This is a genomic window from Nocardia beijingensis NBRC 16342 (assembly GCF_001612785.1).
GTDB lineage: Bacteria > Actinomycetota > Actinomycetes > Mycobacteriales > Mycobacteriaceae > Nocardia > Nocardia beijingensis.
The window spans coordinates 1-57,320 of sequence record NZ_BDBC01000049.1; the positions used below are offsets into that span (position 1 = coordinate 1).

General features: G+C 69.6%; 52 protein-coding genes and 1 pseudogene (1 of these 53 running past the window's edge). 23 read left to right on the forward strand and 30 right to left on the reverse strand.

The genetic code is table 11. The annotated features are described in order from the left end of the window. The 3 genes and pseudogenes from NB3_RS24805 to NB3_RS24815 all read right to left on the reverse strand — a co-directional run. Positions 1-1,252 (reverse strand): annotated as a pseudogene (locus NB3_RS24805) (hypothetical protein); the annotation flags it as partial. A 71-nt stretch (positions 1,253-1,323) separates the two neighbouring features. Beyond that, positions 1,324-1,815 (reverse strand): GtrA family protein, encoded by a 492-nt coding sequence (locus NB3_RS24810; protein ID WP_371855935.1) that lies wholly within the window; start codon positions 1,813-1,815, stop codon positions 1,324-1,326. Beyond that, a complete protein-coding gene (locus NB3_RS24815; protein WP_067808292.1) occupies positions 1,812-3,983 on the reverse strand; it encodes a hypothetical protein in 2,172 nt (723 codons plus the stop codon). The genes NB3_RS24810 and NB3_RS24815 overlap by 4 nt, the downstream gene beginning before the upstream one ends. A gap of 269 nt (positions 3,984-4,252) precedes the next feature. Here NB3_RS24815 and NB3_RS24820 point away from each other — a divergent pair, with 269 nt between their 5' ends. Further along, positions 4,253-5,353 (forward strand): glycosyltransferase family 2 protein, encoded by a 1,101-nt coding sequence (locus NB3_RS24820; protein ID WP_067808167.1) that lies wholly within the window; start codon positions 4,253-4,255, stop codon positions 5,351-5,353. Continuing rightward, complete coding sequence (gene rffA / locus NB3_RS24825; RefSeq protein ID WP_067808168.1) at positions 5,343-6,482, forward strand: dTDP-4-amino-4,6-dideoxygalactose transaminase; 1,140 nt, start codon at positions 5,343-5,345, stop codon at positions 6,480-6,482. Before NB3_RS24820 ends, rffA begins: the two co-directional genes overlap by 11 nt. Before the next feature lie 27 nt (positions 6,483-6,509). Here rffA and NB3_RS24830 read toward each other — a convergent pair whose 3' ends face one another. Together NB3_RS24830 and NB3_RS24835 are read right to left on the reverse strand one after the other, a co-directional pair. Beyond that, positions 6,510-7,109, reverse strand: coding sequence for a class I SAM-dependent methyltransferase (locus NB3_RS24830; protein WP_067808171.1), 600 nt, complete (start codon positions 7,107-7,109; stop codon positions 6,510-6,512). A 56-nt stretch (positions 7,110-7,165) separates the two neighbouring features. Continuing rightward, the gene (locus tag NB3_RS24835) at positions 7,166-10,117 is read right to left on the reverse strand and encodes an acyl-CoA synthetase (RefSeq protein ID WP_067808173.1); all 2,952 of its coding nucleotides are present in this window, start codon (positions 10,115-10,117) and stop codon (positions 7,166-7,168) included. Positions 10,118-10,889: 772 nt separating this feature from the next. On the opposite strand from NB3_RS24835, the gene NB3_RS24840 reads away from it, so the two are divergent. The 5 genes from NB3_RS24840 (at position 10,890) to NB3_RS24860 (ending at position 15,980) form a co-directional block, all read left to right on the forward strand. Further along, positions 10,890-12,296 carry a family 2B encapsulin nanocompartment shell protein gene (locus NB3_RS24840; protein ID WP_067808176.1) on the forward strand — a complete coding sequence of 469 codons (1,407 nt, stop codon included), beginning with the start codon at positions 10,890-10,892 and terminating at the stop codon, positions 12,294-12,296. Between the two features lie 15 nt (positions 12,297-12,311). Then, on the forward strand, positions 12,312-13,850 hold the full coding sequence (locus NB3_RS24845) for a family 2 encapsulin nanocompartment cargo protein terpene cyclase (RefSeq protein WP_067808294.1): 1,539 nt from the start codon (positions 12,312-12,314) through the stop codon (positions 13,848-13,850). Positions 13,851-13,905: 55 nt separating this feature from the next. Continuing rightward, a complete protein-coding gene (locus NB3_RS24850; protein ID WP_067808178.1) occupies positions 13,906-14,778 on the forward strand; it encodes a geranyl diphosphate 2-C-methyltransferase in 873 nt (290 codons plus the stop codon). Further along, positions 14,775-15,350, forward strand: coding sequence for an isopentenyl-diphosphate Delta-isomerase (gene idi / locus NB3_RS24855; RefSeq protein ID WP_067808180.1), 576 nt, complete (start codon positions 14,775-14,777; stop codon positions 15,348-15,350). The genes NB3_RS24850 and idi overlap by 4 nt, the downstream gene beginning before the upstream one ends. A gap of 279 nt (positions 15,351-15,629) precedes the next feature. Further along, the gene (locus tag NB3_RS24860) at positions 15,630-15,980 is read left to right on the forward strand and encodes a hypothetical protein (protein WP_067808183.1); all 351 of its coding nucleotides are present in this window, start codon (positions 15,630-15,632) and stop codon (positions 15,978-15,980) included. 7 nt (positions 15,981-15,987) lie between these two features. Here the strand turns inward: NB3_RS24860 and NB3_RS24865 are convergent, their stop codons facing one another. The 3 genes from NB3_RS24865 to NB3_RS24875 all read right to left on the reverse strand — a co-directional run bounded on the left by NB3_RS24865 (position 15,988) and on the right by NB3_RS24875 (position 19,006). Next, on the reverse strand, positions 15,988-16,716 hold the full coding sequence (locus NB3_RS24865) for an aspartate/glutamate racemase family protein (protein WP_067808298.1): 729 nt from the start codon (positions 16,714-16,716) through the stop codon (positions 15,988-15,990). After that, the gene (locus NB3_RS24870; protein WP_067808297.1) at positions 16,716-18,197 is read right to left on the reverse strand and encodes an NCS1 family nucleobase:cation symporter-1; all 1,482 of its coding nucleotides are present in this window, start codon (positions 18,195-18,197) and stop codon (positions 16,716-16,718) included. The genes NB3_RS24865 and NB3_RS24870 overlap by 1 nt, the downstream gene beginning before the upstream one ends. Positions 18,198-18,283: 86 nt before the next feature. Next, complete coding sequence (locus NB3_RS24875; protein WP_067808185.1) at positions 18,284-19,006, reverse strand: GntR family transcriptional regulator; 723 nt, start codon at positions 19,004-19,006, stop codon at positions 18,284-18,286. A gap of 186 nt (positions 19,007-19,192) precedes the next feature. Here NB3_RS24875 and NB3_RS24880 point away from each other — a divergent pair, with 186 nt between their 5' ends. Both NB3_RS24880 and ilvA read left to right on the forward strand, forming a co-directional pair. Further along, a complete protein-coding gene (locus tag NB3_RS24880) occupies positions 19,193-20,362 on the forward strand; it encodes a serine hydrolase domain-containing protein (protein WP_067808188.1) in 1,170 nt (389 codons plus the stop codon). Between the two features lie 30 nt (positions 20,363-20,392). Then, a complete protein-coding gene (gene ilvA / locus NB3_RS24885; RefSeq protein ID WP_067808191.1) occupies positions 20,393-21,613 on the forward strand; it encodes a threonine ammonia-lyase in 1,221 nt (406 codons plus the stop codon). 92 nt (positions 21,614-21,705) lie between these two features. On the opposite strand, the gene NB3_RS24890 is transcribed toward ilvA, so the two are convergent. After that, positions 21,706-22,029 carry a DMT family transporter gene (locus NB3_RS24890; RefSeq protein ID WP_067808195.1) on the reverse strand — a complete coding sequence of 108 codons (324 nt, stop codon included), beginning with the start codon at positions 22,027-22,029 and terminating at the stop codon, positions 21,706-21,708. Positions 22,030-22,144: 115 nt separating this feature from the next. Here NB3_RS24890 and NB3_RS24895 point away from each other — a divergent pair, with 115 nt between their 5' ends. Next, a complete protein-coding gene (locus NB3_RS24895; RefSeq protein WP_157111991.1) occupies positions 22,145-23,404 on the forward strand; it encodes a cytochrome P450 family protein in 1,260 nt (419 codons plus the stop codon). A gap of 23 nt (positions 23,405-23,427) precedes the next feature. Here NB3_RS24895 and argH read toward each other — a convergent pair whose 3' ends face one another. From argH to NB3_RS34485, 3 genes are all read right to left on the reverse strand, one after another. Next, positions 23,428-24,837, reverse strand: a complete 1,410-nt coding sequence (argH, locus tag NB3_RS24900) for an argininosuccinate lyase (protein WP_067808203.1) — start codon at positions 24,835-24,837, stop codon at positions 23,428-23,430. 557 nt (positions 24,838-25,394) lie between these two features. After that, positions 25,395-26,597: an argininosuccinate synthase gene (locus tag NB3_RS24905; RefSeq protein WP_067808206.1), complete on the reverse strand. Its 1,203-nt coding sequence runs from the start codon at positions 26,595-26,597 to the stop codon at positions 25,395-25,397. Between the two features lie 330 nt (positions 26,598-26,927). Further along, positions 26,928-27,440: a tyrosine--tRNA ligase gene (locus tag NB3_RS34485; RefSeq protein WP_244892063.1), complete on the reverse strand. Its 513-nt coding sequence runs from the start codon at positions 27,438-27,440 to the stop codon at positions 26,928-26,930. Here NB3_RS34485 and NB3_RS35950 point away from each other — a divergent pair. The 5 genes from NB3_RS35950 (at position 27,349) to NB3_RS24930 (ending at position 30,841) form a co-directional block, all read left to right on the forward strand. Beyond that, positions 27,349-27,846, forward strand: coding sequence for a type I restriction-modification enzyme R subunit C-terminal domain-containing protein (locus NB3_RS35950; protein WP_244892064.1), 498 nt, complete (start codon positions 27,349-27,351; stop codon positions 27,844-27,846). The two genes, NB3_RS34485 and NB3_RS35950, sit on opposite strands and share 92 nt — an antisense overlap. Before the next feature lie 258 nt (positions 27,847-28,104). Next, positions 28,105-28,392 (forward strand): WXG100 family type VII secretion target, encoded by a 288-nt coding sequence (locus NB3_RS24920; RefSeq protein WP_244892065.1) that lies wholly within the window; start codon positions 28,105-28,107, stop codon positions 28,390-28,392. A gap of 5 nt (positions 28,393-28,397) precedes the next feature. Then, on the forward strand, positions 28,398-28,700 hold the full coding sequence (locus NB3_RS34490) for a WXG100 family type VII secretion target (RefSeq protein ID WP_084823645.1): 303 nt from the start codon (positions 28,398-28,400) through the stop codon (positions 28,698-28,700). A 9-nt stretch (positions 28,701-28,709) separates the two neighbouring features. Then, positions 28,710-30,356, forward strand: coding sequence for a hypothetical protein (locus NB3_RS24925; RefSeq protein WP_157111992.1), 1,647 nt, complete (start codon positions 28,710-28,712; stop codon positions 30,354-30,356). Beyond that, positions 30,347-30,841 (forward strand): hypothetical protein, encoded by a 495-nt coding sequence (locus NB3_RS24930; protein WP_157111993.1) that lies wholly within the window; start codon positions 30,347-30,349, stop codon positions 30,839-30,841. Before NB3_RS24925 ends, NB3_RS24930 begins: the two co-directional genes overlap by 10 nt. Positions 30,842-30,926: 85 nt before the next feature. Here NB3_RS24930 and NB3_RS24935 read toward each other — a convergent pair whose 3' ends face one another. The 7 genes from NB3_RS24935 to NB3_RS24965 all read right to left on the reverse strand — a co-directional run bounded on the left by NB3_RS24935 (position 30,927) and on the right by NB3_RS24965 (position 37,612). Next, the gene (locus tag NB3_RS24935) at positions 30,927-31,427 is read right to left on the reverse strand and encodes an arginine repressor (protein ID WP_067808221.1); all 501 of its coding nucleotides are present in this window, start codon (positions 31,425-31,427) and stop codon (positions 30,927-30,929) included. After that, positions 31,424-32,368, reverse strand: coding sequence for an ornithine carbamoyltransferase (gene argF / locus NB3_RS24940; RefSeq protein WP_067808224.1), 945 nt, complete (start codon positions 32,366-32,368; stop codon positions 31,424-31,426). The genes NB3_RS24935 and argF overlap by 4 nt, the downstream gene beginning before the upstream one ends. Then, a complete protein-coding gene (locus NB3_RS24945; RefSeq protein WP_067808228.1) occupies positions 32,365-33,567 on the reverse strand; it encodes an acetylornithine transaminase in 1,203 nt (400 codons plus the stop codon). The genes argF and NB3_RS24945 overlap by 4 nt, the downstream gene beginning before the upstream one ends. Then, the gene (argB, locus tag NB3_RS24950) at positions 33,564-34,499 is read right to left on the reverse strand and encodes an acetylglutamate kinase (RefSeq protein WP_067808232.1); all 936 of its coding nucleotides are present in this window, start codon (positions 34,497-34,499) and stop codon (positions 33,564-33,566) included. The genes NB3_RS24945 and argB overlap by 4 nt, the downstream gene beginning before the upstream one ends. Further along, positions 34,496-35,713, reverse strand: coding sequence for a bifunctional glutamate N-acetyltransferase/amino-acid acetyltransferase ArgJ (argJ, locus tag NB3_RS24955; protein ID WP_067808235.1), 1,218 nt, complete (start codon positions 35,711-35,713; stop codon positions 34,496-34,498). Before argJ ends, argB begins: the two co-directional genes overlap by 4 nt. Next, positions 35,710-36,768, reverse strand: a complete 1,059-nt coding sequence (argC, locus tag NB3_RS24960) for an N-acetyl-gamma-glutamyl-phosphate reductase (RefSeq protein WP_067808237.1) — start codon at positions 36,766-36,768, stop codon at positions 35,710-35,712. Before argC ends, argJ begins: the two co-directional genes overlap by 4 nt. A 136-nt stretch (positions 36,769-36,904) precedes the next feature. After that, a complete protein-coding gene (locus NB3_RS24965) occupies positions 36,905-37,612 on the reverse strand; it encodes an ArsR/SmtB family transcription factor (protein WP_067808239.1) in 708 nt (235 codons plus the stop codon). A 65-nt stretch (positions 37,613-37,677) separates the two neighbouring features. Between NB3_RS24965 and NB3_RS24970 the strand changes: the two genes are divergently transcribed. The 4 genes from NB3_RS24970 (at position 37,678) to NB3_RS24985 (ending at position 40,779) form a co-directional block, all read left to right on the forward strand. Beyond that, entirely contained in the window at positions 37,678-38,484 is an 807-nt protein-coding gene (locus tag NB3_RS24970) for an isocitrate lyase/PEP mutase family protein (RefSeq protein ID WP_084823646.1), read from the forward strand. A gap of 109 nt (positions 38,485-38,593) precedes the next feature. Next, a complete protein-coding gene (locus NB3_RS24975) occupies positions 38,594-39,196 on the forward strand; it encodes a dihydrofolate reductase family protein (RefSeq protein WP_067808301.1) in 603 nt (200 codons plus the stop codon). Continuing rightward, positions 39,193-39,531 (forward strand): YciI family protein, encoded by a 339-nt coding sequence (locus NB3_RS24980; RefSeq protein WP_067808242.1) that lies wholly within the window; start codon positions 39,193-39,195, stop codon positions 39,529-39,531. Before NB3_RS24975 ends, NB3_RS24980 begins: the two co-directional genes overlap by 4 nt. Continuing rightward, positions 39,532-40,779, forward strand: a complete 1,248-nt coding sequence (locus NB3_RS24985) for an RNA polymerase sigma factor (RefSeq protein ID WP_067808245.1) — start codon at positions 39,532-39,534, stop codon at positions 40,777-40,779. Positions 40,780-41,245: 466 nt separating this feature from the next. Here NB3_RS24985 and NB3_RS24995 read toward each other — a convergent pair whose 3' ends face one another. Then, positions 41,246-41,737 (reverse strand): pyridoxamine 5'-phosphate oxidase family protein, encoded by a 492-nt coding sequence (locus tag NB3_RS24995; protein ID WP_067808251.1) that lies wholly within the window; start codon positions 41,735-41,737, stop codon positions 41,246-41,248. Positions 41,738-41,800: 63 nt separating this feature from the next. On the opposite strand from NB3_RS24995, the gene NB3_RS25000 reads away from it, so the two are divergent. Next, positions 41,801-42,772, forward strand: coding sequence for a helix-turn-helix transcriptional regulator (locus tag NB3_RS25000; RefSeq protein WP_067808255.1), 972 nt, complete (start codon positions 41,801-41,803; stop codon positions 42,770-42,772). Positions 42,773-42,800: 28 nt separating this feature from the next. Here NB3_RS25000 and NB3_RS25005 read toward each other — a convergent pair whose 3' ends face one another. Beyond that, a complete protein-coding gene (locus tag NB3_RS25005; protein WP_067808257.1) occupies positions 42,801-43,991 on the reverse strand; it encodes an epoxide hydrolase family protein in 1,191 nt (396 codons plus the stop codon). A 62-nt stretch (positions 43,992-44,053) separates the two neighbouring features. Between NB3_RS25005 and NB3_RS25010 the strand changes: the two genes are divergently transcribed. Further along, positions 44,054-45,010 (forward strand): helix-turn-helix transcriptional regulator, encoded by a 957-nt coding sequence (locus NB3_RS25010; RefSeq protein ID WP_067808259.1) that lies wholly within the window; start codon positions 44,054-44,056, stop codon positions 45,008-45,010. 4 nt (positions 45,011-45,014) lie between these two features. On the opposite strand, the gene NB3_RS25015 is transcribed toward NB3_RS25010, so the two are convergent. Next, the gene (locus tag NB3_RS25015; protein ID WP_067808261.1) at positions 45,015-46,112 is read right to left on the reverse strand and encodes an FAD-dependent monooxygenase; all 1,098 of its coding nucleotides are present in this window, start codon (positions 46,110-46,112) and stop codon (positions 45,015-45,017) included. A gap of 112 nt (positions 46,113-46,224) precedes the next feature. On the opposite strand from NB3_RS25015, the gene NB3_RS25020 reads away from it, so the two are divergent. After that, positions 46,225-46,782, forward strand: a complete 558-nt coding sequence (locus NB3_RS25020) for a TetR/AcrR family transcriptional regulator (protein WP_067808264.1) — start codon at positions 46,225-46,227, stop codon at positions 46,780-46,782. Between the two features lie 92 nt (positions 46,783-46,874). Here NB3_RS25020 and NB3_RS25025 read toward each other — a convergent pair whose 3' ends face one another. From NB3_RS25025 to NB3_RS25055, 7 genes are all read right to left on the reverse strand, one after another. Next, complete coding sequence (locus NB3_RS25025; protein WP_443093677.1) at positions 46,875-48,173, reverse strand: type III PLP-dependent enzyme domain-containing protein; 1,299 nt, start codon at positions 48,171-48,173, stop codon at positions 46,875-46,877. Between the two features lie 41 nt (positions 48,174-48,214). Then, the gene (ppc, locus tag NB3_RS25030; protein WP_067808267.1) at positions 48,215-50,974 is read right to left on the reverse strand and encodes a phosphoenolpyruvate carboxylase; all 2,760 of its coding nucleotides are present in this window, start codon (positions 50,972-50,974) and stop codon (positions 48,215-48,217) included. Between the two features lie 78 nt (positions 50,975-51,052). Further along, on the reverse strand, positions 51,053-51,472 hold the full coding sequence (locus NB3_RS25035) for a VOC family protein (RefSeq protein WP_067808269.1): 420 nt from the start codon (positions 51,470-51,472) through the stop codon (positions 51,053-51,055). A gap of 184 nt (positions 51,473-51,656) precedes the next feature. Continuing rightward, positions 51,657-52,226 carry a GTP-binding protein gene (locus NB3_RS25040; RefSeq protein ID WP_067808302.1) on the reverse strand — a complete coding sequence of 190 codons (570 nt, stop codon included), beginning with the start codon at positions 52,224-52,226 and terminating at the stop codon, positions 51,657-51,659. A 16-nt stretch (positions 52,227-52,242) separates the two neighbouring features. Beyond that, positions 52,243-52,587: a DUF742 domain-containing protein gene (locus tag NB3_RS25045; protein WP_067808270.1), complete on the reverse strand. Its 345-nt coding sequence runs from the start codon at positions 52,585-52,587 to the stop codon at positions 52,243-52,245. After that, complete coding sequence (locus NB3_RS25050) at positions 52,584-53,012, reverse strand: roadblock/LC7 domain-containing protein (protein ID WP_244892066.1); 429 nt, start codon at positions 53,010-53,012, stop codon at positions 52,584-52,586. Before NB3_RS25050 ends, NB3_RS25045 begins: the two co-directional genes overlap by 4 nt. Then, entirely contained in the window at positions 53,009-55,588 is a 2,580-nt protein-coding gene (locus tag NB3_RS25055; RefSeq protein WP_244892067.1) for a sensor histidine kinase, read from the reverse strand. The genes NB3_RS25050 and NB3_RS25055 overlap by 4 nt, the downstream gene beginning before the upstream one ends. 308 nt (positions 55,589-55,896) lie before the next feature. On the opposite strand from NB3_RS25055, the gene NB3_RS25060 reads away from it, so the two are divergent. Next, positions 55,897-56,397, forward strand: a complete 501-nt coding sequence (locus NB3_RS25060; RefSeq protein ID WP_169810744.1) for a DUF3558 domain-containing protein — start codon at positions 55,897-55,899, stop codon at positions 56,395-56,397. 3 nt (positions 56,398-56,400) lie between these two features. Here NB3_RS25060 and NB3_RS25065 read toward each other — a convergent pair whose 3' ends face one another. Next, a protein-coding gene (locus NB3_RS25065; RefSeq protein WP_067808277.1) for a hypothetical protein crosses the window boundary here: on the reverse strand, positions 56,401-57,320 show its 3' portion. The gene runs 103 nt beyond the window's last position; only the last 920 of its 1,023 coding nucleotides appear in the window; its start codon lies beyond the right edge, outside the window; the stop codon is at positions 56,401-56,403.

Consider the following 57,320-nt stretch of genomic DNA (forward strand, 5'->3'; position numbering starts at 1 on the left):
GCACGTTCGCGGCCACGCCGAGCGCGGCGACGATGTGCGGGATCACCTCGTGCGGCGCGGCCGAGAACGTGCGCACCCACAGCAGACCGATCAGCACCGCGGCGGCGACGCCACGCCGCCGCCAGTCCTGGACGGTGGCGAAACGCCCGAGCAGCACGCACACCAGCACCAGCAGGCCGAGCGCGACCATCGGCAGCACCCGCGCGGGCCAGCGCAACGGTCCGACCGCGCCGGGACCCGCCGTCCACATCAGCGCAAGCACCGCGAACACCGCGGGCGCGACGAGCTCACGCGCCGCGCCGAGCGCCTTGCGCCAGTCGACGAAGGCCAGCGCCGGAACCAGGAACCAGGCGATGTAGACCACCGGCATCGGCTGGACGTACCCCCACCAGGAATTGAACGCGGGCAGCGTGCTGGGCAGGCTGGCGTTCAGCGACTCCGACCACGGCACGGTGAGGAACTGGTCGTTGTTGATCTGCGCGGTGCCGCGCCAGGTCACCTTCGCCGACAGCATGCTCGGCAGGTAGGTCGCCAGTCCGGCCAGCGCCGCGGCGGCGGCGACGATGAGCAGGCGCAGCGAAGGACGCCATGCCTTCTGATAGACGAGTTCGCCGATGGCGACGGCGCCCACCATCAGACCGGCCTCCACCGCGGGGAAGATGTATTGCACCGAGATGGCCAGATACAGGAAGACGAAAGCAGGGATCGGCCCGCTGCGCCCGCGGGCGTAGCGCACCCCGGACGCCCAGGCGTGGGCCAGCCACGCGGTGCCGGTGAACGCGGTCATCCAGCTGGACTCGTCGAAGAACAGCAGCCATCCGGTGAACGGAATGGCCGCGCCCGCCACCGCCGCCCATGGCGCCTTCGCCCCGTAGGCCAGGCAGATCCGGTACACGCCGAGGGCGAGGACGATCGCGAAGATCAGCTTCACCACGGTGGCGTACAGCGCGAGGTTGTCGACCGATGGCGCGATCAGATCGATCAGCAGCTGCGGCGGATTGAGCAGCCCGGCCTCTTCGATGGTGTAGTTGCCCGCCATCCAATGCTCGGGGATCATCGCGGGCAACCGTCCCTCGCGCAGGTACCGGCCGAGCATCACCCACAGCGGCGCGTACTGCGATTCGGTGTCGTCGGTGTAGAAATGCCGGACGTTGGCGAATAGCACCGCACCGTAACCCGCGATCACCCCGAGCGCCGTGATGACGCCCCATGTGCGGACTTCGCGCGAAGGAAGAGTGCTACGTTCGGCCACGAGTCACAGACCCTACCGTCACCGCGATGCGGCTCCGGCAAGCCAGTGCCGGGACGACGGCCCGGAACGGGTCATCCGGCCGCGTTGTCGGTCGGCGCCTGCGTGGTGCGGCGGAACGAGATGTAGCGATGGCCGAAGAAACTGGCGACCGCGACCAGGCCCATCACCACGACGGCCGAGGGAATCCGCGGCAGGCGCAGCACCGTGACCGCCAGCGACAGCAGCACGGTATTCATCAGCAGCCCCCCGGAATTCACCACGACGAAGGCGGCGAAATCGCGCAGCACCCGGCCGCGTACCCGGAATACGAGCGTCCGGTGCAGGACGAAAGCGACGACGATGCCGACGGCGTAGGCCAGCACGACCGCGACGGCGGGCGGCCAAGCGTCACCGAGCACCGCGAGCCACGCCACGGTCAGGCCGATGCCGAGCAGGGTGTTGCACGCCCCGACCAGCGCGAAAGCGACCTCCTGCCGCCGGACCACCCGCGTCAGGAGTCCCGCCGCGGGACCGTCGCCCACCGCGTCGGTACCCATGGCCGCCGGAGGGGTGTTCGTCTTCACGAAACGGCGTCCGCCAGTTCGCGATCCGGCTCGGTGGGCGCGGTGCCTGCGCTCTCCTGCGGCTCCTCACGACGCCGGGACCGGACATACAGCCATTGCAGGACGCCGATGCCGAGCACCCCCGCCACCGCCGCGGCGATGCCGATCTTCCAGCCCGGCGGACGCCAGGTCAGCACCAGCTCGGCGTTCTGAGTGCCGGCGGGAACATCGACGGCGATGAAGGACTTGGCGACCGTGGTGATCGGAAGCGACTTGCCGTTCAAGGTGACCCGATATCCCGGCCAGCCCAGCCGCGCGAACACGACCTTGCCGCCCTCGACCGAGGAGACGCGCACCCTGCTGGTGGTGTCGGTCTCGGAGATCGAGGTCGCGCTCACGTTCTTGGCCGCCGTCACGCGGCCGTTGGTGGTCGAGATCGGTCCGCCCACGCGTTCCAGCACGGCGATGTAGCGCTCGTGGCCGGGGTAGTCGACCCACTGCCAGCCCTCCGGCGCGGGCTGGGCCGCCGCGTCCGGGAACAGGGCACGCTGCAGCACCACGCGGTCGAGGTTCATCAGATCGACCAGCGGCCGTCCTGTGGTCGGCTCGGGCGCGAACATGCGCCGGTAGGCGTCCGGGCAGACGCTGCCGTCCCAGCGCATGCACAGCAGCTCACCGAAGTAGAAGTGGCCGCTGGGGGTGTAACCGTTGACGTAGTTCAGTTCCAGCCCGCGGGCGTAGTTGCCGAAGACGAGCGAGCCGTAGGCGGCCTCGATGCTCTTGTCCTGCGGTTGCAGCAGTCCGCGATCGCCCAGCTGGATGGTGTTGCCCGCGAAGTCGGGGAACGCGTCCTTCGCCACCGAACGCTTCACCGGCAGGTTCCACGACATCGGCGTGGGTTGCGCGGCGTCGACCTGGAAATAGGCGATCGGGAACATCGCGACGATGGTCACGGCGCACGCCGCCGCGGTGCCCTTGGTGCGCCCGAGCCACACCGCGGCCGCCACCAGCGCCGCCAGCGCCAGCGCCGCGATCACGTGCCAGATCGCGTCGTGCGGGTCGGCGCAGAACGAACGCACCCACAGCAGCAGGATCAGCACGCCCGCAGCGATGCCGCGATTCTTCGGATCGCGGAACGTCCCGTAACGCCCGAGCAGCACACACACCAGCACGAGCAGGCCGATGGCCAGCATCGGCAGCACGCGCGCCGGCCAGCGCAGCGGTCCGACGGAACCGGGGCCGGCGGTCCACATCAGCATCATGATCGCGAAGATCGCGATCGCGCTCAGCTCCCGCCACGCCTCCTTGGCCCGCCGCCAGTCGACGAACGCCAGAGCCGGGATCAGGAACCAGGCGATGTAGGTGACCGGCAGCGGCTGCACGTAACCCCACCACGAGGTGAAGGCGGGCAGCGAGCTGGGCAGGCTGGCGTTCAGCGACTCCGACCACGGCACCGTGAGGAACTGGTCGTTGTTGATCTGCGCGGTGCCGCGCCAGGTCACCTTCGCCGACAGCATCGAGGGCAGGAAGGTCAGCAGGCCCGCGAGCCCCGCGCAGCCCGCCGCGAGCGTCAGCCGCAGCACCGGCTGCCATTTGCGCTGGTACACCAGCTCGCCCACGGCCACAGCAAGCAGCATCAGCACCGCTTCGACCGCGGGGAAGATGTACTGCGTCGAGATGGTCAGATACAGGTAGACGAAGACCGGAACGGGGCCGCCCGCACCTCGCGTGTAGCGCACCGAGGCCGCCCAGGCGTGCACCATCCACGCGGTGCCGGTGAGCGCGGTCATCCAGCTGGCTTCGTCGAAGAACAGGAAGAAGCCCGACAGCGGCAGCGCGACGCCCGCGACCGCCGACCACGCGGGCCGCCCGCCGTAGACGAGACAGATCCGGTAGACGCCGAGCGCGGCGATGATCGAGAAGATCAGCTTCACGACGGTGGCGTACAGCGCGACGTTGTCCACCGAGGGCGCGATCAGATCGATCAGCAGCTGCGGCGGGTTGAACAGGCCCGCGTCGTCCATGGTGTTGTTGCCCGCCATCCAGTGCTCGGGCACCATGACCGGGAAATCGCCTGCGCGCAACGCGCGGCCCAAGCCGACCCACAGCGAGGTGTACTGGGACTCGGTGTCGTCGGTGAAGAAATGCCTGGCGTTGGCGAGCAGGACAGCGAGGTAACCCGCGACCACTCCGAGCGCGGTGATGACCCCCCACCGGTAGACATCTCGCCGCGAATAGGCCTCCGGCGGCGAGTCGAGCACTGCACTGTCCGTCACGAGTTCCAAACCCTACAGGGCGGGTCCCGGCTTGGCATCGGTCGCGGACGCCACCAAGATGAGGGCATGATCAGCTGCTCCGCTGGCCGCCGCGCCCACCGTGCTAGAGTCCACACCGGTTCGGGCTCCGCAGTTCTGCCACGAGTACCGGCACGCACCGTCATCGAAAGTCGATCCAGCTGATGCCGATCACCCCCGCCCGCACACTCCGTTCCGGCGCCCCGGCGACGAACGGCGACCCGGCACGGCCCGGCGTGGACCGGCCGCACACGGTGTCGGTGGTCGTGCCGGTGTACCGAGGTGAGGACACGATCGCCGGTCTGGTCGCCGAACTGCACGATCTGACCCGCACCACCGAGACCGCGGGCGGCACCGCGTTCACCGTCTCCGAGATCATCCTGGTGCACGACCACGGCCCGGACCGCTCCGACGTGGTGCTACAGGAACTGCAACGGACCTATCCCACCGTGCGCACCGTCTGGCTCAGCCGCAACTTCGGCCAGGACGCCGCGACGATCGCCGGGATGTCGGCCGCGAGCGGTGACTGGATCGTCACCATGGACGAGGACGGCCAGCACGATCCCCGCTTCATCAGCGCGTTCCTGGACACCGCGCTGGCGCAGCGCGCCGATCTGGTCTACTCCAAGCCGAGCAACACCAGGCCGCACGGGTTCCTGCGCAATCTGACCTCGCGCGGAGCCAAGCTGGTGCTCGCGACGTTGTTCGCGTTCCCGGATTCCACCCGGTTCGAAAGCTACCGGCTGATCCGCGGGGACATCGGCAGGCAACTGGCCGAGGTCGCGTCGAACGGCGTCTACCTCGACGTCGCGCTGACCTGGGTGGTCGGCGCCGTCGCGCAGGCGCCGGTGGTGCTGCGCGCCGAGGGCAGGGAGGAATCCGGCTACAACTACCGTCGGCTGTTCTCGCTGTTCTGGAAGATGGTGCTGTGCAGCGGAACCCGCGGGCTGCGGCTGGTCAGCCTGCTCGGCGTCACCTTGGCGCTGGCCGGCGGCGTGATGGCCGCCGTGGTCGTGTTCGAGGCGCTGACCACCGACGGCTGGGCGCCGGAAGGCTGGGCCTCCACCATCGTGGTGCTGCTGCTGTGCTCCGGCGCGATCCTGTTCTCACTCGGGCTGATCGCCGAGTACCTGGGCGTTGCTCTGCACGTCCTGGTGGGCAAGCCCCTCTATCTCACCGTCGAGACGCCGACGCCGCGTCCGACGGACACATCGGAACTGACCGCGACCACCGCCAGCAGGGGGACCGACCGGGTTGAGCACTGACCGCGTCATCTTCAGCCGTCCGTACCGGGCGCGCCGGGAACTAGCGAATCTGGAGGCCGTGCTCGCCTCCGACCACAGCCACGGTGACGGGCAGTTCACCGCGTCGGCCACCGCGAAGCTGAAGGCGATCACGGGCGCGCCGCACGCACTGCTCACCACCTCCTGCACGTCCGCGCTGGAGATGGCGGGCCTGCTGCTGGAGCTGGGCCCCGACGACGAAGTGATCGTGCCGAGCTTCGCCTTCACCTCCACCGCCACCTCGATGGCGCTGCGCGGCGCCACCTGCGTGTTCGCCGACATCGATCCGGCCACCGGCAACCTGGATCCGGAGTCGGTCGCGGCCGTGGTCACCGAGCGGACGAAGGCCGTTGTGGTCATCCACTACGGTGGCGTCGCCGCCGACATGGCCGGTCTGCTCGACCTGGCGAACACCCACGGCTTCGCCGTCGTCGAGGACAACGCGCACGGGCTCGGCGGCGCCTGGCGCGGCCGCAAGCTCGGCACCATCGGCACGATGGGCACGCTCAGCTTCCACGACACCAAGAACGTGCACTGCGGCGAGGGCGGCGCGCTGCTGCTCACCGACGAGATCCTGATGGCGCGCGCCGAGATCATCCGGGAGAAGGGCACCGACCGGGCCCGGTTCCTGCGCGGCGCGGTGGACAAGTACTCCTGGCAGGACATCGGCTCCAGCTACCTGCCCAGCGAGCTGAACGCGGCCGTGCTCGACGCGCAACTGGACGAGTTCGACACCATCCAGGCCGGACGCCACCGGGTGTGGGACGCCTACGCCGCCGCCCTGCCCGATTGGGCCCGGCGCAACGACGTGCGCCTCATGTCCGTGCCCGCCGATCGCGAGCACACCGCGCACCTGTACTACCTGCGGACCCCGACCGAGCGCCGCCGCGACGACCTGATCGCCCACCTCGCCGCGCAGGGGATCTCCGCCCCGTTCCACTACATCCCGCTGGACTCCAGCCCGGCCGGGTTCAAGCTCGGCCGCACGCCGCGCGCGTGCGCCCGCAGCGCGGAGTTCTCCGCGACCGTGGTTCGCCTGCCGCTCTGGCCGGATCTCACCGACGCGCAAGTGGCTCGTGTCGTGGACGCGGTCACCGCGTTCACCGTGTGAACCGGCCCGCGACGCCGGAGCCCGGCCTCACGGGGTGAGCACGTAGAGCTTCTCCCGCCCGCCCGCGATCAGGGATTCCCGGGCCACACGGGGCCGGTACGCCGTGAAGAACTCGTCGAGGGTCCGCTCGGTGAAGCGGTGCGCCTGCTCGCCGTCGCCCGCGTCGGTGAACCGTTTGCCGATCGTGGCGAGGACCGGATTGCCGCTGGTCGCCAGGTTGCGGACCGGTTCGGCGACGATCACCCGCTCGGTGGCCGCGGCGAGCATCCGGTCCAGCAGCGGGCGCGGCTCGGGCAGGAAGTGGTAGAGGCTGGCCTGCATGATGACGTAGTCGGCGGCGGGCAGCGCGGCACCGGATCGCAGGTTCCACACCTTGCCCCGTCCGCCCGCTTCGTTCACGCGCGCCACGAAGCGCTCGTTGAGATCGAGGCCGGTGTAGTCGACCGACTTGTGGCGCAGGTAGCGGGTGTAGAGCGTCGCGGGTCCGCAGCACAGATCGACCACACTCGCCCCTTCCGGGACGAGTTCGGCGATAGCGCGATACCGAGCCGTGTAGTGCTTGCCGTACAACCCGCGCATCAGGACCTCGTAGACGGTCCCGTTGCGGTAAATGAGGCTCGTTCCCACAGGCACTCACTATGCCATCGGTCGGTGAATCCGGCTCTTCGGCAACATGTGTCGGGTCAGCCGCCCAGCAGCGTGCGCGCCTGGTCCTCGGTGAGGATCTCGTAGGCGTCGGAGGCCCGGTTGTACCACCAGGTGTCCGGTCCCGGCTCCGGCCGCCCCGCCGCCTGCACCGCGCGAGCGGACGGACGGTACGACGGGCTGCGCGGGATGTCGTCCACCACGTACACCAGGTCGGGCCGCTGATCCGGTTCCAGTGCCCGCAACGCCTCGGTGACGTCCTTGGGGTCGAGGCGGAAACCGTCGCGCACGCTCACCGCGGCCACCGCGATGCAGTGGTCGTCGACGTTGAGCCCGAAGGTGACTTCCATGTCCACCGCGGTGATGTCGTTGAGCACGTCGACGATCGGCTGACCGTAGACCGGTCCGCGGCGCGTGTGGATCACCGTGTCCGTGCGGTCCATCAGCCAGTAGTCGCCGTCGCCGTCGCGGCGGAACAGGTTCTCCGTCGGCATCCAGGAGTCGCCCGCCGTGAAGACCCCGCGCAGACCGCCGTCGGAGATGTCGACGCCGTCGGACGCCCTGCCGATCAGCAGGCCCACCTCGTTGTCCGCGCAGCGGCGGGCGAAGCCGGATCCGTCGACCAGGATGCGCTGGGTGAGCGGGTCGTAGGCGACCAGTTCCACCTTCGCGGTGCCGGGAACCGGCCTGCCCTTGCAGCCACGTTTCGCCCCGGCCACGTTGGCCAGCACCACATCGCCCTCGATCGAGGCGTAGAACTCGAGCACGCGGGCGGGTTCGAATTGCTCCACGGTGCGCCGCCACAGCCCGGCGGGCATCCCGGAGCCGATGAACAAGCGGATCGGGTGGCTGTGGCCGTTCGGGAACACCTCCGCGTCGAGGATGTCGCGCAGCATGGTCCAGGTGTAGGTGACCACGGTGACGCCGTAGCGGTGCACCTCCCCGGCGAAGCGCTCCGGGTCGAGCGAGCGAGCCAGCGCGACCCGGCTTCCGCCCGCGACCGCTCCGCCGAGACTGACCAGCAGCCCGGACGAATGGTGCAGCGGCGCGAGGCAGTACACGGTGTCCCTGCGATTGAGATCGGCCGTGGTCGCGGTGCCGAACGCCGACAGCGCCCAGCGGTGATTGGTGATGTACTTCGTCTCCAGCCGCTCACCGGTGCCGGTGACCAGCACGAACGCCAGCTCCCGCGCCAGACCGGGGTCGGGCCGGTACCAGGCGGGCACCTGCACCCGCGCCGGGTCGATCTGCTCCAGGTCGATCAGGCGGTCGGACGTCGGCAGCGCCAGCTCGCGCGAGTTGCCGCCGCCGAGCACCAGCACCCTGGCGCCGGTCGCGGCGGCCTGGCGCAGGTTCTCCGGGTCGGAGATCAGGGTCTCCACGCCGGTGAGCTCGATCGCGCGGCGCAGTTCGCTGTTGGGGGCCAGCAGCACCGCCACCGCACCCAGCCGGGACAGCGCCGCGACCGAGGCCAACGCGCTCGGCCTGGTCTCCATCACCACGCCGACCCGCATGGCCGGGCGCACGCCCACCGAGATGAGGCCGCGCACCACGTTGTCGATGCGCTCGTTGACCGCCGCGTTGGTGTGCACGCGGTCGTCGAACAGGAACAGATCGCGCTGCGGCGCGCGCCGCTTCTGCTCGGCCAGCAACCGGCCGAGCGAGATCCGGGTGTGCGGCTGGATCATGCCGAGACGGGTGAGCCTCGGCAGCGCCCGCGCCGCCTCGCCCGCCAGTTCGATCGATCCACGCACCGTGTTGTTCGCGATGCCCTCGAGGGCCTTGCCGACGCCGGTGCCCGCCTCGGCCAGCGTCGCGGCGGTGTGCACCACCCGGGTGGCCGCCGAGCGGGGACGATTGCTCGCCACGTGCTCGGTCATCGGCACGATCTCCGGCGGCAGTGGCTTCTCGCCGTTCATCCATTCCACCCACTGCCGCACCATCGGCCATGTGTGTTTGCTGGCCGTGCTCCCCGCCACCAGTCCGAAGTGGCCCGCGACCAGCGTCGCCTCGTAGACCTCCGCGTTCGGCGCGGCCCGCACGATGCCGCGCACCGCGGCAGGTTGTCCGATGTCGTCGACCTCGCCGACGAACGCCAGGATCGGGCATTTCAGTTCGGCCAGCGAGATCGGGTGGTCGCGGATGACGAACCCGCCGAGCATCAGCCGGTTGTGCGCGACGAACTGCTTGAGCAGGTCCGCCGCGGCAGGCCCCGCGTAACCGACCCAGCCTTCGCTGTTGAGGAAGCGGCGCTGACGCTCCTTCGGCAGCAACGCCTCGCGGTCGTGCAGCTGGCGCAGGAAATCGATTCTCGACTTGGCCGTCTTCACCGGATCGAGCAACTGGAAGCCGATGCGCACCATGGAGTCGGTGATCGGCAGCCGGGTGACCACGTGATCGGCCAGGAAGTCGGCGACGTCGGAGACCATGCCGTAGGGCAGCCCGAACGGCATGCCCGCGACGATGTCGACCGGGCTGCCGAAGGTCACGATGCTGTCCACGCCCTTGCCGTACCGGTAGGCGGCGGTCTGGTAGGCGAACATGCCGCCCTGGGAGTAGCCCATCAGGTGCACGCCGCTGCCGGTGGCCTCGTTGACGGTGTCGATCGCGCTGTTGACCGCAAGCACGTGGTCGGCGAGGTCGCGCTGCCAGCCGCCCTCCTCGCTGGCGGGCGAGCCGAAGTCCACCACCCAGCAGTCGATGCCGCCGCGGTGCAGGATCCCGACGGCGCCTTCCTCGGCGTTCACATCCCAGATGTCGGCGTTCACCATGAGCGGAGGCACCAGCACGGCCACCGGGCGGCCCGGGGTCGCCTCGTCGGGGAAGTAATGCCGCAGCCGGTACATGCGTCTGCGTTCCACGACCTCGAAGGGCGAGGACGCCACGTCGGGGGTCAGCCCGCCGAAGCGGATGACCTCCAAGCCGTTCTGCGCGGTCGCCATCAATCGCTGTACCGAGCCCACCACAACCTTCGCATTCAACTTCACCATCGCTCCTGGCCCTACCCTAGAACGTGACCGGCATCACATACCGCGACGTGTTCAGACGAGCTTCCCACACCACCTGTCCATTATGTGTCCGCTGTGACACGTCCCATGCCAGGTTGCCGCGGTCGGCTCTCCGGCGGGCACATATCGGCTCGGAAACATTCCACGGCGGCGGACGCAGGCGCCTGGACAGCGCAGCGCCATCGGTGCGCCCGGCCACCCGTCACCGATTGCCACGACGCACCGGGGAGTCCGGCGCCCCTCGGCCGAAGGACCGCCGGGCCCGGCGGTGCGCACGCGCCCGCCGGGGTCAGTCTTCCACTCCGGCAGCACAGGGTACGAACCCCGCCCGGAAACGCCGGATGCGCGGCAGCCCTGCCGCGTCTCCTCCGGTCGGTCCACCTCCGGGCCGGCTCCGGGCATGACACGCCGCCACTCAGTTGGCTAATTCTCCGCTACCAGAGCGCAATTCGGGCCGGCCGGCCCTGGTGCGCCACCCGCTGTTACCCGAATCGACCGCGTGTCGTGACCATCCGGCGGGCGGCGAGGCGATCTTCGAAATTTTTCTGCGCGCAGCGGCTTTCGGCGTCTACCATCGAACTCGTCTGGAACGCCGTGGCGCGTAGACGATTTCGTTCGATGAGCTTCCCCGCGGGCATGCCCGCTGCTGTTTGATGTGAACACCCGGCGACTCTGAACTATCGACGATCCTGAATTCCCCTGCCGCAAAACCCGTCACCACGTCTCGGTGGCCGTCTCGAGGTGAGGACAACGCATGACCATTGAAATGCCGGTCCAAACGGAAAACAACGTGCGTAGGAGCCTGAGCACCAGCACGGCGGGCCTGCTCGCGCACACCACCAAATCCGAACCGCAGATGCAGGGCATCAGTTCGCGGTGGCTCACTCGCGCGCTGCCGTGGACGCAGGTCAACGGCGGTGTGTACCGAGTGAACCGCCGCCTGACCCACACCGTGGGCAACGGCGAAGTGGAATTCGTCGTCGACGGCTCCACCGCACGCGTCATTCCCCTGGAATTGCAGGAACTTCCGGCGCTGCGCGGCTTCGACGACGAGGAGGTGCTGCGCGCCCTCGCGGACCGTTTCGAACAGCGCGATCTCGAACCCGGCGTCGTGGTAGCGGAATTCGGCAACCCGATGGATCAGATTCTGCTGATCGTGCACGGCAAATTGAGCAAGATCGGTTCGGGTGAGTACGGCGAGCAGACGAAGCTCGGTATCCTCGGCGGCGGCGACTTCTTCGGCGACACGTTACTGACCGAGCCGTCGGCGATCTGGCCGGTCACCATCAAGACGGTCACGCGGACGACCGTGCTGGCCCTTCCCCGCCGAACGCTGACGGAATTCATCGACCGCACTCCCGCATTGCGTGAGCAACTTTCGCGTGTGGCTTCCGCGCCCACTCGTCCGCAGAACAACAAAGGCGAGGCGGATATCACGATCGCTTCGGGCCACGCGGGAGAGCCGCTGCTGGAGGGCACGTTCGTCGACTACGACGCCGCGCCACGCCAATACGAACTCAGCCTGGCGCAGAGCGTGCTGCGGGTGCACACCCGGGTCGCCGACCTGTTCAACGACCCGATGAATCAGGTCGAGCAGCAGCTGCGCTTGACCATCGAAGCGCTGTACGAGCGCCGCGAATACGACCTGGTCAACAATCCCGACTTCGGTCTGCTGCACAACTGCGATCTCAAACAGCGCATCTACTCCGAGTCCGGCGCGCCCACCCCGGACGACTTCGACGAGCTGCTCAGCATGCGCCGCAGCACGAAGTTCTTTCTGGCGCATCCGAAGGCGATCGCCGCGTTCGGACGCGAATGCACCAAGCGCGGGCTCTATCCGGATCCGGTCGAAATGGACGGACATCGTGTTCCGGCGTGGCGTGGGGTTCCGATCCTCCCGTGCGGCAAGATCCCGATCAGCGACACCCAGACCACCTCGATTCTGGCCATGCGCACCGGGGAGAAGGACCAGGGCGTGATCGGCCTGCACCAGACCGGGATCCCGGACGAATACGAGCCGAGCCTCAACGTGCGTTTCAAGGGCATCGACGACCAGTCGATCATCTCCTACCTGATCAGCTGCTACTACTCGGCGGCCGTGCTGGTGCCCGATGCCCTGGGCGTGCTGGACAACGTCTCGGTCGCCCGGCAAGCCGACTGACCGGGGGTGATGGGCATGTCGGTGCTCTCCCGCGCCGCGGCGGTACAGGCCTCCGATGAGGTGGCCGCCACCGTCGTCGCGCTTCTCACCAACACCCGGACGGCCGCTCCGGCCGAACTGTTGTCGACGAAAACAGTTGACCTGAAAGATGTTTCACCCATAGTGGATCGGACGGCTGCCGCACCGCGCGCGCTGCTCGGTCCGTCCGGCTTGGGCGCCGCCGCGCTGTCGCTTCCCCGGTCCGGCGTGGGCCCGGCTACGACGCCCGCCGCGGTGGCGACCTCCCCCACCGCTGTCCGCACCAGCACGCCGGGGACCGCCCCCGCAGTCCCGGCCACCGCACCGGGGTTGCCCCCGGTCACAGGACGAACGAGGTCGCCTGAGGCGCCCCGCATTCCCAGCGGACCCACCGGGCTCGGCACGGCATCGACGTTGCTCGGAATACGCGGTCTCGCGGCGCCACCGCGCACGACGCACTCGAGAATCGGTTCGGACGCCGCCGGTGCCGCGCGCATACCCCGCGGGCCCACCGGATCCGACACCGCCACGGCCGACCGCGACGGGCCGGATCCGATCCCGCCGCTGTATTGCCCGCCGCCGTTGCGTGACGATCCGGCGCTCGCCGCGGCCGTCAACACCGGCATCGTCGACTGGGCCAGGGACATCGGGTTGTACGAGGGCCGGCTGAACGAATTGCGCGACGCCGACTTCGGCCGGTTGATCATGCTCGCCCACCCGGACTGCGACAATGCCGACCTGCTGCTGGCGGCGGCGAAGTGCGCGGTCTCGGAATGGTCGGTAGACGATTACTACTGCGAGGAGGATGCCGACGACCGGGCACCGGACGGCACCCCCTCCAGCGCCGAGGCGGAGTTGGGTCCCCGGCTCGAATTGGCGGCCGCCGCCATGGATCCGGTGCACCTTCCCGCGCGTTACGTCGCCCAGCTCGAGTCGGCCTTGGAAGCCGATCCGATCCTGCGCGCGTTTCGCACCTCGTTCGAGCACCTGGCCCGCTACGCGCGCCCGGCGCAACTGGCCCGGCTGCGCACCGAGATCGCGGGCTGGTTCATCGCGCTGGGAGCGGAGGCGGGCTGGCGCGCGGCGGGCCGGATGCCGCCGGTGTGGGAGTACCTCACCAATCGGCAACCGCACAGCTTCCTGCCGTGCATGGCGCCGACCGATGTGGTGGGCGGCTACGAGCTGGGGGCCGCCGAGTACACCGACCCCGCGGTGCGCCGCGTGGTCACCACCGCGGCGCTCGCCAGCCAGATGGTGAACGACCTGTACTCGATGGCGCGTGAGGACCTGTCCAACGGCAGGGAGTTCAATCTGCCGACCGTCCTCGCCGCCGAGGAACGCTGCTCGCGCCGCGAGGCCGTGCTGCGCACCGCCGAGGTGCACGACGAACTCGTGCACCGGTTCGAACGGGAAGCGGCTCCCCTGGCCGCTGTTGGCTCGCCGGAACTACGCCGCTTCCTCGCGGGCCTGTGGGCCTGGATGGGAGGCAACCGCGCCTGGCACGCCGACAGCAAACGGTATCGCGACCCGCACTGAAGCCACCCGTAAGAGAGCACCGAAGCAGTACCGCACCGAGAGAGGATGATCACGCATGACCATGCTCAACCCGGAGACCGGGACCGTTCTGCGTACCAGCTACCAGAAATCCGTCGCCGCGTACTGGAACAACAACCCGAACGACGACCGGGTCAACACCAAACTCGGTGAGGTCGACGGGCTCTACCACCACCACTACGGCATCGGCGAGCCGGATCTGTCCGTGCTGAGCGGGCCGGAGGACACCCGCGAGGAACGCATCGTCGCCGAATTGCACCGGCTGGAGACCGCGCAGGCGGACTTCCTGCTCGACCACCTCGGCGACGTCCGTCCCGGCGATCGGCTGATGGACGGCGGCTCCGGCCGCGGCGGCACCAGCTTCATGGCCAATCAGCGCTTCGGCTGCCAGGTCGACGGCGTCACCATTTCCGAATACCAGGTCGGCTTCGCCAATGACCAGGCCGTCCACCGCGGGGTCGCGGACAAGGTGCGGTTCCACTTCCGCAACATGCTCGACACCGGCTTCGAGAGCGGTTCCATGCGCGGCATCTGGACCAACGAGACCACGATGTACGTGGACCTGTTCGATTTGTTCGGCGAGTTCTCCCGCCTGCTCGAGCCGGGCGGACGCTACGTGTGCATCACCGGCTGCTCCAACGACGTGACCGGCGGCCGCTCGTCCTCGGTCAGCTGGATCGACGCGCACTACGGCTGCATGATCCATCCGCGCGGCGAGTACTTCCGCGCCATGGCCGAGAACAACCTGGTGCCGATCGCCGTGACCGAACTCACCGCGGCGACCATCCCGTACTGGGAGCTGCGCACGAAATCCGAGCTCGCCACGGGGGTCGAGAAGCCGTTCCTGACCGCGTACCGGGAGGGGAGCTTCCACTACCTGCTCATCGCCGCCGATAAGGTGGGCAGGTGACCGACACCCTCGCCCAGCCACACACCGACCGCGAGGCCCTGCCCGTCGAGCTCGTCGACGACGCGGGCCGCGCGGTCGGCGCGTGCACGGTCGCGGAGGCACACCTGGCCCCGGGACGACTGCACCGCGCGTTCTCCGTCTTGCTGTTCGATTCGGCAGGCCGGGTGCTCTTGCAGCAGCGTGCGGCGGTCAAGACGAGGTTTCCGTCGCTGTGGGCCAACACCACCTGCGGCCACCCCGCCCCCGGCGAACCGGTCGCGACCGCGGCGGGGCTGCGGCTGGCCGAGGAGATGGGCCTGACGATCGCGCTGACCGAGGCCGGGATCTACCGCTACCACGCGGCGGACCTGCGCACCGGTCGCGTCGAGTCCGAATGGGATCACGTGCTGATCGGGCAGCTCGACATCGGCGCGCCTCGGCCGGATCCGGCCGAGGTCGCCGACTTCGCCTGGATTCAACCGGACGCGCTGCGCGACGCGCTGGCCGACAATCCCGAGGCCTACACCCCATGGCTGGCCGGAGTGCTCGACGTCGCGGAACGCGCGCGCGTAACGGGCACCTCGGCGGACTGATCCGGTTCTCCTGGACCGAGGCAGCCGAACGCATCCCGTCGACTGTGCGACGACGCGGCTGCCTCGATCCAGGTCGCGATGTCGTGGCCTTCCCGGCCGTGTTGGAGTTCGACCTTCGTGACCGGTCGTCGCGATAGGGTCGATCGCATCGATAGATGCGCATATCCCTGTAACAACATGGACCGAAACTGAGAGAACTCATAGGAACGGCACAGGCTTCGACCAGGACCGTTCGGCATGGTTGAAGAGGTACGAGTTCGCGGTGAAGTGAGGTGCGTGATGGTCGAATTCGAGGTCACCGGAACGAGGGTGACGGTGCACGTGCTCGGTGCGCATCAACTGCTGGCGCTGCGCGACCACCTGACCTTCGATTTGTCCGACATCACCGCGCTCGGTCTCGCCGGGGTCGACCGCCGCCCGCCGTGGGTGCGCGCGCCCGGCACGTTCTTCCCCGGCGTGATCGCGGCGGGAACGTTCCGCGGCAAGGGCCGTAAGGAATTCTGGGACACCCGATTCGACGGACACGCCATTCGTATCGACTTGGCCGGCGCCGATGTCACACGGCTCGTGGTCGACGTGGCGGATCCCGACACCGAGTTGCGCAAGCTCGTCACCGCCGTGGCCGCCTGACCTCCGTTCACGCGCCGAAGGACCGCAGCGCGCCGGTGTACGGCTTGGGCGGCGGTGCGGCGAATTCGCCCCGACCCGACTTCCGTAGACCCAGCGTGAGCAGCGATTGGACGGTCAACGTCGCCGCCGCCACACCGTCCACCACCGGCACGCCGACCTCGGCGCGCACCTGGGCACACAGATCGGCCATCCCCGCGCAGCCCAGCACGATCACGTCGGACCCGTCCGCCTCGACCGCTTCCCGGCACGCTTCGATGACGATCTTGCGTGCGTCCGGATCGGTGTCGAGAGCGAGTACCGGGATCTCGCAGGCGTGGATGCCGCGGCAGAAGCGCCGCATCCCGTAGCGCTCCGCCAGATCGGCCGCGCGGCCGACGGTCCGGCCCAGCGTGGTGACCACGCTGAACCCGCGACCGACGTGGGCGGCGGTATGCATGGCGGCCTCGGCGATCCCGATCACCGGCCCCCCGGCCAGTTCGCGCGCGGCGTCCAGGCCGGGGTCGCCGAAGCAGGCCAGCACGTAGCCGTCGACCCCATCGGCCTCGCCGCGCCGGATCGCGGCGAGCAGGCCGGGGACGCTCAGCGCTTCGTCGTAGTGGCTCTCGATCGAAGCCGGTCCCATCTCCGAGGTCACCGCGTCGAGCAGGGTGCCAGGACCCGCGACGGCCCTGGCACACTGCTCGATCGTGTCGGTCATCGCCCGGGTGGTGTTCGGATTGACCACACGGATGTGCATCAGGCCGCGCTCTCCCACACCGCCAGGCGGGTGGCCAGCGGGTAGTACGCCGCGAAGCCGAGACCGCAGCCGATGAACCAGCTGTACTGCGCCGCGGTGTACATCCCGGTGACGTCCTTCGCCAGCACCGGCACGACGGCGACCAGCGCACCGATCACTGTCGCGATCACCGCCGCCGGGTTGTATCCCCCGCGATACCAATAGCGACCGCCGCTGGACATGGTGAACAGATCGTCCACCACCACGCGCTGCTTGCGCACCAGGTAGTAGTCGGCGATGAGCACGCCGAACAGCGGGCCGATGAAGGCGCCGAGCACCTCCAGCGTGTAGTGGATGACCTCCGGGTTGTTGTAGAGGTTCCACGGCGTGATCAGCACCGAGCCCACCGCGGCGATCATGCCGCCCGCGCGCCAGCTGATGCGCTGCGGACTCACGTGCGAGAAGTCGAAGGCGGGCGAAATGAAGTTCGCGACGATGTTGATGCCGATGGTGGCGACGGTGAAGGTGAGCGCGCCGAGCACGATCGCGAAGGTGCTGTCGATGCGCGCCACCGTGGCGACCGGGTCGGTGATCAGCTCACCGTAGACCGGCACCGTCAGCGAGGCGGTGATCACCACCAGCAACGAGAACAACAGGAAGTTCAGCGGGAGACCGAGCAGGTTGCCCCGGCGCACCGCGGCGAAGGACTTGCCGTACCGGGAGAAGTCGCCGAAGTTCAGCATCGGCCCGGAGAAGTAGGACACCACGAGTGCGATGGCGCCGAGCATCACCGGCACCGAGTCCCATCCGGTGTATCGCACGGCGCTGAGGTTCAGATCTATGGCGTCCCAGCCGGCTTTCGCGATCAGGTAACCGCACAGCACGAACATCACCACGTACACCGCGGGTCCGCAGAAGTCGATGAATCGGCGGATGGATTCCATTCCCCGCCAGAAGACGCAGGCTTGCACCACCCACAGCGTCAGGTAGCTACCCCAGCCGAGCAGCGACAGGCCGAGGAATCCGTAATCGCTCGCCACCGCGTAGGGCGCGAGCGACGGGAACAACTTCACCAGTACGACATCCAGTGCCGCCGAGGCGAGGAACGTCTGAATGCCGTACCAGGCCACCGCGATCAGCCCGCGGATGATCGCCGGGATGTTGGCCCCCAGCACGCCGAACGCGCTGCGGCAGATGACCGGGTACGGCACGCCGGTCACCTGACTGGGCTTGGCGACCAGATTGCAGAAGAAATACACCAGGGTGATGCCGATCAGCAGGGCTACCAGCACCTGCCAGCCGGCCAGACCGAGCGCGAACAGGCTGCCCGCGGTGACATAGCCGCCGACGCTGTGCACGTCGGACATCCAGAACGCGAAGATGTTGTAGGAGCCCCAATTCTGCTTGCGCAGCGGCGCGAGGTCGTCGTTGGTGAGCCGCGGGTCGTAATCGACGGCAGCGGTGGTCGGCACGGGTGCGGGTGCGGCGATGGTTTCGGTCATGGTGTTTCCCATCCGAAGGGCGAAACTGTGATCGAGACGACGGTAGGAATCGGCTATTGCCCGTCCATTGCGCGGTTATTGCCCGGCTATTGCGCGGCAGATATATCTTCCGGCGCGAGCAGCCCGGTATCCGTCGGCAAGGTCGCGATCACCGATTCCAGCCTGCGATGGTGCTGTTCGGCGACGAGCAGCAGGCGCTCGACGTCCCTGGCCAGGAACGCGTCCAACATCAACGCGTGATCGGTGTGCAGCCGCACCCGGTCGGCCCGGCCGATGTGCACCATCGACTGCACGGGCTCGGTGACGTTCCATGCCGATTCGAGCATGTGCAGCAGCCGGAACATGCGCGACGGGCGGGTCAGCGCCACGTGGAAGGTGCGCGACCTGCGATGGTAGGCGGCGGGGTCGTCCTCGCGAATCGCCTCCTCCAGGCTCGCGTTCACCTCCAGCAGCTCCGCGCGGTCGGCGGCGGAGTGGTTCATGGCGGCCGCGGCGAGCGACGCCGTCTCCAGGGTCTCCCGCACGATGTACATCTCGCGCAATTCGGCGGCGGTCAGTTGCGCCACCGTGTATCCGGCGTGCGGCTCGTGCGTGACCAGCCCTTCCCCGATCAGCGTCTTGAGCGCCTCGCGCACCGGAATGTGACTCACCCCGAACAGTTCCGCCACCTCGCGCAGCGGGATGACGGTGCGGGGCGGCACCGCTCCGTCGAGGATCACCCGGCGTAATTCGCCGAGGATGATCTGTGGGCGGCCGGGTGAGTCGACGACCAACCTCGCGAGCAGCGCCGAACGTCGTCTCGGGGGCATGACAACACGCTAGGAGAAGCGTGTTGCGTTTCCGGTCAACCGTGTGACGGTCAGGAAACGTCTTCTCACAGAACCGACCGGTCGCGTGGTGGGAGCAGTTCCGGCCACCGGTCTAGAGGAAGACCGGACCTAGCATGGGATTGTTCGCGACGCCGTAGGCGCTGAGAGACAGACACGGGGGTTCCGATGACAGTTTCGGCACAACAGTTCGTAGATCGCCGCTTCGTGCGCTTGGTGGCGGAGTTCGACCGGTTGTTCCGGCGTCCGTCCGACGGCGGCGGCGCGCTGGCGGTCTACTTGCACGGCGAGCCGGTGGTCGACGTCTGGGCCGGATACGCGCATCCCGACGTCCCGTGGGCGCACGACACCGTCGCGATGGCGTTCTCGACCGGCAAGGGGATCGCCAGCACGCTGGTGCATCGCTTGGCGGAGCGCGGCCTGATCGACTACGACGAGCCGCTGGCGACCTACTGGCCGGAATTCGCGGCGGCGGGCAAGGAACACATCAGCGTGCGCGCCATGATGACCCACCGAGCCGGGTTGCATCGTTTACGCGGGCTACTGCCGGGGCCGGTCGAGCGATTCTTCGACGACGCCGCGGTCACCGCGGCGCTCGCGGCGGCCGCGCCCGACCCGCGGCACAAGGTGACCAGCGGCTACCACGGCATCACCTACGGACACCTCGCCGCGGAGCTGGTGCGCCGGGTGACCGGAGCGGAATTCACCGATGTGCTGCGCGCCGAGATCGCGGGACCGCTCGCGGCCGACGAACTCTGGTTCCGCGTCCCGGAATCCGAACGCGGGCGTATCGCCACGAATTTTCCGCGCCTGACGGTCGCGGGCATGAGCTGGGAACGGAGCTCGCGACTGCTCGCCCGTACGCGTTTCGCGGCCGCCGCCGACACCACCCCGGTGGGGTTCGCGGAGCTGGTGGCCGATCCGCGCCTGCACGACTCGGTGATGCCCGGCCTCAACGGCGTCTTCTCCGCCCGCGCGCTGGCCCGCGTGTACGGCGCGCTCGCCAACGGCGGACAGCTGGACGGTTACCAGCTGCTGCGCCAGGACACCATCGAGCAGATCACCCGGCGGCAGGTCTTCACTCCCGACTATGTGCTGGCCTTCCGCATCCCATGGGCGCTCGGTTACCACGGCGTGCCGATGAAGCCGTCGAAAGCCGAACCGGTCTCCGCCTTCGGCCATTTCGGCCTCGGCGGCTCCGGTGGTTTCGCCGACCCCGCGACAAGGATGTCGCTCGGCTTCGTGACCAATCGCCTCGGCAGCCGGATCACCCCGCTGGGCGACGCGCGACTGTCGCGATTGGGCGCGTTGGCCCACAACCTCGCCAGAGCCGCCTGAACTCGGCTGCCCGGGTGGCAGCATGGCGCTATGGAGACGGTCGACCTGCCGCGGATCGCGGCGGCCGCGCGGCTGCTGGACCCGGTGATCCGGCGCACGCCGCTGCTGGCCTCGCGAGTGTTGTCCGAGCGCGTGGGCGCGCGAGTGTGGCTGAAGTGCGAGAACCTGCAGCGCACCGGGTCGTTCAAGCCGCGCGGAGCCTACAACCGGATCGCGAATCTGCCGCCCGAGGCGCGGGAGCGCGGCGTCGTGGCCGCGAGCGCGGGCAACCACGCGCAAGGCGTCGCGTGGTCGGCGGCCTCGCTCGGCATCGCGTCGACGGTGTTCATGCCGATCGGGGCCTCGCTGCCCAAAGTGACGGCGACGAAGGCGTACGGCGCCCGGGTCCGTCAGGTCGGTGAGACCATCGACGAGTCGCTCGATGCCGCGCTGGATTTCGCCGACCGGTTCGGAGCGACGCTGATCCATCCGTTCGACCATCCCGATATCGTGGCGGGGCAGGCCACCGTCGGCGCCGAGATCGCCGAGCAGTTGCCGAAGGTCGGCACGGTGCTCGTGCCCACCGGCGGCGGCGGGCTGTTGGCAGGCATCGCCATCGCGCTGCGGCATCTGGCGCCGGACGTGCGCGTGATAGGAGTGCAGGCGGCGGAAGCGGCCGCCTGGCCGGACTCGCTGGCGGCGGGCCACCCGGTCCGGGTCGGGCGGATGTCGACGATGGCCGACGGCATCGCGGTCGGACAGCCCGGCGTGGTGCCGTTCGACTATGTGGCCCAGCATGTTTCGCGGATCGTGACGGTGGACGAGGAAGCGCTGTCGCAGGCGCTGCTGCTGTGCCTGGAGCGGGCGAAGCTGATCGTCGAGCCCGCTGGGGCCGCGGCCGTGGCCGCCCTGATGACTCACGCGCCGGAGGAACTGGGCCTGCGCGGACCGGTCTGCGCGATCCTTTCCGGCGGCAATATCGACCCGTTGCTGCTCACCCGGGTGATCGGACACGGACTGAGCGCGGCAGGTCGCTACCTCGCCGTGCGGGTGACGATCTCCGATCGTCCCGGTGCGCTGGGAGCGTTGCTCGCGGTGGTGGGCAAGACGGGAGCCAGTGTGGTCGACGTGGCGCATTCCCGCACCGGGACGTGGCTGGCGGTGGACGAGGTCGAAGTGGCGCTCACACTCGAGACCCGAGGGTCCGGCCATCGCGACGACGTGCTCACCGCCCTCGCGAACGCGGGATACGCCGTCCGCGTCTCGGATTGACCGGAGGCCGCTCTCGGAACTTCGTCGAGTGGCACGCCACCGAGGAACCTACTCGCGAAATGCCGCGACCATGTGCCACTCGTGCGCGGAGGTTAGGGGGCGCCGCCGAGTTCCAAGGCGAGTACGCCGAGGATTACCAGGCCGATGCCGCCTACCTGTACCAGCGTGAGGCGCTCGTTCAGGAACAGCACGCCGATCAGGGCGATCGCGGCGACGCCGATCGCCGACCAGATGCCGTAGGCCACCCCGATCGGCATCCCACGCTTCAATGCCTGGGCCAGGAAGAAGAACGCCGCGCAATAGCCGACGACCACCACGATCGAGGGGGCGAGTTTGGCGAATCCGTCGGACAGTTTCAGTGAAACGGTCGCGGTCACCTCGGAAGCGATGGCCAAGGCGAGCAGCAACAAGGTCATCTTCGCAGCCTAGTCACCGCCGGGGCATGGCATCGGCCCGGCGGCGGGCGCGGGTGCTCCCAGCGGCGGGGATTCGCCGCCCCGACGGTGGCGCAGGCGTCGATACGATCGGCCGATGCGTAGCTCGGATGTTGCGGTGACCGGCTTCCCGTTCGAGGAAGTGACTTGTAACGAGGTGCCGTATGCCGAGCGCGACGAGCGGTACCGGCGATTGCACGAGTGGCCGGAAACGAGTTACGCGCACCGGTCCGGCCTGCGGATGATCTGGAAGTACGACGACGTGCGCGAGGTGCTGGACGCGACGACGCCGGGCATCTCCAACACGAATTCGCTGGACCCTCTGGTCGGTTACGCGCGGATCGCGGCGACGCCCCGCGCCATCCCGCCTTTCGTCCGGCACCTGGTCCCCCCGCCTGCGAAGGCGACGGCCAACTTGTCCGACGATCTGCTCCACAAGCGAGTGTGGAACACCATGGCCGGGCCTTCCGGCCATTTCACCATCTCCCCCTCCGATCGTCCCGCCAAGACCGCCGAGATGGCCGAGCACTTCCACCAGGCACTGCACGATATGGGTTTCCGGCCGGGCTCGCCGTTGGACGTGACCGCGTTGTCGATCGGTTACGCCGCCAGAACCGTCGGCGCGGCGGTCGGCTTGCCCGCGGCGGACTGGCCGAACGTGGCGGCTTGGAGCGGAGCGCAATCGGGACTGCTCGGTCGCGTGATGCGGGGCCGTGAACTGGCCGACGCGGTGAGCGCGCTCGGCTGGTTGTTCACCGTGAGCGGGGCGGCGGTGCGAGCGGGCCGGGGCAGCGACGCGACCGGGTTCGCCCGCAGGCTTCGCGACGCGGGGCTCTCCCACCGGATCGCGGTGTCGGCCATGGCGAATTCGCTGGCCGCCGGAGTGCACACGGTGAGCGGCAGCATCCAGCAAGGCGTGCAGCGCCTGCTCGGCGATCCGGACCGCGTCTGGTGGGATCTGCTCGCCGAGCCGGAGAGCGGCGCAGGGGTCGCGGCGAAGATCCTGCAACTCGATCCGGGGCTGGTGGCGTGGAAACGCCGGGCCAGGACGCCGGTCGTGCTGTCCAGCGGCACGCGGCTGCCCGCGGGGCCGTTGCTCGTCTTGTTCGCCGCGGCGAATCGCGATCCGGAGGCGTTTCCCGACTGCCTGGCACTGGACGGCGCGGGCAAGCTGCCGTTGACCTTCGGGTTCGGCAGACATGTCTGTCCCGGTAAAAGCATGGCGACGCTGGCCGTCGAGGTGTTTCTCCGGCAACTGCGCGAGCTGATGCCGGAGGCCGAAACACTTTCGGGACCGGGCGGACGACGCCGCAGCGATCTGCTGTTCAGCGGCGCCGACATCACCGTCGCCGGATAGGCGGTCGCGGCGGAGCGCGCGTTTCAGTCGAGCCAGGCCCGCGCCGCGGCCGCCGCCTCACGCACCTCCGCGAGCTGCGCCGCGACCTGGACGCCGGCCGTGCCGCCGCGGGCGTTGCGGGACGCGATCGAACCCTGCACGGTGAGCACCTCACGCACCTTCCCGGTCAGCGCCGGGTCGATCGCGGCGAACTCCTCGTCGGTGAGTTCGTCCAGACCGACGCCGCGCGACTCGGCGGCGCGCACGCACGCGCCCGCGGCCTCGTGCGCGACCCGGAACGGAACACCCTGGCGCACAAGCCATTCGGCGATATCCGTGGCGAGCGTGAAACCGGCGGGCGCGAGTTCGGCCATGCGATCGGTGTGGAAGGTCAATGTCGAGACCAGGCCCGCGATGGCCGGGAGCAGCAGTTCCAGTTGCGCGACCGAATCGAACAGCGGTTCCTTGTCCTCTTGCAGGTCGCGGTTGTAGGCCAGCGGTTGCGCCTTGAGCGTCGCCAGCAGGCCGGTGAGATTGCCGATCAGCCTGCCCGCCTTGCCGCGGGTCAGCTCGGAGACATCCGGGTTCTTCTTCTGCGGCATGATCGATGAACCGGTGGACCACGCGTCGGCCAGCGTCACATAACCGAATTCCGGTGTGCTCCAGATGATCACCTCTTCGGCCATCCGGCTCAGGTCGACGCCGATCATGGCCAGCACGAACGCGGCCTCGGCGGCGAAGTCGCGCGCCGAGGTGGCGTCGATCGAGTTGGCGGCGGCCGCGTCGAACTCCAGTTCCGCGGCGATGGCCTCCGGGTCGAGTCCGAGCGAGGAACCCGCCAGCGCGCCGGAACCGTAGGGCGACACCGCCGCGCGGCGATCGAAATCGCGCAGCCGGTCGAGATCGCGCAGCAGCGGGTGGGCGTGCGCGAGCAGATGATGGGCCAGCAGCACCGGCTGCGCCGCCTGCAGGTGGGTCTTGCCCGGCATCACCGCGTCCGGATGCGCCGCGGCCTGCTCCACCAGCGCGTCGACCACCGCGAGCACGCCCGCCGCCACCCGGCGCACGCCGTCACGCAGCCACATCCGGAACAGCGTCGCCACCTGGTCGTTGCGCGAGCGTCCCGCCCGCAACCGGCCGCCGAGCTCAGGACCGACCCGCTCGATCAGACCGCGCTCCAGCGCGCCGTGCACGTCCTCGTCCGAGTCGGCGGGGCCGAACGCACCGGACGCCACGTCCGCCGCGAGGCGATCCAGGCCGTCCAGCATGCCCGACAGATCGGCGTCGGAGAGCAACCCGGCCTTGTGCAGCACCCGCGCGTGCGCCTTCGACGCGCGGATGTCGTAGGGGGCCAGCGCCCAGTCGAAGTGGGTGGATTTGCTCAGCGCGGCCATGGCCTCGGCCGGTCCAGAGGCGAATCGCCCGCCCCAGAGCGCACCTTGGTTCGTGCTCATGCTGTTCCGCCTCTCCGAGTATTCAGGCTCCCCCGCCTCTCCGGGCCTTCAGACCGTACAAGTCGGGGACGGGGTCGATTTACGTTCAGGTCCTGCGTTGGGTGTCGGTCGGGTTTTGGGCGTACCCGGTGAGTTACCCATGTTCTTGCGAGATCAGTTGGTGCGTTGATTCGCGAGATCGGTTGTGTGTTGGTTTGGTGCAGTCGGTCGTGGCTGGCGGCTCAGTGGTGCCGTTGGCTCGAGGAGCCAGTTGTTGCGTCGGCGCGCGAGGGCGAGTCGTTCCTGCTCGACGCAGCTGGTCCGTTCGACGGTCGCTCGACACCATCTGCCGAGAGCGGCCTCGAGCCGGGGTGAAGGCGGTCGCAGGTTGCTTTCGGGGGTGCACTGCTGCCCTGTCAGCACGCTCCGAACGCCGATTCGAGACTACGGGAAACCACACTCGTGCCGACTCCACCGCCGCCGAAGTCGCGGCGGTGCAGCGCGAATTCTGGTTCGGGGGCCCCTCGCGGGAGCTGTCGGCGTGCCGGCGCTCGTTGCGGCGCCGGCACGCCGAGTGCCTACTTCTGGTTCAGGTCGCGGCGGGCGGCGACCTTGGAGGAAAGGCCGTGGATCTGGACGAAGCCCTTGGCCAGGGACTGGTCGAAGGTGTCGCCCTCGTCGTAGGTCGCCAGGTTGAAGTCGTAGAGCGACTGCTCCGAGCGGCGGCCGTTGACGACGGCGGAGCCGCCGTGCAGGACCATCCTGATATCGCCGGAGACGTGCTGCTGGGTGTCGGTGATGAAGGCGTCCAGCGCGCGCTTGAGCGGGGAGAACCACAGGCCGTCGTAGGCCAGCTCGCCCCAGCGCTGCTCGACCTGCCGCTTGTAGCGGCCCAGCTCGCGCTCGATGGTGACGTGCTCGAGGGCCTGGTGCGCGGTGATCAGCGCGATGGCGCCCGGCGCCTCGTAGATCTCCCGGCTCTTGATGCCGACCAAGCGGTCCTCGACCATGTCCAGGCGGCCGATGCCCTGGCGGCCGGCGCGGTGGTTCAGCTCGACGATCGCCTCCAGCACGCTGACCTGGCGGCCGTCGATGGCCACCGGCACGCCCTTGTCGAAGGTGACGATCAGTTCGTCGGGAGCCTCGAAATTGACGGTCGGGTCGGAGGTGTAGTCGTAGACGTCCTTGGTCGGGGCGTTCCACAGGTCCTCGAGGAACCCGGTCTCCACCGCGCGGCCCCAGACGTTCTGGTCGATGGAGAACGGCGACTTCTTGGTGACGTTGATCGGCAGCGAGTTCTCCTCGGCGAAGGCGATGGCCTTCTCCCGGGTCCAGGCGTAGTCACGCACCGGGGCGATCACGTTCAGGTCGGGCGCGAGCGCGCCGATGCCCACCTCGAAGCGGACCTGGTCGTTGCCCTTGCCGGTGCAGCCGTGCGCGACGGTACTCGCGCCGTGGAACTTGGCGGCCTCCACCAGGTGCTTGACGATCAGCGGGCGGCTGATCGCCGACACCAGCGGGTACTGGCCCATGTACAGCGCGTTGGCCTGGATGGTGGGCAGGCAGTACTGGTCGGCGAACTCGTCGCGCGCGTCGATGACGATCGCCTCGACGGCGCCGCAGTCCAGCGCGCGCTGGCGCACCACGTTCATGTCCTCGCCGCCCTGGCCGAGGTCGATGGCCACCGCCACCACTTCGGCGCCGGTCTCCTTGCCGATCCAGCTGATCGCGACGGAGGTGTCCAGCCCACCGGAGTAGGCGAGTACGACGCGCTCGGACATGTTCTGTGTGCTCCTCGATGTTCGATAGGTGTATCAGCAGTATGGCGGGTGTCCGAGCGGTGGGAAGCCCGGCCCCGACGCTTCGAGACCAGCCTCGGCGGGCCCGCGTCGTTTTGCAAATGATTATGCACGACGATGCAAGCCCATTCATAATTGGGGGTCGGCGTTCTTCGACCACACCGTCCTGATGACCCCGTCAGCCGGTCCGATCAAAGCCGCGAGACCTTCAGTTCGACGGGAAGGTGAGCTGGATCGACATCACCGTTATCCTCCATACTCACCGCTGAACGATGTCCGGACCGTTTTCCATCTCACTGAGCCACACCGGGGTCAACCCGGCAAACCAAGTACGGAGTTCGATGGTGCGGGCAGGTCGCCGCTGCCGAACAGCGCCTGGCTGGCCGCACGCACCCGCTGCATCGTTTCCCCGCCGTGGACCAGGGCGGTGACATCCCCGGCGAGCGCGCGCTGGGCCTCCCGTTGAGCGGGCCGATCCCGTGCAGCTGTCTCGAACGCCGCGATCTCGTCCCGGCTGCGGAAGGTGAAGATCCTGAGATAGTCCGCGACCTTGGCGTCATCGGCGCTGAGCCAGAACTGGTAGAAGTCGTACGGCGAAGTCATCTCCGGGTCGAGCCAGATCGCGTCGCCTTCGGTCTTGCCGAACTTGGTGCCGTCGGCCTTGGTGATCAGCGGCGTAGCCAAGACGTGCAGGCTTATGCCTTCGACGCGGTGAGTGAGGTCCGCGCCGACGGTGAGGTTGCCCCACGTCGCAGCGGCCGCACCTGCAGGCCCCCGGCTAATTTGGGTCACGATTGCGAAGCTCCTGCGCAATAAGCAGATCACCTCGGCCGACCTCAGCGAACTGGAAAAAATCTTCCTCGACAACGGGTTCGGCACCGCCGAGGACATCGAGCACGCCGCCGCCACCCACGGCGGGCTCGGCCTGTTCCTGCGTTCGCTCACCGGCCTCGACGCCACGGCGGCCGCCGCCGCCTTCGACGAATTCCACACCGGCCGCAATCTCACCGCCAGCCAGCTCCACTTCCTGAACCTACTCACCGAGTACATCAGGAAGAACGGGGTGATCGAAGTGGGCGCGCTCTACGAACAGCCGTTCAAGGGGGTGGCGCCAACCGGGCCGGAGGACATCTTCTCCGAAGAAGATGTGGACCGCATCGTCGAGGTGGTCAAGAACATTCGCACCACTGCGCTGCCCCTTCGGGCCGAGCAGACTGCGGCACACGGATAAGGAGGCCTGAACGCCCGGCATCATCAACGCTTGCCGTGCCGCTGCCTTACGCGCGTCGTGTCGGCGCCGCATCCGCCTGTATGATGATCAAATGCCGAGAGGCTGGGGCGCAGCTCGGTTGAAGGGGAGGAGCATGAAGCAGCCGATGCGGTCGATGGATTCCGTCAACATTCCTTATGTGGCATGTGCCACGGCTTTGGGGCGGCGATTCGCAGGGGCCCCGCGATGACGGGTGTCCCTGGGGAGCCTCTGTCGGTCGTGCCAAACGAAGTTCGCGCGCTGGGCAACTACGTGTACAGCATCGCCGATGCGCTCCGGACGGCGCTCGACTCGGCCGGAAGAGATGTTGCTGCACTTACCTCGAGCGGATGGGTCGGCGCGGCAGCAAATGGCTTCAGCGAGGGGTGGGGTGAGGTCGAATCGGGTGGGCAGCAGCTCTTCGCGGCCTTGACCACCATGGCCGAGAAGCTCGGCGTCACTGCCGAGACCTACGCACAGCGCGATCAGGCCACCGCCGTGGAGTTCGTCCGACTCGACCTTCCCTAGCTACCATGACCGACTCATTTTCCGTCGACCTCGATCAGGTCCAGCAAATAATTGCAAGACTGACCGGCCTCGCCGGATTCATCGCCGATCATGTCGACCAGATCGATGACAAGGCTGCGGAATTGTTGTCCGGGACAGGTTGGGAAGGCGTTGCCGCCCAGGCCTACGGCACCCTTCAGCAGCAATGGTCGGCAGGCGCTCGCGAATTCGTTAACGGTATTCATGATATGAGCGCGGCCGCCGCAGCCGCGCACAGTGCGTATACCGACGCGGGCACCGTGAACACCCGACTCTTCCGCAGCAGATAAGGAGCCGGATTGTCGCCGATCACTGTTGATCCCGAGGTGTACTTCGCCGCCGCCAAAGCTGTATGCAGCGAGTACACGCGGGTCATTGAATCCGTCAGTGGATGCCTGAATCCAGGTATCGTCGCGAGCAAAGGAATGGCGGGGAACTATCCGGCAGTCGCGCCGTGGGTAACCAAGTACTACTCGGTTGCCGCTGATCTCGAAGGAGTGCTCGTCGCCTACGGCAACGCGCTTCTCACCGTGGGCGACATGCTCAACCTCGCCGGCTACACCTGGGCGAAAGCCAACTACGATGCGAACCCGAGTAGCAGCAAGGGCGTCGAACCCACCATGCCACCCCCGCGGATCGGGCCGTCCTGGGACGACAAATGCATCGACATTCCCGATCCGATGCCCGCCGCATACACCACTCCCGATCGCGGTCTGCTAACGAACCCGAACTCAGCCCGCGACAAAATCACCACCGTGCTCCGACAGAACAACGCGCAGGTGCCAACTGGCGATACAGATGCCCTCACCGCGGCGAACACTGGTTGGAGCGCGTTCAGCGAACAGGACGCGTGGATGGGCGGATCCGCACGCCTCCAAGCAGTAATCGCCTCCTTCGACACCGTGACGGCGCCCGAGAAAAGCGACGTCGTCGATATGCTGAGCATTCTCGGCAGTGCGCCCGCGTCCATCGCTGAGGTGGCCAAAGGGTTCGCCTCGGCCATTGCGGCGCATGCCGCTGAGCTCGCCGAGCTTCGATCCACTCTGGTCTGGAACGCCGCAACCGCCTTTCCCGATAGCGGAACATCCTCGTCCAGCTCGAATACCGCCGTTACCGTCACATTCACCGAGGAACCCGACGACGCAACCCTGACGTCCGGGGCTTCGATGCTTGCGTCCGCAATCTCCGGTCACCCGCTATACGCGCTGCTCGCCGAGCCTGAGTTCGCCGGTGCCGACGCTCTTCCGCAACTGAAGGCGAAGCTGGAAGAGATCATGTCCTCGCCCATCGATGAGCTCACCAACCGCGCCACATGGAAATCCTCAGCGCCCAAGTGCGAGCTCAACCCGGAAGGCAAACGTGACTACGGTGGGTCTAACGAGATTGTCAGAGGATGGATCGACGACTCCGTGAAGTACGGCAACGCCGCGGGGGTAGACCCCAAGCTAGTGTTGGCGATTGTGTACAACGAGGGCGGAAACCGTGCGGATACGACGCTGGAACAAGTGGGCAGCGGTTTTTGGGACGCGACGAGAGAAATCCTCAACCCGATCCGTGAGGCAACCAGCCCGGTGGATATGGGAATGTCGCTTGGGCTGACCAACATCAAAGAAAGTACCTACCAGAAATTGCAGGAAGCGTACCCGGAGGAATTCGGCTCGATTCCCTGGGCGCGGGTTCAGTACGATGACTCGGTGGCGATCAGGGCGGCGGCTTACAGTCTGAAACGCATTCAAGAACAGTACGGCCCGTTCGTCCCGGACGAGATGAAAGAGAAGTACAACACCAACGAATTCATGGCCGCCGGATACAACTCGGAGTTGGCCATGGCGGATTACCTCCGGCAAGCAGAGCTCGGCCCGCAGGTCAAGAACTATCTCCGAATGAACGAGGCCTCGTACGCGAAAGCTTCCGAATTGATCAACGGAGCCTACACATGTCGATAGCCCAACGGATGCGTCAGCTCGGGCGGTTCACCGGATTCAGCCTCCTCGCCGTCGCCATAGTGGTGCCGGTAGCCCTCGTCTGCCTCGTCGTCTGGGGCACAATCCGTAAGAAGCTCGACCCGCCCGCGGAGATGCGGCATGCCTCAGCGACCGAAGTGACCGGATACGATGCCGTCTCCACCGAAAAGGAGTACCTCGGCGGGCTACTTGTTTCGAAGGTCTTCATCGGTCCGGTGGTCGACCGGCCACAAGACCGCATAATCTCTCCAGGGACGGCATTCCAGGACATAGGTAGACCTGGCCCGGCCGGAGTCTATTGGCTTGTCTATGGCGATTACCCAGACGGCTGTCACATCAGCGTCGATCGCGTGGTCGGCGGAGACGCACTACGCACAGTCCACAAGCTGTCGGACACCCAACGCGACGAAGTATCCCGCGGCGAAAAGCTGGTTCTAGTTGCGAAATTCACATGCGGGGAGGGTTAGTACTTTCCAGCGGCATCCGGTCTCCCGCAGTCGTCGCTCGCTGCCGACCCCGTCACTGTTGAAATCGAGTCCGGCGAGCGAGCACTCAGGCTAGCTGTTCGATCTTCGCCGCCACTTCGGCGCCGGTGAGCGGCTCGCGGGCGATGACGGCGATGGTGTCGTCGCCCGCGATGGTGCCCACGATGTATGGGAGGGCGGCGCGGTCGAGGGCGCTGGCCAGGTAGTGGGCCGCGCCGGGTGGGGTGCGCAGGACTGCGATGTTGCCGCTGGCGTCGGTGGAGACCAAGAGGTCGCCGAGCAGTTTGGACAGGCGGTCGGTGCCGCCGGTGACGCCGCGGACGGGGCTGCCGTCCTCGGGGACCACGTAGACGCCCGCGCCGCCGTCGGCGGCGCGCAGTTTCACCGCGCCCAGTTCGTCCAGGTCGCGCGAGAGCGTCGCCTGCGTGGTCTCGATGCCCTCGGCCGCCAGCAGCGCCGCCAGTTCGGTCTGGCTGCGGACCGCGTGCGCCGACAGCAGTTCGACGATGCGCGACTGCCGCCCGGCGCGGGTGCGTGCGATGGCGGGGCCGCTTCTGACCTCGGTCACGCCGAGCCCCCGTATCGTCGCTCCAGCAGCCAGACCAGCAGCGCCTTCTGGGCGTGCAGGCGGTTCTCCGCCTCGTCCCACACCACGCTGTGCGGCCCGTCGAGCACCTCGTCGGTGACCTCCTCGCCGCGGTGCGCGGGCAGGCAGTGCAGCACCACCGCGTCCGGCTTGGCGTGGGCGAGCAGGTCGGCGTTGAGCTGGAACGGGCGGAACGGGCCCACCCGGTCCAAGCCGTCGTTCTCCTGTCCCATGGACGTCCAGGTGTCGGTGACCAGCGCGTCGGCGCCCCACGCCGCGGCGACCGGGTCGCCGGTCACGGTGACGGTGGCGCCGGTCTCGGCGGCGCGCTTGCGCGCGGCCTCCACCACCCACGGCTGCGGTTCGAAACCGGCGGGCGCGGCGATGGTCACGTTCAGGCCCGCCGTGACGCCGCCGAGCAGCAGCGAGTGCGCCATGTTGTTGGCGCCGTCGCCGAAGTAGGCCAGTTCGCGGCCGGTCAGCTCGCCCTTGTGCTCGGCGAGGGTTTGCAGATCGGCGAGCACCTGGCAAGGGTGGAACTCGTCGGACAGCGCGTTGACCACCGGCACCGTCGCGGCGGCGGCCATCTCGTCGAGCCGGGACTGCTCGAAGGTGCGCCACACGATGGCGTCCACGTACCGGGACAGCACCCGGCCGGTGTCGCCGAGGGTCTCCTCCCGGCCCAGCTGGGTGTCGCGGCCGTCGACGACGACCGCGTGCCCGCCGAGCTGGGCGATGCCCATCTCGAAGGAGAACCGGGTGCGGGTGGAGTTCTTCTCGAAGATCACGCCGACGCCGCGCGGGCCCTCCAGCGGTCGCCGCGCGAACGGCGATTTCTTGAGTTCGGCCGCGAGGGCGAGGATCTCGGCCTGCTCGGCCGGGCTGACGTCGTCGTCACGCAGGAAATGCCGTACCGAGGTCATTGCGCCGCAGCCCCTTTCGCGTCCGCGAGCGCGGCGTCGAGAATTTCCGGAAGGTCGGCGACGAAATTGTCGGCCTGGGTCTCGGTCAGCACCAGCGGCGGCGCGAGCCGGATCACGTCGGGCTTGGCCGGGTTGACCAGGTAGCCCGCCTCCCGTGCCCGCGCCTCGACCTGTGCGGACACCTCGTCGGTGAGCACGATGCCCAGCAGCAGGCCCGCACCGCGCACCCGATCGATGAGCGGATGCTCGAGCAGCTCGATGCCGTCGCTGAGTCGCTTGCCGACCGACTCGACGTGCGAGAGCAGATCGGTCTCGTCGATCGTGCGCAGCACCGCGAGCGCCGCCGCGGCGCACACCGGATTGCCGCCGAAGGTGGTGCCGTGCAGGCCGGGAGTGAGCAGATCGGCCGCGCGCCCGGTGGCGAGCACCGCGCCGATCGGCAATCCGCCGCCGAGACCCTTGGCCAGGGTGATCACGTCCGGCACGATGCCGACGGCCTGGTGGGCGTAGAACTTGCCGGTCCGGCCGATGCCGGTCTGCACTTCGTCCAGCACCAGCAGCGCACCCTTGCGCGCGGTGATCTCCCGCGCCTTGGCCAGGTAGTCGAACGGCGGCACCACCACACCGCTCTCGCCCATCATGGGCTCGAGGAAGACCGCGGCGGTGTCCTCGTCCACCGCGGCCTCGAGCGCCGCGGCGTCACCGTAGGGCACGTGCACGACGCCGGGCGGCATCGGTTCGAACGGGGTCCGCTTGGACGGCTGCCCGGTGAGGGCGAGCGCGCCCATGGTGCGGCCGTGGAACGCCTCCTCACAGGCGACGATCTTGGGCCGCCCGGTGAGGCGGGCGATCTTGAACGCCGCCTCGACGGCCTCGGTGCCGGAGTTGCAGAAGAACGCGCGGCCCTCGCCGTCGCCGAAGTGCGCGAGCAACCGCTCGGCCAGCTCGATGACCGGCTCGCTGGCGTACAGATTCGACACGTGCCCGAGTGTGCCGAGCTGCTGGGTGACCGCCTCCAGGATGGCCGGATGGGCGTGACCGAGGCTGTTGACCGCGATGCCGCCCAGGAAGTCGAGGTAGCGCTTGCCGTCCGCGTCGTAGACCACGGCTCCCGCGCCGCGGACCAGCGCGACCTTCGGCGTGCCGTAGTTGTTCATCAGCGCGGCGGACCACCGCCGCTGCAGTTCAGCTGTGCTCATTGTTTCGTTCCGTTCGATGCGCCGGACCCGTTCGAGACGACCGGGGCGGCCGTCACCATCGTTCCGATTCCTTCTCCGGTGAACAGTTCCAGCAGGACGGCGTGCGGGACCCGGCCGTCGATGACATGCGCGGTGGGCACCCCTGCCGTCACGGCGCGCAAGCAGGCTTCCATCTTGGGCACCATGCCCGCATCGAGGCGCGGGAGCAACTCGGCCAGTGCCGTCGTATCGATGCTCGAGGTGAGCGACGACCGGTCCGGCCAGTTCGTGTACAGGCCCTCGACGTCGGTGAGCATCACCAGTTTCTCGGCGCCGATGCCCTCCGCGAGCGCCGCGGCGGCGGTGTCGGCGTTGATGTTGTGCACCACGCCATCGGCGTCGGGCGCGATGGTCGACACCACGGGAATGCGGCCCGCGCCGATCAGGTCCAGCACGGCATCCGGATTCACCTCGGTGACGTCGCCGACCAAGCCGATGTCGGTGGGCTCGCCGTCCACCTCCACGGTGCGCCGGGTCGCGGTGAACAGCCCGGCGTCCTCGCCGGAGATGCCGACCGCGTACGGGCCGTGCGAGTTGATCAGGCCGACGAGTTCGCGGCCGACCTGACCGAACAGCACCATCCGCACCACGTCCATCACCTCGGGCGTGGTCACCCGGAAGCCGCCGCGGAATTCCCCTTGCAGGCCGAGCTTTTTCAGCATCGCGCTGATCTGCGGGCCGCCGCCGTGCACCACCACCGGGTGCACGCCGACCGTGCGCAGGAACGCCATGTCGGCGGCGAAGGCTTGTTTGAGGTCGTCGTCGATCATGGCGTTGCCGCCGTACTTCATGACGACGATCTTGTCCCGGAACTTCTGCAACCACGGCAGGGCGCCGGCCAGGACGTGCGCCTTGTCCAGCGCCGAAAGCGCGTGCAGCACCTCGCTGGTCATGAGCTGTAGGCCGAGTTCTCTTCGACGTAACCGTGCGAGAGGTCGGTGGTGCGGATGGTCGCGCGCGCGGAGCCGACGTTCAGGTCGATCAGCACCTCGATATCGGCGCCGGACAGGTCGACCTCGCGTGCGCCGGGCGTGCCGACGCCATCGATGCACACCGGTTTGCCGTTGAACGACACCGAGATCCGGTTCGGGTCCAGCGTCACCGGCGCCATGCCGACCGCGGCGAGCACCCGGCCCCAGTTCGGGTCCGAACCGAACAGCGCCGTCTTGACCAGGCTGTCGCGGGCGACGGTGCGCGCCGCGGTCACGGCCTCGTCCTCGGTGGCCGCGCCGGCGACGGTGACCAGCACCCGCTTGGTGACGCCCTCGGCGTCGGCCATCAGCTGGGCGGCCAGGTCGTCGCAGACCGCGAGCACGGCCGCGTCCAGTTCCTCCTGGCTCGGGCTGACCTCGCTGGCGCCGTTGGCCAGCAGCAGCACGGTGTCGTTGGTGGAGCAGGAGCCGTCCACGTCGAGCCGGTCGAAGGTGCGCGCGGTGGCGTTGCGCAGCGCGTGGTCGAGCTGATCGGCGGTCACCGCCGCGTCGGTGGTGAGCACCACCAGCATGGTCGCCAGCGACGGGGCCAGCATGCCCGCGCCCTTCGCCATGCCGCCGACGTTCCACTTGTCGCGGTGGTGGAACGCGGCCTCCTTGGGCACGGTGTCGGTGGTCATGATGGCCCACGCGGCGTCCGAGCCGCCGGACAGGCCGCCGCCCATCTCGTGCACGATCTCGGTGACGGCGGGGATCAGCTTGTCCATCGGAAGCCGGTCTCCGATCAGCCCGGTGGAGCAGACCGCGATCTCCCCCGCGCCCGTCTCGGTACCCCAATTGCTCAGCGCGGCGGCGAGTTCCTCTGCGGTCTTGTGCGTGTCCTGGAATCCGCCGGGACCGGTGCAGGCGTTGGCGCCGCCGGAGTTGAGGATCACCGCGCGCAGCCGCTTGCCGGTCAGCACCTGCTGCGACCACAGCACCGGAGCCGCCTTCACCTTGTTGCGGGTGAACACGCCCGCGGCCGGGTACTCCGGCCCCTCGTTGAACACCAGCGCCAGGTCCGGCTTGCCGCTGGCCTTGATGCCCGCGGCGATGCCCGCCGCGCGGAAGCCGAGCGGTGCGGTCACGCCCTGGGTGCGGACCAGCTTGCCGCTGGCGATGTCGGTCGATGTCACGGTGCCACTCCTACGGTGGAAAGTCCTTCGGTCTCCTCGAAACCGAGGGCCAGGTTCATCGATTGCACCGCGGCGCCCGCGGTGCCCTTGGTCAAGTTGTCGATCGCGCCGATCACCACCAGCAGGCCCGCGTCGGCGTCGACGGCCACCTGCAGGGTGACCGCGTTGGAGCCGAGCACCGTACCGGTCTGCGGCAGCGCTCCTTCCGGGAGCAGATGCACGAAAGGCTCGTCGGCATAGGCCTTTTCATAGACGGCGCGCGCCTGCGCGGCGTCGACGCGGGTGGGCGCGGTGCAGGTGGCGAGGATGCCGCGCGGCATGGGCGCGAGCACCGGCGTGAACGACACCGTGACGTCCGTGCCGCCTGCCGCCGCGAGGTTCTGCGCGATCTCCGGTGTGTGCCGGTGCGCGCCCGCGATGCCGTAGGCCCGCGCCGAACCCATCACCTCCGAGCCGAGCAGACCGATGTCGGGTTTGCGACCGGCGCCGGAGGTGCCGCTCACCGCGACCACGTGCACGGTGGGCTCGACGATGCCCGCGGCGACGGCGGGAGCCAGCGCGAGACTGGCGACGGTGGGATAGCAGCCCGGCACCGCGATCCGCGTCGCCGCGCGCAGCTTCTCCCGGCCGCCGGGCAGCTCCGGCAAACCATAGGGCCAGCTGCCCGCGTGCGGACTGCCGTAGTATTTCTCCCAGGCCTCGGGGTCGGTGAGCCGGAAGTCGGCGCCGCAGTCGATGATCACGGTGGACTCGGGCAACTCGGCGGCGATGGCCGCGGACTGACCGTGCGGCAGCCCGAGGAAGACCACGTCGTGCCCGGCCAGCTCGGCGGCCGTGGTCGGCGCGAGCACCCGATCGGCCAACGGCAGCAGATGCGGCTGCAACTCCCCCAGCGTGGTGCCCGCGTTGGAGCCCGCGGTCAGCGCCCCGATGACGAGGCGCCCGGTTCGGTAGGCCGGATGCCCCAGCAGCAGACGCAACACTTCGCCGCCCGCGTACCCGCTGGCACCGGCTACCGCGACCCGCACGACGGGCCCGCCCGAGGAATCAACCATGTGATGATTATGCATGACTATGCAAGCTCATTCACAGCCTGGTCGCCGGGCGCGGTCACGACCAGCAGATACCCGCCGCCTCGTCACCCGAAACGGCGAGCCGGCGGGATCGGTCGCGACAGATGCGCGCCGCGGGTCAGCGCAGCAGGTCGGCGGCGATGCCGAGGGTGTCGGCCAGCCCTGCCTCCCCCAGGCCCGTCACCCGGACGGCGCGCCCGCTGCCGACCCGCTTGATCCACGCCAACTCGGTCATGCGGCGGCAGAGCTGCGCGCCCGCCGCGCCGCCCAGATGGACCCGGCGTTCGGTCCAGTCCAGACACGGCCGGACGATCGGCCGCCGCGTGGCCCGCAGCGCGGCGGGGTCAACGCCCATCGACTCGGCGAGCCAGGCCGCACCGGACTCTGTCAGCGCGAACCCGCTGTCCCCGCGCAACAGGCCGCGCGCGGTCATGGCATCGGTGATCGCCACACCCAATCGGCCCGCGAGATGGTCGTAGCAGGTACGGCCACGGGCCAGCGCGGCGGCGACGGTCGCGGTGCGCAGCCCCGTCGCCGGGGCCGCGGGCGGGCCGAGATGGGCGACCATGGCCTCGAGGAGTTCCGCGACCTGCGGGCCGGCCAGCCGCACATAGCGGTGCCTGCCCTGCCGGTGCTCGACCACCAACCCGCCGTCGCGGAGCCGGTCCAGGTGCTCGGTCGCGGTGGACGGCGCGACGCCGGTGTGGCGCGCGAGCTCGCCAGCGGTCCAGGCGCGTCCGTCCACCAGCGCCAGGCAGATCCCGGCGCGGGTGCGGTCGGCGAGCAGAGCGGCCAGGGCCGCCAGTTCGGCTCCTCGGTCGGGCATTCCCTCATCATGGTCCGCCGTCGTTTCGGCGGGCGCCGAAACGTGCCGTGGCTACGGTCGCGGCCATGACTTCGTCTTCGTCGCCGACCAAATTCCAGATCTTCCGCGACCTGCACCACCGCGACCTTCCCCTCGTGCTGCCGAACGCGTGGGACTTCGCCTCGGCGGCGCTGCTCGCCAACGAGGGATTCCCGGCGATCGGCACCACCAGCCTGGGCGTGGCCGCCGCTGCCGGGCTCCCCGACGGCGCGGGAGCCACGAAAGCGGAGACGTTCGCCGCGGCCCGTCGCCTGGCGCGGCTGCCCATCCCGGTCACCGTCGACATCGAGGGCGGCTTCGACGAGCGGCCCGAGGCGGTCGCCGATCTCGCCGAGCGGCTCGCGGCCTGCGGCATCGCGGGCGTCAATCTCGAGGACAGCCGCGCGGGTTCGGCTCTGACCGACCCACCCGACCACGCCCTCCTGATCGGCGCGATCAAGGACCGTGCCTCGGAGCTGTTCGTCAACGCCCGCGTCGACACCTACTGGCTCGGTCTCGATCACGGTTCAACGCACGAGCGCGTGCGACGGTACGCGGCGGCCGGGGCCGACGGCGTCTTCGTGCCCGGCCTGACCGACCCGGCGCGCATCGCGCGGATCGTGGCGGCGACCGAGTTGCCGGTCAACGTCCTCTACTCGGCCACCGGCCCCGGCGTAGCGGCACTGGCCGACCTGGGTGTGCGCCGGATCAGCACCGGGTCGCTGCTCTACCGTGCGGCGCTGTCGGCCGCCGTGGACGTCGCCCGCGCCGTGCGGAACGACGCCCCCGTCGCGCCGGGCATCGTCGGCTATTCCGATATCCAGCGTCTCCTGCCCGCGCCTACCCGCTCCTGACCACCCCGGAAATCACCGGAAGAAATTTTCCGTGCCGCTGTCGATCCATCGCTGGCCCGTTCGTGTAGGTGGTGAGACCGGCGCCGCGCCGGTCGCGGAAGGAGCGGAGATGAGCAGGATCATCGCGGTGGAGCACTTGACCTTGGACGGCGTCATGCAGGCGCCGGGCCGGGCGGACGAGGACACCAGGGACGGATTCCCCCACGGCGGCTGGGCGCACCGGCACGCCGACCCGGAGCAGGCGCAGTTCATGGGCAGGCACATGGCGGCCAACCGGGGCGCGCTGCTGCTCGGCAGGCGCACCTACGAGGACTTCGCGGGATACTGGCCGCGGCAGACCGGCGATCCGATGGCCGAAGCGCTGGACAAGACCGAGAAGATCGTCGCATCCCGTACCGGCAGCGGTCCGCTGGCCTGGCAGAACTCGACCTGGCTCGGCGGTGACGCGGCGACGGCGGTGCCGGAACTGCGGCGGCGGCAGCCGGACCGGAATCTGGTGGTGCTCGGCAGCGGTGAGCTGGTGCGCTCGCTGCTGCGCCACGATCTGATCGACGAGTACCTCTTGCTGATCCATCCGTTGGTGCTCGGCACCGGCCGCCGCCTGTTCGACGGGGTGGAGCCGGTCGGCCTGCGGCCGGTCGAGACCGTGGTGACCGGCGCCGGTGTCGTCATCACCACCTACCGGCGCGGAGGAGAAAGGACGAACCGATGAAGCACTACCTGCTCAGCATCTACCAGCCCGACGAAGGCGCGCCGGACGACCTCGACGAGATCATGCGCGATCTGGCGGCGCTGAACGACGAGATGCGGGCGGCGGGAACCTGGGTGTTCGCGGCGGGCCTGCACGCGCCGAGCACCGCCACCGTGCTGCGCGCCGAGGGCGACGACCTGCTGATCACCGACGGCCCGTACGTCGAGGGCAAGGAGCACATCGGCGGGTTCACCGTCATCCGCGCCGCCGACCTGGACGAGGCGCTGGAGTGGGGCCGCAGGCTCGCGGCGGTGGTCACCCTGCCGATCGAGGTCCGTCCGATCCAAGACGCGTAGATGAGCGAGCCCGTGACCGGACCCGCGATCGAAGCGGTGTTCGCCGAACACTACGGCCGTGCGGTCGCGAGCCTGATCCGCGTCTTCGGCGACATCGGCGTCGCCGAGGACGCGGTGCAGGACGCGTTCGCCGCGGCTGTCCAGCGCTGGCCCTCCGACGGTCTGCCGCCTAGTCCGCCCGGCTGGATCATCACCACCGCGCGCAACCGGGCGATCGACCGCCTGCGCCGCGAGGCCTCCCGCGCGGACCGGCACGCGCAAGCGGCGCTCCTGCACGCCGAGGACGAACCGGAGCAGCCCGTGAACGCGGTGCGCGACGACCGCCTCCGCTTGATCTTCACCTGCTGCCACCCCGCTCTGGCGCGGCAGGCGCAGGTGGCGCTGACCCTCCGGCTGCTCGGCGGGCTCGGCACCGCCGAGATCGCGCGCGTCTTCCTGGTTCCGGAGAAGACCATGGCGCAGCGCTTGGTGCGCGCCAAAGGCAAGATCCGCGACGCCCGCATTCCCTATCGGGTGCCCACCGACGCCGAGTTGCCCGCCCGGCTGCGGGCGGTGCTGGCCGTGGTGTACCTGATCTTCACCGAGGGGCACACGGCCTCGTCCGGCACGCGGCTGGTGCGGGCCGACCTGTGTGCCGAGGCGATCCGGCTCGGTCGCTCGCTGGCGGAGCTGATGCCGGACGAACCCGAGGTGACCGGCTTGCTCGCGCTCATGCTGCTGAGCGAGTCCCGCCGGGCCGCCCGCACGGGTGCCGACGGCTCCCTCGTCCCGCTGGCGGAACAGGATCGCGGCCGGTGGGATCGCAGCCTCATCGCGGAAGGGCACGCGCTCGTCCGGCAGTGCCTGCGCCGCAACCGGCCGGGGCCGTATCAGGTGCAGGCGGCGATCAACGCCGTGCACGCCGACGCGCCCACCGCCGCGGCCACCGACTGGCCCCAGATCCTGCGGCTCTACGACCAGCTCGCCGCGCTGACGCCGAGTCCGGTCGTCGCGCTCAACCGCGCGGTGGCGGTCGCCGAGGTGCACGGTCCGGCAACGGCTTTGGCGCTGGTGGACACTCTGCCGCTGGCGGGATACCACCTCTTCCACGCCATTCGCGCCGACCTGCTGACCCGGCTCGGGCGCACCGAAGAGGCCGCGGCCGCCTACGACGCCGCCATCGCCCGCACCGGCAACGCCGCCGAACGGAATTTCCTGACCCGGCGCCGCGCCGAACTCGGCGCACGGAAGCCGCGCCGGAGCGATTGACGCTGCGAGGAGATCGTCGCCGTATCGCCGGAGGGCCACGATCACCTTCGCGGACATCCCGCGCCACCAAGTGGTGCGCTCTCACTGAGACACCGGCCCGGCTCGATGAAATCGCGGCAGGCCACGGCTCGGCACCGACCGTGTCCATCAAGCCCCGCCACCGCTGCCCAGCCAGCCGGTTCGACACCGCGCTCGCGCCCACCAGCGCGCCCGCGGCCACGCTCTCCGAGGCCGTCCCAGTCCGCGTCCGCCTCCGGTACGCGAGGTCGTCCGACGCACCGACGCACCGACACACCGACACACCGACACACCGACACACCGACGCACCGACGCACCGACGCACCGACGCACCGACGCACCGACGCACCGACGCACCGACGCACCGAGCGATCATCACCCAGCGCCGTCGCGGTGTCCCGGTCCCGAGTCCGGCCGCCCCCGGCTAGTCGGCGTGAAGCACGTCGCATCAGTGCTTGCGCACCACCCGCTCGCCCTCACCCGGCTTCCAGATGGTGATGTCGAGGTGGTCGTCCGCGACCTCCACCGTGGACGCGCCGGTGAGATCGGCGACGTAGAAGTGGTCGAACTCCTGGCCCCTGATGTCGAAGCCGGTCTCGTCGAACAGGTGCTGGGCGAAGCGGACGTGCACGTCGCGGTCGGGAAGGTCGACGACAGCGCCGAAGAGTTTGGCGTCGCCCTCGGACACGTTCGTGTCCACCGTGGCGGTGTGCAGGCAGAAACGCGGGTCGCGGGCCAGATCGCGGAACTTGGTCGTGCCCGGCATCCCCGCGATCACCAGGGACCCGTCGAAGACGCGCGGCTCGATCGGACTGATCCGCGGCGATCCGTCGGAACGGATGGTGCCGAGCATGCAGAGGTTGCCCGCCGCGCGGTGTCTGCGCACGAAGATCTCGGCGATGTGCGGCGCTTCTTCGGTGAACCGGCTCCAAGTGGTCATGCCGAGGACGCTACGGCGCAAACCTGACATCTTCTGTCCACGTTTGCGGCTAGTCTCGTCTGCGTGCGGGCGAGTCGATTGCTGCAACTGCTGTTGCTGTTGCAGACCAGGGGCGGGCTCACCGCGCCCGAGCTGGCCAGGGAACTGGAGGTGTCGGTGCGCACCGTCTACCGCGATGTCGAGGCCCTCTCGGCGGCCGGTGTCCCGGTCTACACCGAGCCGGGGCGGGCCGGTGGGGTGCGGTTGGTCGACGGCTTCCGCACCCGCCTGACCGGCCTCACCACCGAAGAGGCCGACGCGGTGCTGCTGGCCGGTCTGCCCGGCGCCGCCGCCGATCTCGGGCTCGGCACCGTGCTGGCCACTGCGCAGTTGAAGGTGCTCGCCGCGCTGCCGCCGGAACTGCGCGGGCGGGCGACGCGCATCGCCGAGCGGGTGCTCGTCGACGTACCGGGTTGGTTCCACCAGCCGGACGAGACCCCGATGCTCGCGACCATCGCCGACGCGCTCTGGCACGACCGCAGGCTGCTGGTGCGCTACCGCCGCACCGACAAGGTGGTCGAGCGCGTGCTCGACCCACTCGGTCTGGTGCTCAAGGCGGGCACCTGGTATCTGGTCGCGCGCAGCGGGAGCACCCCGCGCTCCTACCGGGTCGGCCGGATCGTCGCCGCCGAACCGACCGGCGAAACCTTCACCCGCCCGGCGGCATTCGACCTGCGAGCGCATTGGTCCGAGGCCGCCGACGAATTCGCGCGTTCGATGCTGCGCGTGCGGGCGCGCTGCCGGATCGCCGCCACCCACCTGCGATTGCTGCGGCTGACGAACGATCCGGCGGCGGTCGCGGAGGCACTGGCGTCGGCCGGACCGCCCGATGCCGAAGGGTGGGTCGAGGTGGTCGTTCCGTCGGAGTCCTACGACGTGCTCGCCCACGGCCTGCTGCCGCTCGGCGAGCACGTCGAGGTGCTGGAACCACCGCAGTTGCGCGCGCGGCTCGCGGCGACCGCCGCCGCCATGCACGCGCGCTACTCCGGGAAGTAGATCACCGGACGAGTGGAGCCGGGACTCGTCAGCGCAGCGCGCGGAAGAATCCGCGCACGTCCGCGATCAGCAGGTCCGGCGCCTCCATGGCCGCGAAATGCCCGCCGCGGTCGAATTCGGTCCAGCGGACAATGTTGTGCGCGTCCTCGGCGAGCTTGCGGACGGACAGGTCGCCGGGGAAGATCGCCGCCGCGGTGGGCACATCGGACTTGCGCACCGGCGCGCCCCACACCGCGGATTCGCTGTAGAGCCGCAGCGAGGAGGCGAACGTGCCGGTGAACCAGTACAGGCTCACGTTGGTCAGCAGCGCGTCCCGGCCCACCGCGTCGTCGGGCAGCTCGATCGCCGGGTCGGTGTACTGCCGGAACAGGTCGGCGATCCAGGACAGCAGCCCGGCGGGTGAGTCCTGGAGCCCGATCGCCAGCGTCTGCGGACGGTTCGCCTGCACGGTCGCGTAGTCGTAGCGGGCGTAGCTGTCCGGACCGGTCAGCGTGTCCAGCTTCGCCTGATCTTCCGCGGACCATTCCGCCTGAGCCGCGTATTCGTCCGCGCCGCCCCCGGATTCGGCATCGCCGCCGTCCCAGGACGGAATCGTGATCGGGCCGTTCACGTGCAGACCGACCACGTGCTCGCGATCGATATGGCCGAGCTGGGCGGCGACGAAGTACCCCGCGTCGCCGCCCTGCACGCCGTAACGGTCGTAGCCCAGCCGCGCCATGAGCGCCGCGACCACCTCCGCGAACCGCTCGGTCGAGCCCGCACCCGGCTCGGGCGACACCGTGGAGAACGCGAAACCCGGCAGCGAGGGAACAACCAGGTGGAACGCGTCGGCCGGGTCGCCGCCGTGCGCACGGGGATCGCTCAATGGTCCGAGCACCTTCGCGAACTCGGTGAACGACGCGGGCCAGCCGTGCCCGAGCACCAGCGGCAGCGCATCCGGCTCCGGCGAGCGGACGTGCAGGAAATGCACCTGCTGTCCATCGATGCCGGTGACGAACTGCGGCAGCTCGTTCAGCTCCGCTTCCACGGCGCGCCAGTCGAATTCGGTACGCCAGTATTCGGCCAGCGGCCGCAGGTAGGACACGCGCATGCCCTTGCTCCATCCGGCGCCGGGCAGGTCGCTCGGCCACAAGGTATCGGCGAGGCGCCTGCGCAGATCGTCGATCCGCTCCTGCGGGATGTCGATGCGGAAAGGACGAATGTCGTGTTCGGTTGTCATATCGGCCACCGTAGGAAGCGCTTAGGACGGGTTCGTTCCTAACTTCCGGGCATGCTGGCGGCATGCTGGAAACGTCGGCCCGCCTGCTCCAACTGCTGACTCTGCTGCAAACCCGCCCGGACCGGACGGGCGCCGAACTCGCCGAACGGCTCGGCGTCACCGGACGCACGGTGCGCAGGGACATCGATCGCCTCCGCGAACTCGGTTATCCGATCCATGCCATCCGCGGCGCCGCGGGGTACCGCCTCGGCGCGGGAGCGGCGCTGCCGCCGCTGCTGCTCGACGACGACGAAGCGGTGGCGGTGGCGGTCGGGCTTCGCGGCGGCACCGTGACCGGGTTGGAGGAGGCATCGTTGCGCGCGCTCACCAAACTGGAGCAGGTGCTGCCGCCGCGCCTGCGGCACCGGGTCCGCACCCTGCGCGGCGCGACCCTGCGCGTCGACGGGCCCGCGCCGGAGGTCCAGCCGGACACGCTCATGGCCATCGCCGAGACGTGCCAACGCCACGAACGGCTCCGGTTCGATTACCGCGCCCACAGCGGCACGCTCGGTCTGCGCACCGTCGAGCCGCACACCCTCGTGCACTTCAGCAGGCACTGGTATCTGGTCGCCTGGGATGTCGACCGCACCGACTGGCGCACCTTCCGGGTGGACCGGATCATCCCGCGGATCCCGGCCGGGCCCCGCTTCACGCCTAGGGAGCCGCCGGAAGGTGATGTCGTGGCGTATCTGTCGATGCGGTTGTCGGCCCGTGGGTGGCCGCAGCAGGCGACGGTGCTGCTGCACCGATCGGCCGAGGACGCCGCCGGGCGCGTGTGGCCCGGCGCCGGCGTCGTGGAAGCCGTCGACGAGCACAGCTGCCGCCTGCACGTCGGCAGCGAGACGCCCGAACAGCTGGTCTGGATGATCACCTCCGTCGATCTCGACTTCACGGTGCTCACCGGCCCACCGGAACTGCTCGACGCGCTGCGCCACCAGGCCGCCCGCTGCGCGCGCGCCGTCCGCGACTTCGCACCGTAGCGGGCTAGCAGCGCCAATCCAGCACCGCGGCGAAGGACCGCAGCTGCACCGAGTCGGGGGTCGCCCGCAGCACGGCGTCCCGTAGCGCGACGAACGGCGGGAACGACAGTTGCGCCACCGTGCCGATCCGGCGCGAGCGCGATGCGATCATCCTCGTGCGCGGCCTGCGTTCGCGGTCGTAGGCGGTCAGGTCGCCGCCGTGGGCCGCCACCTCGGCCAGCACGACGGCGTCCTCCAGGGCTTGGCAGGCGCCTTGCCCGAGGTTGGGCATCATCGCGTGCGCCGCGTCGCCGACCAGCGCGATCCGTCCGGCCACGAAGGTTTTCAGCGCGGGCAGATCGTAGAGGTCGTGCCGCAGCACCTCGGCGTCCTCGGCCGCGGCGAGCAGGGCGGGGATCGGGTCGTGCCATCCGCCGAACCGCGCGCGCAGTTCGGCCGCACCGCCCGCCGCACCAGCGGGCACGTTCGCGGTGGCGTAGCAGTAGACCCGTCCGTCCGCGAGCGGCGCGTACCCGAAACGCTCACCCCGGCCCCAGCTTTCACCCATGTCGATGACCGGCTCACGCGGCGTGACGACCACACGCCAGGCGGTGTAACCGCCGTAGCGTGGTTGTATCTCGCCGCACACGGCACGGCGCACCGCGCTGCGGATGCCGTCGGCGCCGACGACGACGTCCCCGCTGGATGTGCCCGCGGAGTGCGCCACCGTGCCGTCGGCCTCCGCCGCGGCCACGGTCACACCGGTGCGCAGCGCCTCCGCCGGGATGGCGGACCGCAGGATGTCCACCAGGTCGGCGCGGTGCAGCATGATCGGGCTGCCGTAGGTGGCGCGGAGCTGCTCGGCGTCGATCCCGGCCAGCCGGCGTCCCGCGCGGTCGCGAATGGCCGCCGCGCCATCCTCGACGGCCCGAGCGCGCACCCGGTCGCCGAGGCCGAGCGCGTCGAGTGCGCGAAGAGCGTTGGGCCACAACGACAATCCCGCGCCGACCGCCGTGATATCGGCGGCCCGCTCCAGCACTTCGACGCGCCAGCCCTGCCGCAGGAAGGCCACCGCGGTCGCCAGACCACCGATGCCACCGCCCACGATGACCGCCTCGGACATCGCTTCCCCTTTCTCCGGACCGCTCGGCGAGCAGCTCACCCGCACGCTACTACTGATGTAGTGTCGCGGGGCGGGACTGTAACCAGCGTCACTACTCCTGTAGTATCGCTGGATGTCCAGCAAGCGCGAACTCGTCTTGGACGCCGCGATCGAACTGCTCGGCTCCCGCGGCATCCGCGCCATGACCCACCGCGCGGTCGACGAGGTCGCCGGCATGCCCGCCGGATCGGCGTCCAACTACTTCCGCACCCGCGCGGCGCTGCTGGCGGGTATCGCCGAGCGCCTGGAGGCACGCGATCACGCGGATTGGGAGACGCTCAACCGGCGCCCCAGCCCCGGCACCGTCGAAGAACTCGTCAACGGCACGGCCGCCTACGTCGTCCACGCGGTGCGGACCGACCGCACCCGGACGCTGGCGCGCTACGCGCTGTTCCTGGAAGCGCAGACCGCCCCTGCGCTGCACGAGACGGTGCGGCGCGGCCACCGCAGGCTCAGCGAATGGGCCGCGAGCCTGCTGGCGAACGTCGGTGGGGACCGGGCGACGACACAGATCTTGGTAGGCCAGCTCGACGGCATCATCCTGCACCAATTGGTCGATCCGACACCGGATTTCGATCCCCGCCCCGTGCTGGACCGGTTGGTGCGCGCGCTGATCGATTCGAACGACTAGCGCCACGTGGCCGCAGTCGCGCGATTCGGTCGCCGGGTCCGCGGTTGCACCCGGCGTCGCGGAATCCGCCGCCACCGGCTCGGCGCCGCCCGTCAGAAGAACGTGTGCAGCAGATCGACCACGCGCGGCACGGGGGCATCGGCGTCATCGATCACGGGGATGAGCCGCCACTTGTCGAAGGCGGTGCACGGATGGGACAACCCGAGCCGGACGACCGCCCCGATGGGCAACTCGGTGGCCGCGCCGCCCGGCAGCCGGAGGAAGGCGTGCTGGTCGTTGAGCGCGGAGACCGCCGCGTCCGCGTCGAGCACGCCGCCCCCGGGTCCGGCGATGCGTTGCGGAATCGGCATCCCTTCGTCGAAAGGGAGATCGCGTTTGCCCGCGTCCAGCAGGGCGAGGCCGGGTTCCGGGCGCGAGAGGGTACGGGCCCAGCCGTGCATCGCCGAGCGCAGCGGCCGCCCACACCCCGGACCCGCCAGCGGCGACATGCTCGCGTAGAAGCCGTCGTCGTGGATGACATACGCTCCCGAGCGCAGCACGACCGTCGTCGCGGCGCCACGGCCGCCGTGCTCGTCGGACAGCGGGGCGAGGTACTCGAGCGCCAGTTCCGGATAGGCGCTGCCGCCCGCGGTGACGACGGCAGGCCCGCGATACCGCCCCGCCGCGGCGAGTTCCCGGTGCAGGCGGGCGAGTTCGCCGAGGTAGTCGCGCACCGCCCGGATGCCGGTCGCGGTGCGGTCGTGCGCGAGCGCACCCTCGTAGCCGCCCACCCCGGCGAGCGTCAGCCGCGACGCCCCCTCGATCGCGCGCGCCACCGCATGCGCCTGTTCCACCGTGCGCGCGCCGGTTCTGCCCTGCGGGCCACCGAGTTCCACCAGCACCCGGATGCGCGGCGACTCCGGGGCGCCGCGCAGGTGCGCGTCCATCAGCGCGACCGCTTCGACGCTGTCGGCCCAGCAGTAGAACTCGAAGGACGCATCGCGCGCCGATTCCGCCGCGACCCACCGCAATCCGACCGGATCGACCAGCGCGTTGGCCAGCAGCACCCGCGCGACGCCGAAGGACCGCGCCACGTGCGTCTGCCAGATGGTGGCCAGGGTGATGCCCCAGGAACCCGCGGCCAGCTGAGCGGCCCACACCTGCGGGGCCATCGTGGTCTTGCCGTGCGGCGCCAGGCGCACGCCTGCCGCGCGCACCCACTCGGCCATCACCGCGATGTTCTCCGCGAGCGCGGCGCGGTCGACGGTGAGCAGCGGCGTCTCCAGCTGGTCGAGCCCCGGGGCGGCAGCGCGGATCTCCCGCACGGTCCGCCCCCAGAATGCGGAGGGCATGCCCTTGTGCGCGGGTCCGATCCCACGCTCGGCCAGCGCCGCCACGGCTGCTTCGTCGATCGACACGACGTCCTTCCTACCCGACCTCGGCCCCCGGGCGGCTAGCCCGAGTTGCGCAGGGCGGTGGCCAGGCCGTTCATGGTCAGCAGGATGCCGCGTTTCACCAGTTCGGAGTCGTCCCCGGCGCGCAGGCGGCGCAACAGCTCCACCTGCATCTGGTTCAGCGGCTCCAGGTAGGGGAAGCGGTTGTGGATCGACTCGGCCAGCGACGGGTTGTCGGCCAGCAGGTGGTCATTGCCGGTGATCGCGGCGTGCATGCGGACGGTTCTGGCGTGTTCGTCGCGGATCATGCCGAAGATGTGCTCGCGCAGGGCCACATCGTCCACGAGTTCCGCGTAGCGGGCGGCGATGTCCAGATCGCTCTTGGCCATCACCTGCGCCAAGTTGGACAGCACCGTGCGGAAGAACGGCCACCGGCGGTACAGATCGGTCAAGGTCGCCAGCCGCTCCGGGTCGCCGCCGATCCACTCCTCCAGCGCGGCGCCGGTGCCGTACCAGCCCGGCAGCATCACCCGCGACTGGCTCCACGACATCACCCACGGGATGGCGCGCAGGTCCGCGACCGAATTCGTCGGCTTGCGGGAGGCGGGCCTGCTGCCGATGTTCAGATCGCCCACCTCGGCGACCGGCGTCGACTGCCGGAAGTACTCGACGAATCCTGGCGTCTCGTGCACCAGCCGCGCGTACGCGGCGCGGGCGCGAGCCGCCAGGTCGTCCATGATGCCGTAGGACGGCTCGGCATCGGCGCCGAGGCCCTCCACGTCCAGCAGCGTCGACTCCAGGGTGCCCGCGATCAGCGACTCCAGATTGCGGTGCGCCGCACCGGGTTCGGCGTATTTCGCGGCGATCACCTCGCCCTGCTCGGTGAGCCGCAGCGAGCCGCGCACCGCCCCGGCGGGCTGGGCGAGGATCGCGTCGTAGCTGCGGCCGCCGCCGCGACCGACGGTGCCGCCGCGGCCGTGGAACAGCCGCAACCGGATGCCGGTCTTGCGGGCGACCTCGACCAGATCCAGTTCGGCCCGGTACAGCGCCCAGTTGGCCGCCAGATATCCGCCGTCCTTGTTGGAGTCGGAGTAGCCGAGCATCACTTCTTGGCGCATTCCCCGCGCGGCCACCAGATCGCGGTAGACCGGCACCTCCAGCGCCGCCGACAGCGTGGCCGCGCCCGCGCCGAGGTCCTCGATGGTCTCGAACAGCGGGACGATGCCCACCGGGCAGCTCGGCGGCCCGTCCGGCTCCCCAGGGTCGAGCAGTCCGCCTTCCTTCAGCAACAGGGCGGCCTCGAGCAGATCGCTGACCGACGTGCACATGCTGATGATGTAGTTCGGCACCGCCTCCCGGCCGAGGGTGTCCACCACCTCGCGGGCGGCGCGGACGATGCCGAGTTCCTTGTCCGCCAGTTCGCTCAGCCGGGCGTGCGGCCCGAGCAGCGGGCGACGGGTGCGCAGTTCGGCGGCGAGCAGTTCCACCCGTTCCGGTTCCGGCAGGCTCGCGTAGTCGGTATGCACCCCGGCCCAGGCCAGCAGTTCGGCGACGACCTGTTCGTGCACCTCGGAGTTCTGGCGCATGTCCAGGCTCTGCAAATGGAAGCCGAATGTCTCCACGGCGTGCCGCAGCGCGGCGAGCCGGTCGTCGGCGAGCAGGCCGTCGCCGCTGCGCCGCAGCGAGGCGTCGATCGCGTCCAGGTCGTCCAGCACGGCCTGCGGAGCCGGGTAGGGCCGCGCTCCTTCGTCCAGTCCGTTCGGCGGCGCCTCCCCGAGCGCGGCCAGGGCGGTGGCGGTCAGCCTGGCCCGGATATGGTGCAGCGCACGGCGATACGGCTCGTCGGCGTGCGTGGCCGGATCGGGGTACCCGCGCTCGGCGAGCGCGGCGACCTCGGGCGTCACGGCCACCAGCCGGGCCGACAACGCCAGCGTCTTCTCCAGTTCAACCAGCTCGCGCAGGTAGCGCTCGAACGCGACGCCCGCGGCGCGGTAGGCGGCCTGCCGCACCACCTCGGCGGTGACGTACGGGTTGCCGTCGCGGTCGCCGCCGATCCACGAGCCGGGACGCAGCATCGGGCGCGGCAGCAGCTCGACGCCAGGCCAGCGCGAGCGCAGCGCGGCGCGCACCTCGGCGTTGATCGCCGGGATCACGTCGAACAGGGTCAGGTCGTAGTAGCGCAGACCCACCGAGATCTCGTCCTGGATGCGCAAGCGGGCCAAGCGGATCAGCGCGGTACGCCACAGGCTCAGCACCTGGCGGCGGATGCGCCGCTCCAGGTCGGCCCGCTCGCGCTCGTTCTCGGCGTAGCGCAGGCGCAGGCGCATCAACTCGGTGATCCTGGCCTGCGCGTCGAAGACGGTGCGGCGGCGCGTCTCCGTGGGGTGCGCGGTGATCACCGGCGACACCAGCGCGTCGGACAGCAGGTCCGCCACCCGCGTCGCGTCCAGCGCCGCCGCGTCCAGCTTGCGGTAGGTGGCCGCCAGCGACGAGTCCTGCGGCGGTTCGCCCGCCGTCTCGTGCGCGGCACGGCGGCGGTCGCGCTGGATGTCCTCGGCCAGATTGGCCAGCAGCACGAAGTAGCTGAACGCGCGGATGAGCGGAAGGGCCACCGCGATGTCCACGCCGTGCAGCATCTCCGCGACGGCGCTGCGCCCGACCTCCTCGCGGCGCACCCGGAACGCCTCGATGCGCACCCGCTCGATGAGGTCGAAGACCTCCGGCCCCTCGTGGTCGCGAATGGTGTCACCGAGCACGCCACCGAGAAACCGGATGTCGTCACGCAGCGGCCGGATGGCGTCCTGCTGGGTCTCGCTCATCGTTTCACCCATGATCAGACAGTATTGCCCTCCGGCCCGCCGGGGAATGCGACGCGGCCCACACCGGCCGGGCCCGGCTCAGCCGGGCAGTTCGGAGAAGCGCAGGTAGTTGCCCCACGGGTCACGGAATCCGCAGTCACGGACGCCGTACGGCTGCGTGATCGGCTCCTGCGTCACCTCGACCCCGGCGTCGCGCAGCCGGGCGAACGTGGCGTCCACGGCATCGGTGGTGAAGATCAACGTGCCCTGCGCGCCGCTGGCCAGCCGCGCCCGCGCGGCCGCTGCGGCCGCCTCGTCCGGCACCATCTCGGGGGTCTCCAGAATGAACTCGATGCCGGGCTGCTTCGCCGGACCGACGGTCAGCCAGCGTCCACCGGCGAACGGCAGGTCCGCACGCACTTCGAGGCCGATCACGTCACGGTAGAACTCCAGGGCCTTGTCCTGGTCAGCGACCAGCACGCCGATGTGGGTGAGGGCGAAGTCCGCGCCGTTGCTCATGATGATGCTCCTTCTCTTCGTCAGGGCCGGGCAACAGTACAGACGACGCGCGCGCGGCGAATTCATCGGTGCTCGGCGCACTACCGCCGGCCGGCGCGCGGGTCGGCGTCGAACGCCGCATCCGACAAGGTCACGCGCCCGCCGTCCGGCCGGTGGCGCGCCGGGCACGGCACCGGCCGACGGCTCAGCCCGCGTCCAGGGCGGTGAGGTGATCCGCTCGGTGCGACAGCACCTGTTCGAGCAGCGAGACCAACACCTCTTTGACCGAATCACGTTTCCTGGCATCGCATTCCAGCACCGGGATCCAGTCGTCGAGTTCGAGCGCCTCCCGGACCTCGGCGAGGTCGAAGCGGGTGCCGCCGTCGAACCGGTTGACCGCGACGACGAAAGGCGTGCCGCGCCCTTCGAAGTAGTCCAGCACCGGGTAGCAGTCGTCGACGCGGCCGGTGTCCACCACGATCACCGCGCCGAGCGCACCGTCGACCAGGTCGTCCCACAGGAAGACGAAACGGTCCTGGCCCGGCGTGCCGAACAGGTACAGCAGCAGCGAGCTGTCCAGGGTGATGCGCCCGAAATCCAGGGCGACGGTGGTCTGCGTCTTGTCGGCCCGGTGTCCCGCGTCGTCCACGCCGACGGCCATCTCGGTCATCGCCGCCTCGGTCACCAACGGCTCGATTTCGGAGATGGCTCCGATGAACGTCGTCTTCCCTACCCCGAACCCGCCGCTGACCACGATTTTCACCGAGGACGGCATGGTGGGCGTTCGCATGTCAGAGTGCACGGACAAGGTCCCTGATCCTCTCGATGGCGGCGGCGGTGAGCTGGTCGGCGGAGCGCACGGAGACGTGCCCGGTGGCGGCCAGATCGCTGACCACGACCTTGGCGACGCCGATCGGGACGCCGAGCGCGACGCCGATCTCGGCGATGGAGTGCGGCCGCTGGCACAGCCGTACGAGAGTGCGCTGCTCGAAGCGCAGCGGCGCGGACAGCGCGGCCGGGTCGGCCCACACCATCGTCTCGATGCGCAGTCCGTCCAGCAGCGGTGTGGTGCGCCCGGCGGTGACCACGAAGGGGCGCACGAAACGGTCTGGCCCGAAGGCGGGTTCGTGTCTCATCGCCGCAGTGACCCGCGCAATTCGGCGATGAGCGCGGGGTCGAGCAGCGCGCCGGCGCGCTCGGCGAGCACCGCCATCTCGTAGCCGACCAGGCCGACGTCGCAACCGCTGTCGGCGATCACGCCGAGACAGCTGCCGTCCCCCATGGCGGAGACCAGCAGGAACCCGCGTTTCATCTCGATCATGATCAGCTTCAGGCCGTCGAAGGAGTAACTGCGTGAGGCGCTGCGGGCCAGCCCGGTCAGCCCGGACACCATCGCGGCGAGCCGGTCGGCGGAGGCGCGGTCCAAGCCGTCGGACATGGCGATGAGCAGGCCGTCGGAGGACACCGCGACCGCCTCGCGCACACCGTCGGTCGCGCGAACGAAGTTGGCCAGCATCCAATTGAACGTGTGCGGGTCGGCGCTCGATATGTGGGTGGTCACCGGATCTCCTCTGTCATGGTCGCGGGCTGGAGTTCTGACGCCGCGGCGGCGGCGTGGACGCGGTCGTTGCGCGCGGGAGCGGCGTGCCGTGCGGGCGCGCCGCGCTGATGTCCCGCCCGGAAGGCGGACAGCATGCCGCGGATCTCCTCGGGCGAGCGCTCGACCACGGGCGCCTGCTCCGCACGGGGCGCCGCCTCGGGCCGCACGCTCGCTGCCGCGGCGCGAGCCTTCTTGTTTCGTTTCACCAAGCCGTTCTCGGTGTACCGAGCCGCGGGTTCGTCCGGAGCCGAACCGGATGGACCTCCCGCGCGGCGGGATTCGACCAGGCCTGCGCTCGCCACCGACTCGGATCGCGCCACGACGAGCTGGGTGTAGGGCGCCGATCCGGCGACCGGCCCGTCAGTCCCAGTGGTCGGCCCGCCAGCCGCAGTGGTCGGCCCGCCAGCCCCGGTGGTCCGCCCGCCAGCCGCGGTGGTCGCCGCGGTGGCCGCACCCGGCTGCGGCGAACTCGAACCGAGGGCAGCGGAATCGCGCACGGTGGCGGTGTGGGAGGCGGGCGCGGTTGCCCGCCCGGCCGGGGCCTGTCCGATGGACTCCTCGCGCGGTTGCGGCTCGCTGTCGAGCATGCCGGGCGGCAGGGTCAGGCGCGCGACGATGCCGCTGACCGGGGAAGCGCTGAGTTCCACGCCGATACCGAGCCGCTCGGCGAGCCTGCCGACCACGTAGTGGCCGAGATGACGGGTTGGCGCGACGACGAAGTCCTGCTCGCCGCGCAACCGCGCGTTGGCCTGGGCCAATTGCTCGGCGGGCATGCCGACGCCGTGATCGACCACCGCGAGCAGGTACCCGTTCGGCCCGGCGCGGCCGTAGATCTCCACCTCGACATCCGGCGGGGAGAACGCGAGCCCGTTCTCGACCAACTCCGCCAGCATGTGGGCCAGCTCGCTGGCCGCCGCGCCGGTGATGAGCACCTCGTCCATCCGCCGCAGCGCCACCCTGCGATAGTCGTCGACCTCGGACAACCCCGCGCGGATCACGTCGCTCAGCGGGATCGGTTCGGCCCAGCGGCGCGGGCCCGCCTCACCGACCAGCACCAGCAGGCTCTCGGCGTTGCGGCGCATCCTGGTGGCCAGATGGTCGAGCTCGAACAGGTTCGACAGCGCCTTGGGATCGAGCTCCTCGCGCTCGAATTCGCTGATCAGGCCGAGCTGGCGGCGCACGAGATTCTGATTGCGGCGAGCCAGGCTGACCATCGACTCGGTGGTGTTGCGGCGCACCAGCGCCTGCTCCGACGCGAGGTCGAAGGCGGTGGACTGGACCCGATCCAGCGCGCGGGCCACGGCGGCGATCTCGACGCTCGCCCCGGGCGGCGTCCGCACCGGGACCGGCGGGTCCGGCGGCCGGGTGTCGTCGCCGGTGCGCCAGGCCGAGATCACCTCGGGCAGCCGCCGACCGGACACGTCGTCGGCATCCGCGGCCAGCGTGGCCAGCGGCCGGACGATCGCGCGCACCGCGGCGACGACCAGAGCCACCTCCACCGCGATCGCCGCCAGCGCGGCGAGCACGAACGCGCCGAGGGTCACGGCGGCGGCGCGGCGCAACACTCCCGCGCGCTGCCGCACGTCGGCGCCGACCGACTGCTGCACCGTGCGCTGCTCGTCGATGACCGCGGTCATCCGGGCCCACCAGGCGATCGGATCGACCGGACGCGCCAGCGGCCCGGCGCTGGAGGCGATCGCGATGTTCTCCGCCTCCGCGGCCGCGACCGCGTCGGCGCCGTCCAGCACGGCGTCCAGTCGCGCCTGCTGTGCCCCGGTCGCGTCGCGGGCGAACGCGGCCAGACCGGCCAGCTTCGCCGCCCGGATGTCGAGGAACTGCACGTACTCGCCAGGGCCGAACGCGTCGGCGGCGAAGACGCCGTTCAGGAACCCGCGCTCGCGGGCCGTCTGCTCCTTCGCCTCACCCAGCGCGTACAGCGCTTGCAGCCCGTGCCGGACCACCGGGTCCGCGGCCTGGTCGAGACCGAGGAACAGGTGGTTCAGCGCGTCGATGGCGTCGGTGTAGTACTGGAACGCTGCCTGCCGGGACGTGCGGCGCTCGTCGATCCTGGACCTGGTCGCGTCCAGGTCGGTGAGCGGCCGGGTGGCGGCTCGCACCCGCTCCGCGCCGGGCGGTCCGTCCGCCACCGCCTGCCGCAGGGCCTGCAAGGCGCGGTCGACCGCGCCGCGCTGATCGTCCACCGGCTGCCGCAGGCGTTGGTCGCCGCCGAGCAGGCCATTGGTCAGGCCGCGCTCGCGCTGCGTCTCGTGCACCAGATCCTGCACCGTCAGCGCCAGCGCCACCCCGGCCACCGTGTCCTCGCTCTTCCGGTACGCGTCCAGCTCGCCGGCCACCTTCGCGCCGAGCAAGGCGAGCACCAGCACGAGCGACACCACGAGGATGCGGGCCAGCTGCCCGCGGATGGTTCGCGGCCGCACTATTCCGCTGCCGGACACCTGGCGTTCACCGTCGAGGGTGCGGAGCGCGACAGCCGGTGTGCCGCCGGAATTCTCCGGTCGTCCAGGTGACCGCTCCACCCTCTGCTCCTCCGATCAGCCGCCGCAGCGAGCACGCGGAAATCAAGGGGAAACTGTCACAGACCCCACCCTTCGTCAACGCGAAAATCGGGCAAAACGGACACTGTGCGGACTTCTATACACACTGGCAACGAGGGGTTACGAGCACGACAAAACCGGCCTCCCCGCACGCGAGCGGAAGCCGGATACCGTTGCCGCATACCCGCCTTCGCCCGCCGCGAAACCTCACGGCCCGACTCTGATACAGTCCGGCGCGACACACCGGAGGGCAAGAGGGCTGGATGGCGCACCGAATCACGTTGATTCCCTTGACGATCGCACTCGCGTTGGGACTGGCCGCCTGCGGCGACGACTCCGGCGGTTCGCCCGCGGCGACCACCACACCGGCCGCGAGCACGGCCACGCAGCTCTTCGATCCCTGCACCGGCATCCCCGACGCCGCGCTGACGAGCGCCGGACTCGACCCTGCCAGCAAGCAGGTCGGCGTGGGCGGTGTGCAGCAGCCCGGCTGGGAGATCTGCGGATGGAAGGGCGCCGACTTCACCCTCGGCGTGTTCTCCAACGGAATGTCCGTGGCCGAGTTCGAGCGGAAGCCGGGCAACGTCGACTTCCAGGATGTCACCATCGCCGGGCGGCCCGGCCGCCAGTTCCGCGTCGACGACGCCGCCAAAGACCAGATGTGCGACGTGCTCTTCCCGGCCCGGCAGGGCCTGCTGCAACTGACCCTCGTCAACAAGACCGCGGACGCGAACCCCTGCGATCGCCTGGCCACCATCGGCCAAGCGATCGTCCCGGCGCTGCCGAAGTAGCGGTCAGCTTCCAGCCAGGATGGCGAGCACCTCGTCGGAGGTGTAGAAGGGGGCGAGGCGCTCCCGGATCAGCCCGGCGAGAACGCCGTCGCGCTTCGCGCCCTCGATGACCGCCGGGCCGTACCGCAGGATCTCCTTGACGATGTCGTCACCGGTCAGGCCCAGTTCGGGCAGCATGGCCGCCAAGGTGTAATCGCCGTACTTGGTGAAGAACACCTCCACGCACTCGTCGATGAGCAGGCCGAAATACTCCTTCTCCCTGGTGGTGACGGCGATCTCGTAGCACAGCAGCACCAGCTCGTTGAGGTCCTTCTGGCTGAGGTAGTCGCGCAGGCCGCTGACCGGTTCGTCGGCGTGCAGATCCCAGAACTCCATCGCGGCGGCGTGCACCGGGGCGTCGCGCAGCATCTCGCGGATGGCGTTGTTGGTGCGCTTGAGCGCGAACAGCGCGCCCTTGCCCGCCAGGTCGCCGACGAACGTACCGTCGGCGGCCTTCTTGGCGCGATTGGCCGCGGACTGACCCAGCGACATCAGCGAGGACACCCCCGGGATCTTCTCCGCGCGCTCCCGGTTCGCCTGCACGAAATCGTTGATCAGCTTGTCCACGAACTTCGAGGCGACGGTCGCCACCAGCGGGCTCTCGGTGAGCCGGTCCAGGATGCGCTCCTGGGCCTGGTGCATGCCGAAAATCTTCTCCAGCAGCGCCTCCACCGGCTCGCGCTCGACCACTTCGCCGAGCGTGTAGTCGTTGTTGGCGGCGATGTGGTCGTAGATCGAGTCGGCGAACACCCCGACCATGTCGGCGAAAACCGGACTGCCGCCGATCAACTCGACCACCGTGCGGACGGTCTGCTTGGCTTGCTCGAGCTCCACGACGTCCCGGAAGACGAGCGTGTCGGCCACCCCGAGCACCGCCTCGGTGT

Coding starts and splice junctions, on each gene's coding strand:
- NB3_RS24840 (WP_067808176.1), top strand. CDS start 10,890: ATGACCATTGAAATGCCGGTCCAAACGGAAAACAACGTGCGTAGGAGC.
- NB3_RS24895 (WP_157111991.1), top strand. CDS start 22,145: ATGCGTAGCTCGGATGTTGCGGTGACCGGCTTCCCGTTCGAGGAAGTG.
- NB3_RS24850 (WP_067808178.1), top strand. CDS start 13,906: ATGACCATGCTCAACCCGGAGACCGGGACCGTTCTGCGTACCAGCTAC.
- NB3_RS24965 (WP_067808239.1), bottom strand. CDS start 37,612: ATGCCCGACCGAGGAGCCGAACTGGCGGCCCTGGCCGCTCTGCTCGCC.
- NB3_RS24870 (WP_067808297.1), bottom strand. CDS start 18,197: ATGACCGAAACCATCGCCGCACCCGCACCCGTGCCGACCACCGCTGCC.
- argB (WP_067808232.1), bottom strand. CDS start 34,499: ATGACCAGCGAGGTGCTGCACGCGCTTTCGGCGCTGGACAAGGCGCAC.
- argF (WP_067808224.1), bottom strand. CDS start 32,368: ATGACCTCGGTACGGCATTTCCTGCGTGACGACGACGTCAGCCCGGCC.
- NB3_RS25045 (WP_067808270.1), bottom strand. CDS start 52,587: ATGAGACACGAACCCGCCTTCGGGCCAGACCGTTTCGTGCGCCCCTTC.
- NB3_RS25010 (WP_067808259.1), top strand. CDS start 44,054: ATGCTGGAAACGTCGGCCCGCCTGCTCCAACTGCTGACTCTGCTGCAA.
- NB3_RS24970 (WP_084823646.1), top strand. CDS start 37,678: ATGACTTCGTCTTCGTCGCCGACCAAATTCCAGATCTTCCGCGACCTG.
- NB3_RS24820 (WP_067808167.1), top strand. CDS start 4,253: ATGCCGATCACCCCCGCCCGCACACTCCGTTCCGGCGCCCCGGCGACG.
- NB3_RS24980 (WP_067808242.1), top strand. CDS start 39,193: ATGAAGCACTACCTGCTCAGCATCTACCAGCCCGACGAAGGCGCGCCG.
- NB3_RS24835 (WP_067808173.1), bottom strand. CDS start 10,117: ATGGTGAAGTTGAATGCGAAGGTTGTGGTGGGCTCGGTACAGCGATTG.
- ilvA (WP_067808191.1), top strand. CDS start 20,393: ATGGAGACGGTCGACCTGCCGCGGATCGCGGCGGCCGCGCGGCTGCTG.
- NB3_RS25005 (WP_067808257.1), bottom strand. CDS start 43,991: ATGACAACCGAACACGACATTCGTCCTTTCCGCATCGACATCCCGCAG.
- NB3_RS25035 (WP_067808269.1), bottom strand. CDS start 51,472: ATGAGCAACGGCGCGGACTTCGCCCTCACCCACATCGGCGTGCTGGTC.
- NB3_RS25040 (WP_067808302.1), bottom strand. CDS start 52,226: ATGCCGTCCTCGGTGAAAATCGTGGTCAGCGGCGGGTTCGGGGTAGGG.
- argC (WP_067808237.1), bottom strand. CDS start 36,768: ATGGTTGATTCCTCGGGCGGGCCCGTCGTGCGGGTCGCGGTAGCCGGT.
- NB3_RS24860 (WP_067808183.1), top strand. CDS start 15,630: ATGGTCGAATTCGAGGTCACCGGAACGAGGGTGACGGTGCACGTGCTC.
- NB3_RS24890 (WP_067808195.1), bottom strand. CDS start 22,029: ATGACCTTGTTGCTGCTCGCCTTGGCCATCGCTTCCGAGGTGACCGCG.
- NB3_RS25015 (WP_067808261.1), bottom strand. CDS start 46,112: ATGTCCGAGGCGGTCATCGTGGGCGGTGGCATCGGTGGTCTGGCGACC.
- NB3_RS24985 (WP_067808245.1), top strand. CDS start 39,532: ATGAGCGAGCCCGTGACCGGACCCGCGATCGAAGCGGTGTTCGCCGAA.
- NB3_RS24865 (WP_067808298.1), bottom strand. CDS start 16,716: ATGCACATCCGTGTGGTCAATCCGAACACCACCCGGGCGATGACCGAC.
- NB3_RS24995 (WP_067808251.1), bottom strand. CDS start 41,737: ATGACCACTTGGAGCCGGTTCACCGAAGAAGCGCCGCACATCGCCGAG.
- NB3_RS24930 (WP_157111993.1), top strand. CDS start 30,347: ATGTCGATAGCCCAACGGATGCGTCAGCTCGGGCGGTTCACCGGATTC.
- NB3_RS24875 (WP_067808185.1), bottom strand. CDS start 19,006: ATGCCCCCGAGACGACGTTCGGCGCTGCTCGCGAGGTTGGTCGTCGAC.
- NB3_RS24880 (WP_067808188.1), top strand. CDS start 19,193: ATGACAGTTTCGGCACAACAGTTCGTAGATCGCCGCTTCGTGCGCTTG.
- NB3_RS34490 (WP_084823645.1), top strand. CDS start 28,398: ATGACCGACTCATTTTCCGTCGACCTCGATCAGGTCCAGCAAATAATT.
- argH (WP_067808203.1), bottom strand. CDS start 24,837: ATGAGCACGAACCAAGGTGCGCTCTGGGGCGGGCGATTCGCCTCTGGA.
- NB3_RS24905 (WP_067808206.1), bottom strand. CDS start 26,597: ATGTCCGAGCGCGTCGTACTCGCCTACTCCGGTGGGCTGGACACCTCC.
- NB3_RS24845 (WP_067808294.1), top strand. CDS start 12,312: ATGTCGGTGCTCTCCCGCGCCGCGGCGGTACAGGCCTCCGATGAGGTG.
- NB3_RS24945 (WP_067808228.1), bottom strand. CDS start 33,567: ATGAGCACAGCTGAACTGCAGCGGCGGTGGTCCGCCGCGCTGATGAAC.
- ppc (WP_067808267.1), bottom strand. CDS start 50,974: ATGAGCGAGACCCAGCAGGACGCCATCCGGCCGCTGCGTGACGACATC.
- NB3_RS25020 (WP_067808264.1), top strand. CDS start 46,225: ATGTCCAGCAAGCGCGAACTCGTCTTGGACGCCGCGATCGAACTGCTC.
- NB3_RS24975 (WP_067808301.1), top strand. CDS start 38,594: ATGAGCAGGATCATCGCGGTGGAGCACTTGACCTTGGACGGCGTCATG.